Genomic DNA, 54,614 nt, shown 5'->3' with positions numbered 1-54,614 from the left:
TGATCGGCGATCGCTGCGGTTCCGGCCGATTGGACGGTGCCGGCAGCATGATCTCCAGCATGCGTCGCGTCGCGGCGGCGAGGGAATGTGAAGCGTCGTACAATGCACGCACGGCGGGATCGAACGCCGGCAGATCGGCCTTCGCTGCGTCATCGATCGCTGCGAGGAAGCCGGGCGCGTCCCGGGCCAGCCATCCGGCCGACACGACATCGGAGGCATAGCCCGAAAAGGCCTCGACTGTGCCGATGACGCGCTTGCCGAACATCAGCGCCTCGGCGACCTTGGTCTTCATGCCCGACCCGTCGAAGATCGGTGCGACCACGCACTGCGCGCCGAGATACCAGGGGGCGAGATCGTCCACGGCGCCGACGATCCGGATATTGGGAGATGAGCCAAATTCCCGCTGCAGCACTTCCATGCCCTGACCGACGATCATGGTCGGCAGCGGCGACCGGGGCGCCACCGCGCGCGCGAACCACTCGATCCCGCGCCGGTTCGCGTAAAAGGCGCCGCCGACGAACAGCAGATACCGCTCCCGGCATGGCGCAATCGCCGGTCGAGAGGGGAGGGCGTCGTCCAGCGCCATGGGCGACAGATAATCGGCGCCGCGACCGTACAGCCGCCGCAGCGTCTCGCTATCGCGTCTCGACAGGCAGACGATCACGTCGCTGTGGCGCACCGCCTTGCGCTCCGCGGCATAGTTCGCGGCGAGAAGCGCGAGGGAAAGGGCGGTCCGCTTCGCCCGGGCAGCGCCCAGGAAGAAGCGCGCCTCGACATTGTGGAAGAAGGTCACCACCCGGACCTGCGCAAAGGCGCGTTTGATCGGCGCGACCAGATGCCCGAGGCTCGAGCCGTCCACGAACACCTGCCCCGCGGCAACCTCGCCGACGCGGGCGACGACGCGCGCGGTTTCCAGTGGGTCGAGCCCGGGCTGTCCGCGCACCGCGTGGATCAGGCTGGGGTTTGATCGTCTCGCCAGCCGGTGCACCGTCAGGGACTCGTCGAACACGCCCATCAGCGCCCGGGCATTGAGCCGGCACAACAGCTCCCGCCCGCCGGGCGGGGCGTCGGGATCCAGCAGGGTGACCAGGAGGACGCTGGCCGGATCGGGGGCGGGCATTTGCGGGAGGCTGCAACAAACGAGGCCGGGCGACAATCGCCGTTTGCGCCGGGAACGCGGGTAACGGCGCTTAGGTATAACCCCGCCTATCTCCGCATCAGCCGCTCGGTCAGGGTCTCGCTCGCCACGATCGAAAGGGCGAAGCCTTGTTCAAGATCACCATCGACAGGCCGAGACGCCTGATGAGCATCGAGCTTTCCGGCCTGCTGTCGGCCGATGACGTCGGCGACCTGTCGCAACAGCAGCAGGCGATGGTGATGGCGAGAGGCTGGCGGACCGGCAGCTTCCTCCTGCTGGTCGACGCGACCGCCTGCATCATCCAGCCGCAGGACGTCGTGCGGGCGTTCCAGTACATCGTCGACTTTTCGGCGATCAAGGCGGCCCGCATCGCGGTGGTGCGCGGCGATTCGCCCATAGGCACGCAGACCCGGCGGATTCTCCCTTATGACGGCACCCAGATGTTCGGCACCATGGCGGAGGCCGAGGAATGGTTGTTCCAGGATCCGCCATCGACGATCCCGCTGCTGGCCGTCGGGTGACCGGAGCAGGGTATCAGCCCCGCCCGATCACCGTCCGCCGCGCGAGCATCCCCACATCGAATTCGAAGATCAGCTCGATCACCGGCGCGGCGGCGGGGTTCTTCGTAAAGGGCGCGCCGGTGCAGAACAGATTGGGCATGCCGTTGTCGCACCACAGATCGGCGGGCAGGCGCGGCTGGGGACGGCCGTCATATATGACCCGGTCCCTGCCCATGCCGCCACGCAGGGCGGCCACAGTGAAGTCCCGCTTGCCCGCGAGGGTCAGGTCGATGTCGATCTGGAAATGCGCAGGCGATGCCATGGTGCTGGCGCGGTAGGCGCTCATTTCCCCAAGGGTGAGCACGGCGCCGGGCGTTCCGGTCATCGGCTTGATGACGTTCGCATAGAGCCGCACCAAGCGGCCCGTCCGCCCCTCCAGCACCGGGCCCTGCGCGATCGTCTTCGCGGTGAGGAGATAGCGGAAATAGGCGCCGAAATCCTTGCCGGCCCTGGCCGCCTCGGCAGCGAGCCGGACCGGTTCGGCGCCGGTGCAGTTGCGGAAGACCGGGGCGTTGCGGCGTTTCACGAAGACCTGGCCCGACGACCAGGCGGGCACGCCGGCCGATTTCAGCGTTGTGCGGATCAGAATGGCCCCGGGGCGATCCACGACCGAGAGGACCACGCCCGCGCCGAGATCGCCGGCGACGTGCGAGCCGTTCTGCGTGGCGTCGCCCGGCCGTCCGCGGCAAAAGGACAGCGGCTGGCCCGGCAGCATGTTCCAGTTCGCCAGCCCGCCGCCCTGCTCGAGCCCTGAAACGTCGTTCTTCCGGACGGTGAAGACGCCGTTCGCATAGGTGACATTGGTACCGTCGACGCGATTGTAGCGGCTGCCGGTCGGCATGAAGGGGTAGCAATATTGCGCCTGGGCGATCCGGCAATTCTCGAAGATCGTCTCGTCGTTGAAGCCGAGCGCCCCGTAGAAGCCCATTCTGGCGATGTCGCAATTGGAGACATGCAGGCTCTTTCCGCCGATGCCGAGCAAGGCGATCCGGCAGTCTTCGAGGCTGACCTGATCGACGCTCGCGCTTTGCATCCCGATGCCGGCGAGCAGGCGCCCGCCGCGGCGGACGGACCGCTTCACCAGCTTGTCGGGCTCGCTATGCACGCGCTCCACGCAGCGTTCGGCGAGGAACTCCTCGCAGACGCTTTCGGCGAAGCCGGGCGTGTCGCAGTCGCGGAAGGTGACCTTGCGCCCCATCGCCAGAATGTAGTTGCTGTGCGCCGTGCCCGCGTGGCGGCAGGTAAGCCCGAGAAAGCTGTGGTCGATATCCCAGGTGAAGCCGTTGCGATCGAGCTTGTAGACGCGCGATCCGCCCCATTTGTTCTGCGCCGGATAGGAGGCGAAATCCGGCCGGTAATCATGGCTGAGCGGGGCATCGAAGGTCAGCACGCCGGAACGCGGATCGACCGCCCTGATACGGACGAAATCGAAACGGTAGAAATTCGGCGGATAGCCGCCAAACTGGATATCCTCGCCGGCGATCATCACGATCTCGCCGGGGGCGTAGTGGCGCAGGTCCGCCGGGGTTGCCACGACCACCCTTGTGTCGCCCTTCTTCGCCGCGCGGATCATCGGGTTGACGATGTTGCGATAGAGCACCGTGTCGCAGCCGACCGGCCAGGGAAAGCCGGTGGGCGAGGTCTGCAGGAAGGTCGCGCCGTGCGCGTCGAAGACCAGGGTCGAGATGCCCTTGAAGCAGTCCGTGGCGACGGTCTGGTCGAAATGATAGACGCCCGGCGGCACCGTGACATGCACCGCCCGACCCTCCGCCGATTCAGCGCGGGCCCATTTGCCGAACGCATTGAGCGCGGCGGAGGTGGCGGTGGTGCTCGATGCCGGGCCGTTGGCGACCGCGCCGAATTTCAGCAGATCGGTCGGGCGAGCAGGGCTCTGGCGTGCGGGGGTCATGCTTCCCTTTCCGGCGTCGATCCCCCGCGATGGCCGTACGGATCATGGAATGGCTATCGCATGAACGCTCATGCGGCCGGAAGTGGCGGTTTTCGGGCGGTCGGCTGGCGCGTGACGCAGCGCGAGAGCGGATTCAGATTACCTCAAACGCGACATCCACCCTGAACTCTCGCCGCGCATCGGCGAAAACGGCGGAAACTCCCGCGAGGAACGAAACCATGTCGCCCGAGAGGTGCGCAGCGTTTTGGACGATGACCCTGAAGGGCGGCTCCACTTCGTTGATCCCGCCCGACAGGCTGTCATACAGCGCATTCAGATTGTGCCCATGCCAACCCGGCGCATCGAGTTCAGACAGTAACGCGTGGAAGAAATCCTCGGCCGAGTGCCAGGCAGCGCTATCGAGCAGGATTTCCTTCATGGAGCATACACTGCCATTGCATTCGGACGGCCGCAATTGACCGCCCGATAGTCTGGTTGCAACGATGAGAAACAAGCGGGATGTGGAGTTCCGCCGGGAGCCTCAATACCAATTCGGGCGCGACCGTTGAATCGAGGGCGATCGTTGGAAATGTCAGTAGGATCGCTGACATTTTCGCGTTTTGTGCAGTGAGCGGGCTCAACTATTGAATGGGGGGGTGGCTGTTGGAAATGTCAGTAGGGTTGCTGACATTTTCGAAATCTCGCTCGACATGGTATTTATCTATGTTTTTCAATGATATAGGTGAAAATGTCAGGTGGTCGACCATGTCATGAAGGGGGAAATCCGATGAAAAACTGGATCATCGCAATGGCCGCGCTGGCCACCGCTCCGATGGTGCAAGCAGCCGCGGCGCAGGAGGTGCCGGCGGCGATCTTCACCGATCCGGCGCGCGATCCGGCGAACCCTGCGCGGATGGAGGTGCTGCATATCCCGAGCGGTGGCGTGGCGATCAACGGGCTCGCTTATGTCGCGGCGGGGCCAGGGCCGCATCCGGTGGTGCTGCTGTGCCACGGCCTGCCCGGCAACGAGAAGAATCTCGATCTCGCCCAGGCGATGCGGCGCGCCGGCTGGACGGTGATCACCTTCAACTATCGCGGCTCTTGGGGGAGCCCCGGCAGTTATCGCTTCGCCAACGACCTGGCGGATGCCGATGCCGTATTGGCCTGGCTGCGCATACCGGCCAATGCCGCGAGCCTTGGCATCGACCCGAAGCGCATCGCGATGGTCGGGCACAGCCTGGGCGGCTGGGTGACGGCGCTGACCGCAGCGCATGATCCGGCACTGCTCGGCGCCGCGCTGATCTCGCCCGGCAATATCGGCTTCCTCGGCCATATGCCGCGCGACACCGCGGCGGGCTTCTTCACCGCCAACGGCCTGGAGGCGCTGGCCGATACGAGCGGCGCGATCATGGCGGACGAAGCGATCGCCCATGCCGACGCGTTCGATTTCGTGAAGGCCGGACCCCGCCTGATCGGCACCAACCTGTTCGTGCTGACCTCCGACGACGGCCTTGCGCCGGAGGCCGACCGACTGGCCGCCGCGGTGAAGGCGGCTGGGGGCACCAGGCTGACGACCCTGCATGTCGCGACCGACCATAGCTGGTCCGACCGGCGCATCCGGCTGGAGAGCGAGATCATCCGGTGGCTGGCGGGGTTGGGGCAGTGACGTTTGGAAGCCCGGTAAACTATAGTCCAATCATCTGGGCCCGATCGAATCTTGGGGGTGAGAGAATGAACAAGCTGTTCTATTGGTTGACTACGGCACAGGTGCGTTACGCCGCCATGTCTGCGGGAGAGCGATCAGATGCGATGCTCCAGACCGCCATCGATCTCTGCGTAGCGGTTCTGCTGGGTTTCGCCCTGGTGGTTGGGGTAACCCGGGAGCCAGCCGCTTTCCTTTTCTTGATTCCGCTATTCGCCGTGGGACTGTTCTTTCGCGTAAGACAGGCCCGAGAGCGCTGGGGAATTTAGGAGCGCGTCACCCTAGTTCCCGGCGCACTAGGATCAAGCATATGGCGCGTCGATTGCGCGACTTGGTATTTTGGGTCTTGCGGGGCGTTGCATGGACGTTGGTGGTCGCCTTGGCGATCGCTGTGGCGGCGTCAGTGACGTTCATCCCGCTTTCCTATGCGCCGGGCGGAATCCAGACCGATTTCGTGAACGGCCATTGGATCATGGTGGGTGGCGCGTCGCTGTTCGTGGTCGTGATGGTGCGCAGATTGTCCAGGACGGATGGGCTTTCGCTCGTGCCACGGGATGTCGCGAAGGTCGTTTGGTTCACTACAACCGGCATGATGCTGGCGATCTGGCCGCTTGCCTTCATTGCCTGGGCCAATGGCTATGGAGTCCATGAAGTCCGCAGGCACGATATGATCGTGACCGCCCTCGAGGTCACGCATATTCCGCCCGCCGTCACGCCGATTCAGAGCTTAAAGCTGCGTGAATTGAACTCGGGCTGGACGGCGGACCTACGAGTGACCGAGGCGCGGGAGGCGTTTGCGAAGGTGGGGAATTGCGTGCGGATCGATGTGCGCCAAGGCCGTATCGGGCTCGACTGGATCAGCGACGCGCGGCCTATTCCCTGCGACTGCGATGACGGCGCTAAAGGGTAGCTTTGCTGATCCATGGTTCGTGAGGTGGTGCTAATTGTTAAACTGTAACTGTAACTTAAGTAAACTGGCGCCGTATCTCACCGTAATTCTTTAAAATTAAAACGGAACATCGCCCTCATCAAGCGCTTGCAGTATATTATCAAGAGCCTTATCTGCGCCACGAGCCTTGCGGGTCGCAATATTCCGTAGTTTTTGCATCAGTTTCCAGTACGTTGGATAGTCATCCATATTGGTTTTTCGGCTAGAAAGATCGGAATCGTTAAAAGCATCGATACTGTTGCTATTGCTGTCAACGATTGAAATGACCTCAAGGGACTCGCCTTCGTCGTTCTGGCCGAAATCCAATTTAATCTGGTAACCCGGAAGGTTTGTTACAACGGAATTGGACCAGTTGTCCATTGACCACGTGAGGCTATTGCTGATTGTCTTTTCATAAAGCTTCTTAACAAGGGCTTCATATTTTTCTAGCTCGTCCGACATGTTACGAACCTTCTTCGATATGTCTAAGGATGTTGGTCAATATTTCGTAGTTTCTTCGGATGACTGCTTTTATTTTGGATGGGTCGGGAAGAGTTCCCTTGTCTGACAGGGCGGCATCTACCCTATCGCAAAAACTTCCCATTTGCGCTGCCATTTGTCGAAGGGAATTTCTAAGGTTAGTTGGTAGGGTAGATAACCCCACTTCCAATCGGATTATAGCTCTCCGCGCATCCTCATAACTATCGACTGCGTCCTTCCAAGCGCCATTGTTTAGATGGCGCTTGGTCGCATCCAATGCGTAATTTGCTTCAGATATGTCTCTCGACGCATCATGTCGCAAAGATCTGGATTTAAATTCGGCCACGGCGTCTCGCGCGAGATTAGCGGCAGTTCCCGCACGTCTCGCTTGGATGAATGTAAAATACAGACCTATTAGGGTGGCTGCCGTCGAGAGGACGCTGATAACCAAGCTGATTAATGCGACCGCTGGGCCGCTGTTAGAGCTTAGTAGCCATGTCATCGTCCTCGTCCGACGCTCCCCTCACTCCGCCGCCACACCAGCCTGCGAGAACATATCCCCGCCGCCAGTTGCATCCCCGGCATCCTCATTCGCCGCCTTGCCGCCCTTAGCCTTTTGCCGCTTGTCGAAGCCGTCCCAAACCTCGTTCCAGTTCCCGCGCGTCGCGGCCTTGGAATATTCCGTCGCGCGCTGTTCGAAGAAATTGGCGTGCTCCACGCCGTTGAGCAGCGGGGCGAGCCAGGGCAGGGGGTGCTCCTTGATCAGGAACATCGGCTTCAGGCCGAGCTGGCCCAGCCGCCAGTCGGCGATGTAGCGGATATAGCGCTTGATCTCCTCGGCGGTCATGCCGTTGACCGGGCCCATCTCGAAGGCGAGATCGATGAAATTGTCCTCGAGCCCGACGGTGTGGTGGCACATGTCGCGGATGTCGGCCTTGACCGACTTGGTCAGGCAGTCGCGCTCCTTGCAGAAGGCGTGGAACAGCTTGATGATGCCCTCGCAGTGCAGGCTCTCGTCGCGGACGCTCCACGACACGATCTGGCCCATGCCCTTCATCTTGTTGAAGCGCGGGAAGTTCATCAGCATCGCGAAGCTGGCGAAGAGCTGAAGCCCCTCGGTGAAGCCGCCGAACATCGCCAGGGTCTTGGCGATATCCTCGTCGGTGTCGACGCCGAAGCCCTGCAGGTAATCGTGCTTGTCCTTCATCTCGCTATATTCGAGGAAGGCGCCATATTCGCTCTCGGGCATGCCGATGGTGTCGAGCAGATGGCTGTACGCCGCGATGTGCACCGTCTCCATGTTGGAGAAGGCAGCGAGCATCATCTTGATCTCGGTCGGCTTGAAGATGCGGCCATATTTCTCGTGATAGCAATCCTGCACCTCGACATCCGCCTGAGTGAAGAAGCGGAAGATCTGGGTGAGCAGGTTGCGCTCATGGTCGCTGAGCTTCTGCGCCCAGTCGCGGCAATCCTCGCCGAGCGGCACTTCCTCAGGCATCCAGTGGATCTGCTGCTGACGCTTCCAGAAATCGAACGCCCAGGGGTATTCGAACGGCTTGTACTGCTTGCGGGCTTCGAGGAGGGACATGGGCGGATCCTTACAGTTACGCGGTTTTTAGCGGAAGAAATTGAGGTAGAGGAGTCCGGCACCAGCGATGGTGAGGACGATCCCCAGGCGGAAATAATCGGGCGGCGGTTTCACCGTCCTGACGTCGAGCGACCCGTCGGCCAGCCCCGCCTCGTGCGTGCGGGCGCGGCGCTCGCGCAGCTTCGCGCCGAAGACGAGATAATAGACCCCGCAGCCGAGCAGCGCGAGATCGAGCGCGCCCGAGAACCAGTCGCCGGTCGACCAGTGGCTCATGATGCGCCTCCCATTTTGGAGAGGTCCAGGATGAGGAAGAAGGAAAAGAAGGCGATCCAGGCGAGGCCGATGAGCCGAGTAGCGCGTGTCGGCGCTCCGGTAAGACCAGCGTTACCCGTTGTCATTTGAATCCCGAGCAGAATGAAGATCGAGGTGCCCACATGCTCGGTCCAGCCGGGACGTTCGGTTTCCGGTACGAACCAGGTGAGGACCTGCGTACCGACGACGACCGCAAAGAGCAGGCCCAGTGCGTAGTCCAGCGTGCCGATCTTGCCCCGGGTCGGATTCTCTCGGGCAAGCGCGGATTCGATGGAGCGCAACTCTTCGAAATAGCTGTCGTTGCCGCGCGCCAGACGGCGGTGATGGCGGCGTTCCAGCCAATGGCGGTGCAGCGCGCCCAGCGGTTCGGCCAGCTTGCCGATGATCATCATCAGCGCAAAGACGCCGCCGCCGCACGCCACGGCGATGGCAAGGAAGGTCGGCGTGCTCACGATCCCGCCCCCCATGAATCCAGCGCCCAGGCGAAGCGCCCCAGCAGCAGCGCCAGCGCGATCAGCATGGTGCCGGCGATGCGGCGGCCATAAACCGCGCCCTCGCTGCGTGCCGGCCGCGTGAACACGACCAGTCCGCCGATGCCGGCGGCCGCGGCGACCGCGGTCATGATGAGCGGCGCGCGGGTCATCCGCGCTGCCGGTTCGTATAGACCGTCTTCGATCCGCGGTGCGACCCGACGCCGAGGAAGACGATCCCGATGAAATAGCCGAAATCATACCAGCCGCCATTGTTGGGCACGGCATAGACCGCGACGTCGGGCATGAAGAGCGACAGGATCCACGCGACGGGGAAGATGAAGCCGTGCCACAGGCCGAGCAGGAAGCCGGGCGCGGCGGGCTGCACGGAGGACGCGATCTGATGCGCGCAGGCCGACAGGCTCGCGGCGAGCGCCAGCGCAGCGAGGAGGCGTAGATAGGGGATATGGGCGCGGCTCATGCGAAGGTCCGCAGATAGAGCGAATAGGCAAACAGGCCGACGCCGACGACGAACAACACCAGCGCCGCGATCTTCGCCTGTTCGGGCGGAATGCGCTGGCCGAGCGAATCCTTCTTCGCCTCGCGGCTGGAGATCAGCGTCACCAGCACGCCGAGGAACACGCAGAAACAGGCGATCGTCACCAACATGGCTGAGCCTCCCGGAATCGCGCCTTCGGGCTTGCATCGAATCGGCTTCGGGCGCGTTGTGAGCCCGCATCCGTAACGAAGGAGATATGCTCATGGCCGACGCAAGCGCAATCAAGGAACATATGGAAGTCATCGGCGCGGACGGCGTCCATGTCGGCACGGTCGACCATGTCCAGGAAGGCCGCATCAAGCTGACCAAGGCCGACAGCGGCACCGGCAGCCATGAAGGGCACCATCATTTCATCCCGCTCGGCCTGGTGGCCGATGTCGAGGGCGATCAGGTGCGGCTGTCGGCGAACGCCGACGTCGCCGTGACGTTCGAGGAAGAGGCGTAGGGTCATCGCGCCACCTTTCCCTCTCCCAGCGGGAGAGGGAGGGGCCCGCTCAGCGAAGCTGAGTGGGAGGGTGAGGGCGACTGGGTACGCATCGCTTGCGGCTCAATCTCACCCTTCCGCCCCTTCGGGGCTCCCTCCCCCTCCTGCAAGGAGAGGGAGATTTGGGCGATGATGCCGCTTGTATTTGCCAGCACATCGTTGTTCCAGAAGCGCAGGACCGTATAGCCCTCGCCTTCGAGGAAGCGCGTTCGCGCCGCATCATAGGTCGCGGCCTCGCTGTGCTGGCCGCCATCGACTTCGACGATCAGCTTCAGGCCGAAGCTCAGGAAATCAGCGAAATACGGGCCGAGCGGGACCTGATAGCGGAATTTCGCTGTCGGGAAGGCTTCGCGTAACGCGCGGCGCAGGCGTTTTTCGGCCTCCGTCGCGTTCTTGCGTAATTCCCTGGCGCGGTCGACGCTGCCTGAGGGGAGGGTGCGGTAGTTGCGCATCACCCTCACCCTCCCACGCGGCTGCGCCGCGCGGGCCAGCACTGGGTGAACAGCGCCCCGCGCTGTTCAGGCCATGCCGGGGGCATGGCCGACCCAATGCTCCTCTCCCGCTGGGAGAGGGGTTTTAAGTGTGCGTTCCCAATCCCTCTCCCCGCGGGAGAGGGAAGGAGCGCCGAAGGCGCGGGAGGGTGAGGGCGATCTAGACGCAACACCTCACTGACAAGCCAGACACTCGTCATAGTCCTTCGACTCGACCTGGATCTCGCGCAGGTCGATCGTGTTGTCGGCCTCCACGCCCCCGGCGAAGCCCGCGCGCTGGATGCTCTTCGAGCGGAGGTAATAAAGCGACTTGATGCCCAGCTCCCACGCGCGGAAGTGGAGCATCAGCAGGTCCCATTTCTCGACATCGGCCGGGATGAACAGGTTCAGCGAGGCCGACTGGTCGATATAGGGCGTGCGGTCCGCGGCGAGCTCGATCAGCCAGCGCTGGTCGATCTCGAAGCTGGTCTTGTAGCAGTCCTTCTCCTCCTGGGTGAGGAAATCGAGATGCTGCACCGAACCGCCCTGTTCGAGGATCGAGTTCCACACCGCATCCGAGTTCTTCGACTTCTCGATGAGCAGCTTTTCCAGATACGGGTTGCGGATCGACCAGGAGCCCGAGAGCGTCTTGTGAGTATAGACGTTCGCCGGGATCGGCTCGATGCAGGCGCTGGTGCCGCCGCAGATGATGCTGATCGACGCGGTCGGCGCGATCGCCATCTTGCAGCTGAACCGCTCCATCACGCCCATGTCGGCCGCGTCGGGGCAGGGGCCGCGCTCGATCGCGAGCTGCATCGATGCTTCGTCGACCTGGGCCTTGATGTGCTTGAACATCTTCAGGTTCCAGCTCTTGGCCATCGCGCCTTCGAAGGCGAGGCCGCGGGCCTGCAAGAAACTGTGGAAGCCCATCACGCCGAGGCCGACCGAGCGCTCGCGCATCGCCGAATAGGCGGCATGCTCCATGCCCGGCTCGGCGCGGTCGATGAAATCCTGCAGGACATTGTCGAGGAAACGCATCACGTCCTCGATAAAGCCCTTCTCGCCCTTCCACTGATCCCAGGTCTCGAAGTTGAGCGAGGACAGGCAGCAGACCGCGGTGCGATCGTTACCGAGATGGTCCTTGCCGGTCGGGAGCGTGATTTCCGAGCACAGGTTCGAAGTCGAGACCTTGAGGCCGAGATCGCGGTGATGCTTGGGCATCGCCTTGTTCACATGATCCGAGAAGACGATGTAGGGCTCGCCCGTCGAGAGGCGAGTCTCGACCAGCTTCTGGAACAGCGAGCGCGCGTCGACCGTGGCGCGGGCCGAGCCGTCCTTGGGGCTGGTGAGGGTCCATTCCTCGCCGTTGCGGACTGCTTCCATGAAGGCATCGGTGATCAGCACGCCGTGGTGGAGGTTCAGCGCCTTGCGGTTGAAATCGCCCGAGGGTTTGCGGATCTCGAGGAATTCCTCGATCTCGGGATGCGAGATGTCGAGATAGACCGCGGCCGACCCGCGGCGCAGGCTGCCCTGGCTGATCGCCAGGGTAAGCGAATCCATCACACGGACGAACGGGATGATGCCGCTGGTCTTGCCGTTCAGGCCGACCGGCTCGCCGATGCCGCGGACGTTACCCCAATAGGTGCCGATGCCGCCGCCGCGCGAGGCGAGCCAGACATTCTCGTTCCAGGTGTCGACGATGCCGTTCAGGCTGTCGGGCACCGAGTTGAGGAAGCAGGAGATGGGCAGGCCGCGTCCGGTGCCGCCGTTCGAGAGAACGGGCGTCGCCGGCATGAACCACAGGCGCGAGATATAGTCATAGATGCGCTGCGCATGCGCGGCATCGTCGGCATAGGCCGAGGCCACGCGCACGAACAGGTCCTGATAGCGCTCGCCCGGGAGCAGATAGCGGTCGTTCAGCGTGTCCTTGCCGAAATCGGTGAGCAGCGCATCGCGCGAATGATCGACCTCGACCGGATAGAGCTGCTGCTTCACTTCCTTCGAATCGCCGCGGGTCGCCAGCTTGCGCTTCGCCCCCCCATTCTTGCTGGAGGTGTCGACAGGCGCGCTCGTGGCGGCTTCGATCGTGTCGGTGGCCATATTTACGCTTGCCTCCTGGGTATCTCTGAAATCCATCGCTCTGCCCCTGCTTTTTCCATCAAACATACACGACTGGTTTGCCTTGGCATTTGCCGCTGGCGTTCCCGGTCCGTTCGAATCGGGGGCGAACCCCCATGATACCATTTTCGAGGGCGCCCAAGGAGAACGAATTATGCCGTGCCCGCACCACAGGGTGCAGGGTGGAAGCATGCCGCAATATGGGGTCGCGGTTGTCGTTCTACCAGTTCTTGGGTTCGCCCCCGAACTCAACCCCAACAGATTGTGCCCATTCCGGCGGGGACGCAAGACGGTAAATGACAGTTAGGAGACTCGGTTCGTCGCTAATTTGAGTCGGTTCATGGCATCGACGAAACGGTGCAGTGCAGCGACGCGCGGAGTTCTGCGGGGTTCGTGAAAGGCAAGAGAACGAACACTGAACATGACTAAATTTTCACAATGGGCCGGGCGCGGCCATCGGCAACGCGACGATCGCGCGTAGCCCGCTGCCCGGTGCCGCCTCCAGCGCCAGGGTGCCGCCATGGAGTTCCGCCAGCTCGCGCACGATCGACAGGCCGAAACCGTGCCCGTCGCCGCGCTCGTCGAGTCGGCGGCCCGGGCGCAGCGCCTCGGCGCGGTCTTCGGTGGGGATGCCGGGGCCGTCATCCTCGATCGTGATTCGGGCGCGGCCGGTCGCGTCGGGCTCGGCCGTCAGGGCGATTCGGCTGGCCGCCCAGCGCCAGGCATTGTCGAGCAGGTTGCCGAGCAGCTCGTCCAGATCCTGCGGGTCGATCGCCAGGGCCAGGCCGGGCGGCACCGAGCGGGTGAAGGCGATGGCACGGTCGGCATGGATCCGCGCGAGCGCCCCGGCGACGCCGTCGATCGCTGGTTCCAGCGGGGTGCGGCGTCGCGTCCCGCCCGACGCGTCGGCGCGGGCGCGGCCGAGATGGTGGCGGATCGAGCGGTCGATGCGCGCAACCTCCGCCGCCATCGCGCCGTCCGGGTCGCGGCCCTGCTCGTCCAGGCGCAGCGCAAGCGCGGCGAGCGGGGTCTTCAGGCCGTGCGCGAGGTTCGCGACATGGCCGCGGGCATTGGCGAGCGCGGCGGCATTCTCGGCGAGCAGGGCGTTGAGTTCATCGGCGAGCGGCTTGAGTTCGGCAGGCTGGTCGGCGGGGACGGCCTCCGCCTGGCCCGTGCGAACCCGGGCGAGCGATTCCCTCAGGGTGGCAAGCGGGCGCAGGCCGAGGCGAAGCTGGACCAGCGTTGCCGCGCCAAGCGCCAGGCCGAGCAGAGCAAGCGAGCCGAGCAATGGCGTCATGGCGGCACGCAGCGGCCGCTCGACGATCTCGCGCGGCGCGGAGGCGGCGATGCGGACCGGGCCGGCGCTGGTCGGCACGGTGAGGCTGCGGGCATGACGCGCGCCGCCCTTCGCATCGCGCCAGTCGAGCGGCTGCGGTTCGCCTTCCTCGTGCCGACGGTGGCGGTGGCCGCGCAGATCGACGAGCGGGGGCTGCTCGATCTGAGGCAGGTCGGCCGAGGCGAGGGTGCCGGCGGGTGCGTCGATCCGCCAGCCCCAGCCCGAACCGGCCCGGTCGAACGGCGCGGGCGAGACGATGCGCGATCGATCCACCGTGCCGTCCGGGCCGACCGCGGTGGCGAGCAGCGCGACCTGGGCGTCGAGCCGCTGGTCGAGGCCCTGCATGACGAAGCGCTCCAGCACTGCGCCGATCGCCAGCGCGGCGAAGGCGAGCGCGGCGATCGTCGCCAGCGCCGCCAGGGCGGCGAGCCGGCCGAACAGCGAGCGCGGCATCAGCCTCATGGCAACGCCTCGGTCAGGCGATAGCCGCGGCCGCGCACCGTCTCGATCAGGTCGCGGCCGATTTTCCGCCGCAACCGGCCAATGATCACTTCGAGCGAGTTGGAATCGGGATCGGCATCGCTCTCATAAGCGTGTTCGAGCAGGTCGAGCCGGTCGATCACGGCTTCCTTGCGCAGCATCAGCGCGGAGAGCACGCGCCATTCGAGCGCGGTGAGGCGCAGCGGCAGGCGGTCGAGCTCGAACTGGCCGGTCTGCGCATCGAAGCGCAGCGGACCGCAGGCGATCAAGGCGGCGGAATGGCCGGCGGCGCGGCGGATCAGCGCGCGCAGGCGCATGACCAGCTCCTCCACACGGAACGGCTTGGTCAGATAATCGTCGGCGCCGGCGCGGAAGCCCTCGACCTTGTCGGACCAGCCGTCGCGCGCAGTGAGGATCAGCACCGGCAGGCCGCGCCCGGCGGCGCGCCACTCCTGCAGCACCGCAATGCCCGGCTTCACCGGCAGGCCAAGGTCGAGCACGGCGGCGTCATAGAGGCCGGTATCGCCGAGATGCGCGCCGTCCTCGCCATTGCCGGCGATATCGACCGCGAAATTCTCGGCGCGCAATGCCCGGGCAATACCGTCGGCGAGCGCCGAATCGTCCTCGACCAGCAAGATGCGCATCGGGGCTCCTTTCCGTCACCGCGCTAGGCTTGGTCCTTAAACCGAAACTGAACGGGGAGGTTCAGCGGGGCGTGGGCACGCACCGCTATCACGGCTTCAGTCGAAACCCATGGAGTGAAACCGAATGACCGAAGACATCGCCGCAAAACCCGCCCGCAAGCCGTCGCTTCGCACCACGCTTGCCGCCATCGCCCTGCTCGGTGCGGGCGGTGCGGTGGGTGCAACCGCGGCGCGCATGGCGGGCCCCTCGATCGAGGTCGCGCCGATCAACCCTGTCGCGATCGCCTCGCTCAAGGCCGGCGAGGGCCTTGTCACCGTGCGCGGCAAGGTGGGGGAGGTGTACGGATCGAACTTCATCCTGGCGGACGCCAGCGGGCGTACAATGGTGGAGGGCGGGCCGCGATCCGACTCGCTGGTTACGGCCGGAAGCTCGGTGACGGTGCAGGGCTGGAACCGGGGCGGCGTGTTGCGCGCGTCGTTCCTGGTCGGCGCCGACGGCAAGGTGACGGCGCTTGGGCCGATGGGGCATGGGCGTGGTGGTCACGGCGGACGTCATGGTGGGGCGGATGGGCCTGGTCGCGATGGGCCGGATCGTGACGGTCCCGATGGTCCGCCGCCGTCTGCTGCTGCAGCGCCGGCTGTTCCGGCACCGGTCGGCAACAGCGCGGGGTAATCACCAACCTCTCCTCCGTCATGCCGGACTTGTTCCGGCATCCATTCTGCGGCGAGGCGCAGCGCGGTTAGTCGGCCGCGGCGCTCGCGGACGGATGGACCCTGGAACAAGTCCGGGGTGACGGTAGTGGTGGGGGCAGGCCGAAGTTTAAGCCCCCTTGATCGCCTCATAGGCCGCCTGAAGCTGCATCGCGACGCTGGGCCGGCCGGTCGGCGGCGTGCCGAGATGCACGGTGCGCAGCTCGTCCATGAAATCCGCCCACATTGCCGGCCCGCCTTCCTCCAGCAATTGCGCGCGGATCGCCAGGTCGGGCGTGACCGGCAGATGCCGCCGCCCCCAGGCGCCGAGCTGCGCCATCAGCGGCACGAGCTGGATCGCCGGCTCGGTCAGGCTGTAGAAATGCTTCTGCTTGTGGCTGGGGTCGTCCGTGATGGCGAGGAAACCCGCCGCGACCAGCTTCTTCAGACGGTCGGCGAGGATGTTCGAGGCGATGCCTTCTTCCGACGCGCCGAGCAGCTCGCGGAAATGCCGGCGATTGCCGAACATGATGTCGCGGATGACGATCAGGCTCCAGCGATCGCCCAGCGCCTGGATGGTGAGGTTGATCGGACAGCCCGATCGTGGATCTTCGATATGGATCGTCATGACTGGTTGCAATGTAGGAGCAGTTCGCTAAAAGGCAACCAGTTTTGATTCGCAAGCGGTTTGCAAGGAGAGGATGATGACCAGGGTTCGCGTAAACGCGTATTCGATTTCGGTGGACGGGTTCGGCGCAGGTACCGAGCAGAGCCTGGCAAATCCCTTGGGTGTGCGTGGCGAGGAGCTTCATGGATGGGCTTTCGCCACCAGGACCTTTCGCACCATGTTCGGCGAGGAAGGCGGATCGGTCGGTATCGACGAAGGTTTTGCCGCCCGGTCGATGGAGGGCCTGGGCGCCTGGATCATGGGCCGCAACATGTTCGCGCACAGCCGCGGCGACTGGTCCGATGACGGCTGGAAAGGGTGGTGGGGCGACACGCCGCCTTATCATTGCCCGGTGTTCGTCCTCACCCATTATGCCCGCGCGCCGATCGAGATGAACGGCGGCACCGTCTTCCATTTCGTCACTGACGGGGCCGAGGAGGCGTTGCGGCTGGCACGCGAGGCGGCGGGCGACCGTGATATCCGCATCGGCGGCGGCGCCGCGACGATCCGGGAGTATCTGACTCTCGGGGCGATCGACGAAGCGCATCTGGCGATTTCGCCCGTGGTGCTGGGCAAGGGCGAACCGCTGTTCGCCGGGCTCGATCTGCCGGCGCTCGGCTATACCGTGGGCCAGCAGGTCCTGGGCGAGAACGCCACGCATATCGTGCTGACGAAGCAATAAGGAGAGACCGACATGACGCTCACGCTCTACGCCCACCCCTTGTCGTCCTATTGCCACAAGGCGCTGGTCGCCTTGTACGAGAACGACATCCCCTTCGACTACAAGCTGCTCGACGGCAGCGATCCCGTGGCGAGCGAATTCGCTGCCCTATGGCCGATGAAGCGCTTTCCCCTGCTCACGGACGGTGAGAGGATGGTGGCGGAAGCCACCGTGATCATCGAATATCTCGGCCTGCACTATCCCGGCCCGGTCAAGCTGATCCCCGACGATCCCGATGCGGCGATCGAGGTGCGCATGCTGGACCGGTTCTTCGACAATTATGTGATGAACAGCCAAAGCCGGGTCGTGTTCGACTTCATCCGCCCCGAGGGCAACCACGATGCCTATGGCGTTGCCGAGGCGAAGGCGATGCTGGACAACGCCTATGCCTGGCTCGACGGCTGGATGGAAGGCCGCGAATGGGCGGCGGGCGACGCGTTCAGCATGGCCGACTGCGCGGCGGCGCCGGGTCTGCTTTATGCCGACTGGACTCATGCGATCCCGAAAAAATATGCCAATGTCTGGGCGTACCGGACGCGCCTGCTGGCGCGGCCTTCCTACGCCAGGGCGCTGGATGAAGCGCGGCCGTACCGCCATTATTTCCCGCTGGGGGCGCCGACCGACCGGGATTGAGGAGCCACACCCGTCATGCCGGACTTGTTCCGGCATCCATTCTGCGGCCGGACGCAGCGCGCATGATTGGCCGCTACGTTTGCGGAAGGATGGCCCCGGAACAAGTCCGGCGTGACAATTAAGCCGACCGCTTCTGCTGCGGCGTTTGCGCAGACGGGGTCTGCGGATTGAGCCGTTCCATGTTGAAATGCTGGGCGAACTCCAGCCCCGCCTTGCCATCCGCAGCCCAGCGGATCTTGGCCGGGAACATCTGTTCCTCGAGCAGCTCGATCATGATCTCGAGCCCGATCGCTTCCTGGTCGACATCGATCCCGTCGATCATCGCGCCGGTCGAGGACATGTTGCGGATGCGGATCTCGCCCTGGACCTCGCCGGCGGTGATGCGCGCGTTGCGGATCATCGAATGGCGTGGGGCGCGGCTGACGCGGTAGCCCGATGCCGTTGCCATGCCGTCGGCCGCGGCAAGCTGCTTCAGCACTTCGACGGCGCGGGCCGGCTTGCCATAGACATAGCCCTGGATGTGGCTGCAGCCGAGATCGCGGATCAGCTGGATCTCGTCCTGCACCTCGACGCCCTCGGCGGTCGTCTCCATGCCCAGCGTGTCGGCCAGCGTCACGATCGCCTTGATGATCGCGGCGTTGCGGTTGCCCGCGATGGTGGCGCCGCGCACGAAGCTCTGGTCGATCTTGATCTTGTCGAACGGCGCCTTCTTCAGATAGCCGAGCGAGGAATAGCCAGTGCCGAAATCGTCGAGCGCCAGGCGCACGCCGATGCCCTTCAGCATCTTGAACATGTTCTCCGACGAAGCGGTCTCGTCGAGGAACACGCCCTCGGTGATCTCCAACTCGAGCCGCGCCGGCGCGATGCCCGATTTCGCGAGCGCGCTGGTGACGACCGTCGGCAGCGCCGGGTTGGCGAACTGGATCGGCGAGACGTTGACCGCGACGCGGATGTCCTTGGGCCAGGTCGCGGCTTCCATGCAGGCAGTGCGCAGCACCCACTCGCCGATCGACTCGATCAGCCCGCAATCCTCCGCGACCGGCACGAACTCCGCGGGCGAAACGGCGCCGCGGGTCGGGTGGTCCCAGCGGATCAGCGCTTCATAGCCGACGATCCGTTCGGTCTTGGTGCTGACCACCGGCTGATAAGCGACGTAGAACTGATCCTGCGCGAGCGCGTTGCGCAGATCGTCCTCGAGCTGCTTGCGGCTTTGCGCGCCGACCAGCAGCTCCTCGCGGAAGAAGCGGTGGATGCCGCGGCCATCGGCCTTGGCGGCGTAAAGCGCGAGATCGGCGTTGCGGATCAGCGTCTCCGCGTCGCGACCGTCCTCCGGCGCGATCGAGATGCCGATCGAACAGCCGATCGTGACCGAGGAGCCGTCGATGAAATAGGGCTGGGAAAGCGAAGCGATAATGGTGCGCGAAAGCTCGGCCAGCCGCTCGCGATTGGACTCGCTCGGTAGCACGACCTGGAATTCGTCGCCGCCCAGCCGACCGACCAGCCCGGCCTCGCCGACCGCGCGCTGCAGCCGCTGGCCGACCTGCTTGAGCAGGGCATCGCCCGACTGGTGCCCCATCGTGTCGTTGACTGCCTTGAACCGGTCGAGATCGAGCAGCAGCAACGACGTCGAGCGATAGGTGCCGGTTGGCTGGTTGAGCATCTGGTCGAGCGAGAGGCGCATGCGCTGGCGGTTGGCCAGGCCGGTCAGGCCGTCGAACAGCGCGAGGCGGGTGATTTCCGCATCGGCGCGGCGCCGCTCCGTCAGGTCGCTGCCACTGCCGATGAAGCCGTGAAAGCGGCCAAGCTCGTCGACGGTCGGCCGGCCGGAGATCGACCACCAGCGTTCCAGTTTGCCGATGCCGGCGGGGCGGACCGAATAATTGGAGAAGGCAGTGCGCGACGACAGGTGGAAGCCGAGCGTCCGCTCGGTTTCCGGCGAGGCGCTGTCCATCCGGAACAGGGTGGTCAGCATGGCGCCGATCGCGGGCGTTTCCTCGGAATCCAGCTCCTGCGCGACCTTGACTGACAAATAGGTCACCCGGCCATGGCGATCGGTTTGCCAGAACCACCCGGTGGTGTGGCCTTCGAATTCCTGGACGAGCCGCGAGGCCATCTTGCCCTGGGCCTCGGCCGCGCCGCGGTTGCCCGCAGTCGAGCGATCCAGGCGGGCGAGGCGATAGGTCGCGATGGACAGGCAAGCGAGGAAGGCGAAGGCGACGCCGCTCGCCATGCCGAAGCCCGATTGCATCGTGATCGTGGCGACCAACGCCGCCGCGAAGCCGATCGTCGCGGCGCGCACCGGATGCAGGACCACGACGAGGACGACGATCGTTGCGAAGATCGCGACGAAGCTGGCGAGCTGGCTGGTGCCGACGGGGAATTTCGCGCTGATGCCGAGCAGCGAAAAAAGCAGCACGGCGATCGCTGCGCCGATCAGGGTCATCGCGCGGACATGGGCGTGCGGCGAGGACTGGGCGAGCGCCGGAATCTTGAGCAGCGCCAGGGCGAAGACGCCGAGCCCGACGCCGATCGCGCCGCGCAGTTCGATACCGCGCAGCAGGTCGGGGCGGTCGAGCTGGAAGGCGCCGTACCAGAGCATGCCGGGCGCGGCGATGAGCGCCACCACCGCGAACAGCCAGGTGGCGGTGAGCTGATCGACCTGGGCGCGCAACGCGTCCAGATGCGAGTCACATGTCTCCCCGGTTGGAGCAAGATCGTCCCGGAACGCGCCGGCGGCCGAGGACAGGGCGCGAAAGGGGTGAAACGAGGCGATCATCCATTTTGGCTCTACTGGAAGAATCTTGCCAAATTCCTGCATGCAAGCGGGCCCCAGGAAATTTCTCCACCCCTTGGCCCCGCGCGGCGCGGCGCATAAGGCAGCGCGACTCATTTCACCGCACGGAACCGACATGACCACCATCATCCGCGAAGCCGATCTGATCGAGAGCGTGGCCGACGCGCTGCAGTTCATCAGCTATTATCACCCGATGGATTATATCCGCGCTTTGGGCGTTGCGTACGAGGCGGAGCAGAGTCCGGCGGCGAAGGATGCGATCGCCCAGATCCTGACCAACAGCCGCATGTGCGCCGAGGGTCACCGGCCGATCTGCCAGGATACCGGCATCGTCACCATATTCGTGAAATGGGGCCAGGACTGCCGGCTGGAGAGCGACAAGAGCCTGCAGGAAGTGGTCGATGAGGGCGTGCGTCGCGCCTATCTCCACCCGGAGAACAAGCTGCGCGCCTCGATCCTCGCCGATCCGGCCTTCACGCGCCGCAACACGAAGGACAATACGCCCAGCGTGCTGCACGTCGAGATGGTGCCCGGCAGCACGGTTTCGATCGATGTCGCGGCCAAGGGTGGCGGGTCCGAAAACAAGTCCAAATTCAAGATGATGAACCCCAGCGATTCGATCCTCGACTGGGTGCTCGAGATGATTCCCCAGATGGGCGCCGGCTGGTGCCCGCCGGGTATGCTCGGTATCGGCATTGGCGGCACCGCGGAAAAGGCGATGCTGCTCGCCAAGGAAAGCCTGATGGGCTCGATCGACATGGCGCAGCTCAAGCAGCGCGGCCCACGCAACGATATCGAGACCTTGCGCATCCAGATCTTCGACGCCGTCAACGCGCTCGGCATCGGCGCGCAGGGGCTGGGCGGGCTGTCGACGATCCTCGACGTGAAGATCTTCGACTGGCCGACTCATGCCGCCTCCAAGCCGGTGGCGATGATCCCCAATTGCGCCGCGACCCGCCACGCGCATTTCACGCTCGACGGATCGGGCCCGGTCTATCTCGAAGCGCCCAAGCTCGACGAATGGCCCGATGTGAACTGGCAACCCGATCAGGCGGCGATCCGGGTCGATCTCGACTCGCTGACGCCCGAAGTCGTGCAGAGCTGGAAGCATGGCGACCGGCTGCTGCTCAACGGCAAGATGCTCACTGGCCGCGACGCCGCGCACAAGCGGATCAAGGACATGCTCGATGCGGGTGAGCCGCTCCCGGTCGAGTTCAAGGGCCGGGTGATCTATTATGTCGGTCCGGTCGATCCGGTCGGCGAGGAAGTGGTCGGTCCCGCCGGCCCGACCACCGCGACCCGCATGGACAAGTTCACCCGCATGATGCTCGAACAGGGCCTGCTCGCGATGGTCGGCAAGGCCGAGCGCGGTCCGGCGGCGACCGAGGCGATCCGCGACCACAAGAGCGCTTACATGATGGCGGTCGGCGGCGCTGCCTATCTCGTCGCGCGCGCGATCAAGGGATCGAAGGTCGTGGGGTTCGAGGATCTCGGCATGGAGGCGATCTACGAGTTCGAGGTCAGCGATTTCCCGGTGACGGTCGCGGTCGACAGCGAAGGGCAGAATGTCCACCAGTTGGCGCCGCTCGTCTGGCGTGAGAAGATCGCGCGGGAGAAATTGCTGGAAGGCGTCTGACCCATGGCCCGAATCGTCCTTCAGTCTCCGCTCAGCCCGGCCGCGATCGCGACCAAGCTGAAGGAGGTGCTGGGCGATCGGACCGCCAGGCCCGTCAAGGGTGTGACGGGCAACGGCACGGAACAGGATATGACGCTGTTCTATTTCCGGCCGAACATCCAGAACAGCTTCCAGACCAGCCTGACCGCGACGATGGAGCCGGCCGGCGGCGGTACCCGGATTGAGGGCAAGATCGGCACGCCGGCCAGCGCGCGGGTCTTCATGGGCTGCTGGTTCGGGTTCCTGACGGTGTTCCTGGCGCTGGCCGGCGGCGGGACGATCGCATCGGGGGCACCGCTTGGAGCCATCGTGCCGTTCGTGGCGATCCCGCTCGTGATGATGGCGTTCGGGGCGCTGCTGTGGCGGCTTGGCACCTGGACCGCGAAGCAGGACGAGGCGGCGATCCTGGCGTTCCTGGCGACGACGCTAGCGGCGCGACCGCTGTCCGGGGCGTAAGTGACGACCCTATGAGAATCGGGAGCTGACGATGGCGAGCGCGGACCGGAAAGCGGGGAGCACCGGCGCACTGATCGCCACCGTGCTCGGATCGAGCGTCGCGATGATCGACGGGTCGGTGGTCAATGTCGCGCTACCGGCGATGGCGCGGGGCCTCGGCGCCGACAGCAGCGGCGTGCAGTGGATCGTCAACGGCTTCATGCTCCCCTTGTCGGCGCTGGTGCTGATCGGTGGCGCGCTGGCCGACGGGGTAGGGCGCAAGCGCACCTTCCTGTGGGGGCTGTTGGCGTTCGCCGTCACCACGCTCGGCTGCATGGCCGCGCCGACGCTCGGCTGGCTGATCGCCGCGCGGATCGGGCAGGGGATCGGTGCCGCCTTGCTGGTGCCGGCCAGCCTTGCGATCCTCGGCGCCGATTTCGAGGGCGAGGCGCGGGCCAAGGCGATCGGCACCTGGGCGGCGGCAGGTGCGATCGGCGGGGCGATCGGGCCGGTGCTGGGCGGCTGGCTGGTCGATCATGTCGGCTGGCGCTCGATCTTCGCGCTGATCCTGCCGATCGCGGCGGCGGCGTTCGTGATGGGCTGGCGCTACGTCCCGGGCGGGCATGATGAGGATGCGACTCCGCCCGACTGGTACGGCGCCGCACTCGCGACCGTCGGGCTCGGCCTGCTCGTCTGGGGGCTGACCCTGATGACCGCACACGACCGCGGGGCCGGCGCAGCGATGATCGCTGGCGGCACGATCGCGCTGGTCGCTTTCGTGGCGCTCGAGGCGCGGCTCGGTGATCGGGCGATGGTGCCGCTTGCGCTGTTCGGCACGCGAACCTTCACGGGCCTGACCTTGCTCACCTTCCTGCTTTACGCCGCGCTGGCGGGGTCGCTGTTGCTGCTGCCTTATCTGCTGATCGCGCGCGGCTGGAGCGCGGCGGCGGCGGGCACGACGATGCTGCCCCTGTCGCTGATCATGGGGCTCGGCTCACGCAGCGCCGGGGCGCTCGCGGCGAAGATCGGCGCCCGGCCGCTGCTGGCGATCGGGCCGATGGTGACCGGCGCCGGCTTCGCGCTGTTCGCGACCATGCCGGGTGAGGGGATCGATTATGTGCGGCATGTGCTGCCCGGCATGCTGCTGATCGGGATCGGCATGACCATCGCCGTCGCGCCGCTGACCACCACGGTGATGGCGGCGGTCGACCACCGCCACACCGGCGCCGCCTCCGGCGTCAACAACGCGACCGCACGAGTCGGCGGCATGATCGCGGTGGCGCTGATCGGGCTGGTGCTGACGGACGATGGGCGCGGCGTGTCGCTCGGCGCCTTCCACGGCGCGGCGATCGTGGCGGCGGTGATGGCGGTGGGGGCCGGGTTGTGCGGGTGGCTGTTGGTGCGGGTGAAGACGGTGTGATCATTCGTCCTCGATCGGCCGGGTCGTCCAGCTGACATAGAGTGTCGGCACGATCGAGCACAGCAAGAGCAGGTAGAAGGCGAGCATGCCCATCTCGACGATCAGGATCCACCGGTTCCAGCCTTGCAGCAACGCCAGCCCGGCCATTCCGATAAGCCCCAGGACCGCGACGCCGGTCGCGCTGGTCATCGTGGCGAAATAGGCATCGCGGCGCAGCGCACGGTCGCGCTCGTCGACGCCCTGGGTGGTGCCCCATGGCTTGACCGGCCCGAACCAGGTCAGGAACAGTGCGATGCCTTCGCCGATCCACAGCAATGTCGTGCCGAGGAAGATCCGATCGGGCAAGACGATCGTGAGTCCGAACCCGATCGTGGCGAGGACCAGCGCGATCATCGACGGCCAGCGCAGGTGGCGACGGCGCTGCTGGTCCTGCGCCAGCTGGCCGGTCAGCCGCGGGATGCCGGTCAGCTCGGCCAGGTCGTCCATCCGTGCGGCGAAACTCTTTTCGGTACGATACCCCATGCGCGTCACTCCGCGGCGTCGGCACGGCGCAGGGCGACCGCGACCGACTGGAAAGGCTGAAAGGAAAACAGATGCTCGACCGCCACGTCGAAATAGGCGGCGATCTTCATCGCAAGCTCCAGGCTCGGCTTATAGTCGCCGCGCTCCAGATAGCCGATCGTCTGCGGGTTGACGCCGACGGCATCGGCCAGCTCCCGGCGGGAGGTACCGCGCTCAGCCCGAAAGACGGCGATTCTATTATGAATATTCATTGATATGTTGTGTAAACACAACAATCCCTTGTTGCAATGTAAATAGTGCAGGCAGAGGTTCGCCCCTGGTCGGTTCGTCGCAAATGGCGGACGGCACTTCCGTGCGCGTCACCGATCAGTCGTCGATCGTCAGTGCGACCAGCCTCATGCTCGATTCCCGGTGGCCCCTTCGGGGAATATTGGCCATCCTCGCATGACATTTCCCCTTCGCTGTCAGCCGGATAGGCGTGCAGCATTGCATGACGGTCGAATATCGCTGTCCCAATGATGCACATCCGGAATGGATGGGCTTGGGCGTGGCGCGCGGCGGTGATATGCAGCGCGCACCGGGGGAGTAAGAACATTGACCGAGCGGGTCGCGCTGCGCGGATATGACACGACATTGGATCGCGCCGGGCTGTCGCTCGGGGCGGGCGGCCTGATGGGCGGCGTTTTCGCCAGCATCCTGGTCGCGATCGGCGGGCCGCCGTCACCGCTCGGGATCGCCGTCGGTTTCATCGTCGGCATCGTCATTACGGCGATGACGGCGGTGGCAGTCGCCGGGCCCCTGTGGCTCGTCGCGCATGCCGTCAACCGGCGCGGGCCGAGTACTGCCGCGCTGATCGGCGCCATTTCCGGCTTTGCGCTTTTTCTCGGCGGCCAGACCTATGGTTTCGGCCTGTTCGCCATGCCGCCGACCGATTCGCGTACCCTGATGTTCCGCTGGATCAGCGCGATCGCGACCAGCATCATCCTGGCGGGCATGTCGGCCGCGATCGGGCTGGTGATGTGGCGCGTCGCCTATCGGCGGATCTACTGACGATCCCGGGTCAGGCCCCGCCGACCCGGAACGCACAGATCTTGTTGCCGTCCGGATCGCGGAAATAGCCGCCGTAAAAGGCACGGGGACCTTCGTCGCCGCGCAGCCCGGGCGCACCCTCGTCCGAAGCGCCGAGTTCCATCGCCTTGCCGTGGAACGCGTCGACCTTCGCGCGCTCGTCCATCGGGATTGCGATCATCGCGCCGTTGCCCACGCTCGCCTCGCCGCCGTCATAGGGCCGGGTGATCACGATCCCCGGCGCGCCGAACCCCGTGCCGTACAGGGTGAAGCCGCCATGCTCCGGGACCTCGATCAGGCGCTTCGCACCGATCGTGCCGAACAGCGCGTCGTAGAAAGCATGAGCCCTGGGCAGATCATTCGTGCCGATCGTGACGTAACCGATCATATCGCTCTCCTGTCGTTCCTATTGGGTGCAGTCGCCCACGCGCTTGCCCGCCATCGTCATCCGCATCTTGAGCGAGGAGGGCGGGGCCGTACCCGCGCCAGGCAGTTTCATCGTCATGTCGATGACCATGTCCATCGCGGTCGGCTTGATCGTGCCGGTCATCTTGCCAGTGGCCTCCATGCCGCCATTGCTGCAGATCGCCGTGCCCGCGAGCGTGCCGGCGCTGGCCTGGACCCGCTCGAAGCGACACCCGCCCTGATCCTTTTGTACGGCCTTTGCGATATCCTCCTCGGCCTCTTCCTTGCTCATGCAGGCGCGGCGCGTGTCGATCTGCGGCCCCGCTTTCATCCGCTCGCCGATGCCGGGGGCCGGGGCGCCCTGCACGCCGAGCATCTCGACCTTGGTCACATATTCCCACTCGCCGGGCACGCGCGGCACGTTCTTCACCGGCACCGGCGCGATGGGCGTCGTGGCGTTGGCGGTGGTCGTTGTCGTCGCGGTTGAACCGTTCGCGGTCGGCGCAGGCTGGCTGCACGCGGCCAGCGACATCGCCGCGCCGGCGAGCAGGATATGGGCACGCATCGTCTATTCCCCCGTCAGTTCGTTCACATCGTGCAGGTCAGCACGGGCCGATGCGCCGGCCGATCGTATGAGTCTTCGTCGTCATCCGCATCTTGCCCGTCATCACCGACGTGCCGTTGATGTCGAGCGAGGTGGCCGTATAGCTGCCATTTGACGTCACTGTCATGGCGCCGGTGGCGAAGGCGCAGGTCATCACCCCGGTCAGCCGCCCGCCGCTCGCGTTGAAGCTGGTGTAGCGGCATTTGCCCTTGCTCGCTTCCATCACCCCGCGCGGGCCGGCCGCTGCCTGTTGCGGCGTGACGCAGGCGGTGACGACCTGGGCCGGCTGGCTGCGCATGCCGGCGACGACGCCGGGAGGGCCGCCCGGCATCTGCACGTCGAGAATCTTGACGGACGTCTGCCATTTGCCCGGCTGGATCGGCAGGCTGTCCGAGGCGGCCGAGAGGAGCAGAAGGGGTGCCGCGGCAAGGAATTTGTTCATCGCTCATACTCCGATGCGGAAGTGACACGCGACCAATCCCGTTCGTTGCGGGTTGGCGCCTTCCTCCCCATATTCACTGACTATGGCAATCCAGATTCGCACCAGCCTCGAAGAGCCCGAAACGGGCGTCAGCTTCGTTCCGCACCGCCCGGCGCGCCCGCCCAAGGCGGAGGGCGGCAAGAAGTTCAAGCTCGTCTCCGAATATACCCCGTCGGGCGACCAGCCGACCGCGATCGCCGAGCTGGTCGAACAGACCGAGGCGGGCGAGCGCGACCAGGTGCTGCTCGGCGTGACCGGCTCGGGCAAGACCTTCACCATGGCCAAGGTGATCGAGGCCGTGCAGCGCCCGGCTTTGGTGCTGGCCCCGAACAAGATCCTCGCGGCGCAGCTCTATGGCGAGTTCAAGAGCTTCTTCCCCGAGAATGCGGTCGAATATTTCGTCAGCTATTACGATTATTACCAGCCCGAGGCCTATGTGCCCCGGTCGGATACGTACATCGAGAAGGAAAGCTCGGTGAACGAATCGATCGACCGGATGCGGCATTCGGCGACGCGCGCGCTGCTGGAACGCGACGACGTGATCATCGTCGCCTCGGTCTCCTGCCTCTACGGCATCGGCTCGGTCGAGACCTATTCGGCGATGATCTTCGACCTGAAGAAAGGCCAGAGCGTCGACCAGCGCGAGATCGTGCGCAAGCTCGTGTCGCTCCAGTACAAGCGCAACGATGCGGCCTTCCAGCGCGGCAATTTCCGCGTGAAGGGCTCCAACCTGGAGATCTTCCCGTCGCATTATGAGGACACCGCGTGGCGCGTGTCCTTCTTCGGCGACGATATCGAGGAGATCGTCGAATTCGATCCGCTGACCGGCAAGAAGGTCGCGAGCCTCGACTATGTCCGCGTCTATGCCAACAGCCACTACGTCACGCCCGGCCCGACCTTGAAACAGGCGATGGAGGCGATCAAGCACGAGCTCGCCGAGCGGCTCAAGGAACTGGTGCCGGAAGGCAAGTTGCTCGAGGCGCAGCGGCTCGAGCAGCGCACCAATTTCGATCTCGAGATGATCGCGGCGACGGGCAGTTGCGCGGGCATCGAGAATTATTCGCGCTTCCTCACCGGCCGCATGCCCGGCGAGCCGCCGCCCACTTTGTTCGAATATCTGCCCGACAACGCTTTGCTGTTCGTCGACGAAAGTCATGTCACCATCGGCCAGATCAACGGCATGTCGCGCGGCGATCACCGCCGCAAACTCACGCTCGCCGAGTACGGCTTCCGTCTGCCCTCGGCGATCGACAACCGCCCTTTGCGCTTCAACGAATGGGAGGCGATGCGCCCCCAGACCACCTATGTCTCGGCCACGCCCGGCGGGTGGGAGATGGAGCAGACCGGCGGCGTCTTCGCCGAGCAGGTGATCCGCCCGACCGGGCTGATCGACCCGCCGATCGAGATCAAGCCGGTCGAAGAGCAGGTGCAGGACCTGATCGTCGAGGCGAAGAAGACGGCGGAGGCGGGGTATCGCACCCTGGTCACGACGCTCACCAAGCGCATGGCCGAGGATCTGACCGAGTTCATGCACGAGGCGGGCATCAAGGTCCGCTACATGCACTCCGACGTGGAAACCCTGGAGCGCATCGAGCTGATCCGCGACCTGCGGCTCGGCGTGTACGACGTGCTGGTCGGCATCAACCTGCTGCGCGAGGGGCTCGATATCCCCGAATGCGGGCTGGTCGCGATCCTCGATGCGGACAAGGAAGGCTTTCTGCGCTCGGAGACCTCGCTGATCCAGACCATCGGCCGCGCCGCCCGCAACGTCGACGGGCGCGTGATCCTTTATGCCGATCGCATCACGGGCTCGATGGAGCGCGCGATGAACGAGACCGCGCGTCGGCGCGAGAAGCAGCTTGTCTATAACGAGGCGCACGGCATCACCCCGACGACGATCCGCCGCAATATTGGCGACATCATCAAGGACGTGGCGAGCCGCGACCAGGTCACGATCGAGATCGACGAGGACCGCCCGCACATGGTCGGCCACAATCTGCGCGCCTATATCGAGGACCTCGAAAAACAGATGCGCGCGGCGGCGGCGGACCTGGAGTTCGAGACGGCCGGGCGCCTGCGCGACGAGATCCGTTCGCTGGAAGCGGAAGAACTCGGCCTCCCCGCCGACGAACACCGCGCGCCGGTGATGGGCCGCGCCAACGAGGGCAAGCCCGGGACACGCAAGACGCGGTACGGCAAGAGCCAGAAGATGCGTATGGGCGGCGGGCGGCGTTGAGGTTTCGCGCGGACTAGCCGCGGTTCTGAGACGAACTGCCATTCGAGGGAGTCGAGGCGGACGGGCGGGCATGCCTATTTTCGGGCGCCTGCGGTGGATTTATCTGATCCCAAAGCGGACGTTCGACACGCACGTGAGGTTTGACCGATATGTACCCGCTCGCGACATCCACTCCGATCTAGGCCGACCCGATAAGCCGCCGTCTGCTCGTGTTGGCGGTGGGTGGGTGCTGAGCCACTCTGAGCAATGGCGACAGCGGTCTCATGTCGTCAGTATGGATAAATCGACGCGACGAGCCCGCTTCGGTAGCCAGGCCAGCTTCATTCCTGATAGGACTGGCCCGTAGAATCTACGTCCTCATCCGGAGCGTTGATGTCCAGTATTCTTGCTGACCAAGCCCATAGACATCGTATCGGCCTGCTGATGGGGATTGCGGTCGCTTCAGTCATACTTTGGCAGACCATGATCGGCAGTCTTCTACTCTATCCATTCACCATTCTGGCAACCTGGTTTCACGAAATGGGCCATGGTGTCGCCGCCATGCTCACCGGCTCGCAGTTCGAACGCCTTCTGATCTTCCCCGATGGTTCTGGAGTCGCTCAATCGATGCGGCCCGCCGATGCTTCCGGACTGACAAATGCACTGATCGCGGCAAGTGGACCACTAGGACCTGCGATCGCCGGATCACTGCTGATTATCGCCTCGCGGACTGACAAGCTGACGCGCGCGGCGCTGGCGGTAGTGGGTTTGGCGTTGATCATCTCAACGGTCATCTGGGTGAGGACGCTTACCGGCTGGCTGATTCTTCCGGCATTGGGAATCGCGATCCTCGCGCTCGCAACGCGCGGTACGGCCGGTCAGCAGCGCTTCGGTATCCAGTTCCTTGGCGTTCAAGCCTGCATAAGCGTGTGGCAGCAATTCGGATATCTGTTCAGTTCCGGAGGAAGCGTCGGCGGCGAGCTGCATCGATCAGATACAAGCGCCATCGCCGACGCTCTGCTACTTCCCTACTGGTTCTGGGGCGCAGCGATCAGTGCGGCGATCATAGTTTTGTTGTGGTGGAGCTTCGCTGTCGCTTTTCGACGGTGATGCAAAAAGTCCTTGCGGGACATTCGATCGAGCACGCTCAACGGAAGGCGCGCAGTATCGCATGTCAAAAGGCAGCGCATTCCTGTTCCCGAGTCCCCAGACGGTGTTCCGGTGACACGTGCAACAACCCCTTTTCTCGGCCGGGTCACGGAGTTCAATGACGACTAGAATTGAGGGGTTGTTGCACGTGTCATCGGGACTGCATCCGGATTGCTCGCGTGCTCAGCCGTGTTACTAAGAGACGGGGAGCGGGGGAGATAGAAGATGGCGACTTTTGTCCTAGTGCACGGTGCCTGGCACGGCAGCTGGTGTTGGGCGCGGGTAAGGTGCGCGCTCCTCGATCAAGGGCATCGGGTATTTACCCCCACGCTCAGCGGCGTCGCGGAGCAAAGCCACGCGCTGTCGCCCGACATCGATCTCCAGCGGCACGTCGACGATGTCGCCAACCTGATCCGTTGGGAGGAACTCGATTCGGTGATCCTCTGCGGCCACTCTTATGGCGGTTGCGTAATCAGCGGCGTTGCCGAGGTGCTGCCCGATCGGATCGCTGCGCTGATCTATCTGGACGCCTTCCTGCTGGAAGACGGTGAAAGCCTCCATGACCTTCTCCCCGCCGAACACCGGGAAATGCAGCTCAGTCTTGCGAATGAGTTTGGGGAAGGCTGGCGCGTGCCCCCAATTCCGGCCGAAGTGTTCAACGTCAATGCGATGGACCGCGACTGGGTGGACCGGCAATGCACGCCGCAGCCGCTGGCCACCTTTCAGCAACGAATCCAGTTGAAGGGCGGGCCGTCGCAAATTTCGCGGAACCACTTCATCTATGCGTCGGATTGGGAAGGAACGCCGTTCGCCGCCTGTTATGACCGCGCGAAGGCGCGGGGCTGGACGACGAGCGAGATTGCGTGCGGTCACGACGTGATGCTCGACCGCCCCGACGCTCTCACATCAGAGTTGATCCGACTGGCCAGCGCCAACGGCTGATTGAACCTTGAGCGTTTGCTGGCGTCAGAACGGCGGCAAACGCAGTCGCGACCTGTCATCGATTGGCGGGCGGGCTTAGCCTGCCCGCTGGGCGCTAGAAGCAGGTGTCAGATCGATGTGAATGAGCGATCGTAATTGGGGAACGGAAAGTGCGACCCGAAAAACCACATGTGGGCCTGGAAGCTCGGCGAGCCAGTTGGATGAAAGTCCGCTTTCCCGCGAGCAGCGGCGCCAAAGGGGTCGGTCAGCAACCGGCCCAGTTTCAGCCACAACGCAGCGCGTGAATGAATGTCCGATGCTAGGAGGCGCTTTGGCCATCGCGACTGTCGGGTTTTGGGTCTTCCGACACTAGCGGGTAGCTGACCAACCTCCGCTCCCCACGAACAGTCACCCGAAAGCCGGCAGTCGGCAAGCGGACCAGTTCCAGCCGCGGAGTTGCATCTGAACCAACGTCCGGCACCAGGAGGCGGACAAGTCGCGACGAGCGTCCGAATGTGGGCCCGTTCGTATCCACTGGTTGGCCGAACGAATGGCGGCCTCTCGGATTTGTCACCCAAAAGCTGCCCGGCAGAGAACGGCCGAGCCCTCTTCCGGGCCACGCCTGCGCATGTCTATAGCTGACGCCACCCTGTTATCTCACTGTTATTGGCCAGGAACAGGACAGCGCTCGGCCGCCCGACATGGCCTTCCCCAGTGCGCTCTGAATCATATACTATACAATCCGATTGCGCGCCGCGACGACTCATGCATATCTCCGCGCCTGCCGGCGCTTTCGCGTCGTCTGACGCTCCTGGTGGACCTTGGGCGTTCTCATTCGCGCTTGTGAAAGTGACTATGACGACTCCTATCAGCCGCCGCCAAGCTCTCCTGTCCACCGCTGCCGCACTCGCCGTCGCCCCTTGGGCGGCCCGTGCCGAGGCGCAAGCCGCGCTGACCGGCGGCACGGCTGCGGAGCCCCCCAAGCCGGCCGCGGACACTGACTGGATCGGCTATGGGAATGATCTGGCCTCCACCCGCTATGCCGGGCTGGACCAGATCGACGCCTCGAACTTCAACAATCTGGAGGTCGCCTGGCGGTTCAAGACCGACAATTTCGGGGCCCGCAAGGACTCCTATTTCAACGCCACTCCCACCGTGGTGAAGGGCCGTCTTTACGGAACCGTCGGTTCGGAACGCTATCTGGTCTGCATGGATGCCGCCACCGGGCAGATCATCTGGACCTACCGGCACGACGAGAAGGGCCGGCTCGGTGCCCGCGGCGGCTCCGGCTGGGGTGTCGGCTATTGGACCGACGGAACGGTCGAGCGGATCCTTTACGTGACCCGCAGCTATCAGCTGATCTCCATCGACATCGCCACCGGTCTTCCCGATCCTGCATTCGGGACGGGCAACGAGGTGAATCTGCGGCTCGATTGGGATCACGAGGTCGATCCCAAGGCGCCGGTCGTCGGGCTTCACGCCCCGCCGCTCGTGGTGAGGGACACCGTCGTCATCGGGACGGCGTCCTCCTCGACCGGCCCCGGCTATCTGCGCGGCTTCGACGTGCGCACGGGCAAGCGGAAATGGATCTTCCACACCGTGCCGAAAAAGGGCGAGTTCGGCTACGACACCTGGATCAAGCCGGGACAGGCCGAGACGGCGACGAACACCGGCGTGTGGGCGATGATGTCCGCCGATCCCGAGCTCGGCCTTGTCTATGCCGGGGTCGAACTGCCCCAGGCCGACTGGATGGGCATAACCCGTCACGGCGATGCGCTGTTCACTGAAACCCTGGTCGCGCTCGATATCGAGACGGGGGAGCGCCGGTGGCACTTCCAGACCGAACATCACGGGCTGTGGGATCGCGACATCGCGTGCGCGCCGGTGCTGATGGATGTCCGCCAGGGCAGGAAGGTGATCAAGGCGCTCGCGCTGCCAACCAAACAGGCGTTCCTGTTCGTGCTGGACCGCGCGACGGGCAAGCCGGTCTGGCCGATCCGCGAGGAGAAGGTGGCGCCCGGCGACGTGCCCGGCGAATATTATGCGCCGACTCAGCCCGTGCCGTCGCGACCGCCCCCGTTCGATCACCAGGGCGTTACGGTCGACGACGTCATCGACTGGACGCCGGAGCTCAAGGCACGGGCGCTCGAGATCATCGGCCATTACCGGCTTGGCGGGCTCTACAGGCCGCCCACCATCGCAACCCCTGAAGGGCCGTGGGGCACGCTGATGACGCCCGAGAACCAGGGCGGCGCGAACTGGGCCGGTGGCGGCTGCGACCCGGAGACCGGAATCTTCTATCTCTATTCGAAGACAGTGCTGCAGAATTACGCGATCAAACAATTGCCCAACGGGCGCCTTGTCCCTGGCGGCAGTACGTCGCGCGGTACCAACGACAATATGGGCGGAGCCTTTGGCGGATCGGCGAACCCGGGCGGTCGTTCCGGGCTCGGCGGGCCTGTCTTGCCCAACGTGAAGGACGGCCTGAACGACCCGATCACGCCCGACCTGCTCACCATCGGCGGCATGCCGATCCTGAAGCCGCCCTATGGTCGGATCACCGCTCTGGACCTGACGCACGGAACGAAGCTCTGGCAGGTCGCCCACGGCGAAACGCCGGACTTCATCAGGAACAACCCGCTCCTCAAGGGCGTGACCATCCCGCGGACCGGGCAGTCCGGTATCCTCGGCGTGCTCGTGACCAAAACCCTGGTCATCTGCGGCGACAGCGGCCAGTTCACCGACGAGCAGGGACGCAAGGCGGCGCGGTTGCGCGCCTATGACAAGATGACGGGGCGTGAAGTCGGCACGGTCTTCCTCGACCAGGCGCAGACCGGCTCGCCGATGACCTATATGCTCGGCGGCCGTCAGCACATCGTGGTGGCCAGCGGCGGTTTCGAGGGCGGGGAGTTCATCTGCTACCGCCTGCCGGCACCGCGTGCCGCGGGGGCGCCGCCGCGAGTCGAAGCGCCCCGCCCTCCGATCACGGACTGATCGGGGAAGCCCACCGCGTCGTCGATCGATTCAACGATCCGGATCGTCAGATCATGAGAGCGGGCCGGAGTCTGACGAGACTCCGGCCCGCTCTTTCTCATGACGGTCGCGGCAGTCTTGCCTCATCCGTCCCTGCCACTGCGAAATTGCCCCGTTAACAGCGGAATTAACAGCGGAAGCCCGCGCTGTTTCGTGTGCATTTTCCGCTGTTATGCCGGAACAGGGAAAACGCCATTCAATGCATTGAGAGATGTGGAAAATATCTCCAACAAAGTTGGAAATAACAGGGGAAGAAAAATGTTGTGCTGTTTCGCCTCCGTAACCACCCACTCCGGCGGCGATTTGGCGGGAGTCGGGGCAACGGACCGCAAGATCGCGCGTTTGCTGCTACAGGCGGTTTGAAAGCGAGGGGCGACGATCTCTCGCGCCATCGTCGGGAGGACATATGTCGGCGCATTCCCATCTATCGCGGCGATCGACCTGCGGGCTCACACTAGCGCTGTTGCTTGCCACGACGGCGTGCGGCGGTGGAGGAGGCGGCACCGGCGGCGGTTCTCCCACGCCCACGCCCGCTAATAGCCCACCCAGCTTCACCTCGGCGGCGACCTCCAGCGTCGTCGAGAACGCCAGCGACGCCTATCAGGCGGCCGCGACCGATCCGGACGGCAACCCGCTGACCTACAGCATTGCCGGCGGCGCCGACGCGGCGCGCTTCTCGATCACCGCGGCCGGGCTGGTGCGGTTCGTGTCGCCGCCCAATGTCGAGGCGCCGGCCGATGCCGGGCAGGACAATGTCTATGACGTGCAGATCGGCGTCACCGACGGGCAGGCAAGCGCCACGCGCTCGGTCGCGATCACCGTGACCAACAGCAAGGAGGGCATCCAGGTCCGGCGCGTCGGCACCGGGTTCAACCAGCCGCTCTATGTCGCGCCGATCCCGGGCGACACCAAGGTCTTCGTGGTCGAGAAAGGCGGCGCCGTGCTGACGCTCGATCCCGCGACGGGCGCCAAAACACCCTTCATCACGGTCGGCAACATCTCGACTGACAGCGAGCGCGGCCTGCTCGGTGTAGTTGCGGCTCCCGACTATCAGACCTCGGGTTTCATCTATGCCTATGCGACCAATGTGGCGGGCAATATCGAGGTCCGCCGCTATCGCCGTGGCGCCGGCGGCGCGACCGTGCTCGATGCGACGATCCTCACCATCCCGCATCCGACCAACAGCAACCACAATGGCGGCTGGCTCGCCTTCGGGCCGGACGGCTATCTCTGGCTCGCGGTCGGCGACGGCGGCGGGGCGGGCGACGTGCCGAACAATGCCCAGAACACCAATGTCCTGCTCGGCAAGATCCTGCGCATCGCGGTCAATCCGCCCGGTGGCGGTGCGCCCTTCTACACCATCCCCGCCGACAACCCGTTCGCGGGCGGCGCGGGCGGCGCGCCCGAAGTCTATGCGTACGGCCTGCGCAACCCGTTCCGGGCGTCCTTCTGGGGCAACAATCTGCTGATCGGCGATGTCGGGCAGGGCGCCTGGGAGGAAGTCGACCTGCTCCGTCCGCAGGACAAGGGCGGCAATTACGGCTGGCGCTTCCGCGAGGGCGCGCATGCCTTCAACGGCACCGCGCCGGCCGGGCTGATCGAGCCGGTGCTCGAATATGGCCATGGCACCGGGCCGAAACAGGGCAACACCATCACCGGCGGCTATGTCTATCGCGGCCCGGTCGGGTCGCTCACCGGCTCCTACGTCTTTGCCGATTTCATCCGCGGCGGCATCTTCACCGTGCCGGCGAGCACGCTCACTCAGGGCACGACGCTCGGCGCGGCCGGCTTCGAACGCCGCAACGAGGATTTCGCGGCCGATACCGGCACGATCAATCAGCTTGCCTCGTTCGGCGAAGATGCGGCGGGCAACCTCTACCTCGTCGATCTCGACGGCGAGATTTACATGGTCACACCAGCCTGATCCCGGTCAGCGACAAATCCTCCAGCGCGGTGCCGTAATAGCTCGCCACGCGATTGGCATAGGCCTGGTCGAACAGCGGCGGGTTGGCGGCCCAGCTCGGCCCGCCTTCGAGCACCTTGCGATCGATCGTGACGAGATAGATGTCGGCTGCCGGATCATAGGCCAGCAGACTGAAGGGCAGGGGGTAATAAGCCTTGCCCATGCCCAGGAAGCCGCCGATCGTCAGTACGACATAGGCGGTCTGCCCGGTCCGCTTGTTGATCAGATACTCATGGACCGAGCCGACCTTGTCACCCTCGCGGGTCTTCACCCTGATCGTGTCGCTGCGGTTCGAATGCGCGAGCAGCTGAACGGGCTCATCTTTGGACATCGTCATTCCTCCAATCGGTCAATCCTCGAGGATCAAACTCGTCCGCTTCGTTTCCGGGAGCATCAGGAATGCGATCGTCGCACAGAAAAGGATCGCGGTGACGTACCAGTAGAAGGCGGATTCAACATGCGCGTTCTTGAACCACAGCGCGACATATTCCGCCGTGCCCCCGAACGCCGCATTGCCGATGGCATAGGGGAAGGCAACGCCCAGCGCCCGGATATGCGCCGGGAACAGCTCCGCCTTCACCAGCGCGCTGATCGAGGTGTACGCCGACAGCAGCATCAGCGGCCCCAGGATGATCGCGAAAGCGACCAGCGGATCGCGCGCCACCGCCAGCGCGCTGAACACCGGCACGGTGACGAGCATGCCGCCCACCCCGAACAGCAACAGCATCGGCTTGCGCCCGAACCGGTCGGCAAGCATGCCGAACACCGGCTGAGCGAGCATGTAGACGACCAAAGCCGCGGTCATCACCTGGGTCGCAGTCTGGATCTCGAACCCGCTCGTATTGACCAGGAATTTCTGAAGATAGGTGGTGTAGGCGTAGAAGGTGCAGCTCCCGCCCGCGCTGATCACGATGACGAGCAGGAACTCGCGCGGGTGTGCCTTCCACAAGGCGATCAGGCCGGATTTCGGCCTGTCGGCCGACTGGTTCTCGAACGAGGCGGTCTCGGCGAGGCGCCGCCGCAGGATATAGACGCCCAGCGCCAGCACCGCGCCGAAGAAGAAGGCGAGGCGCCAGCCCCATTCCGACATCTCCGCCTTGGTCAGCAGGGTCTGGAGCAACAGCGTGACGGCGAGCGCGGTGAGCTGCCCCCCGATCAGCGTCACATATTGGAAGCTCGACCAGAAGCCGCGCCGCTCGCGCGTCGCCATCTCGGAGAGATAGGTCGCGCTCGCCCCATATTCGCCGCCGACCGACAGGCCCTGGATCATGCGCGCCAGTACCAGGATGACGGGCGCCGCCACCCCGATCGCGGCATAGCCCGGCACCAGCGCGATCATCAGCGAGCCGAGGCACATCAGTCCGACCGACAGCGCCAGCCCCGCCTTGCGGCCATGCGTATCGGCATAGCGCCCCATCCAATAGGCGCCGATCGGACGCATGACGAAGCCGACCGCGAAGATCGCGCTCGTGCCCATCAACTGCGCGGTCGGATCGCCCTTGGGAAAGAAGGTCGCCGCGAAATAGAGCGACAGCGAGGAATAGGCGTACCAGTCATACCATTCGACCAGATTGCCGGCCGATCCGCCGACGATGGATTTCAGTCGCTTGGCATCGATCGCCATGGTCTCGTCTCTCCCCATCCGCGTCGTTGCACGGCCCGGCGGCAACAGAGGCGAATTCGCCAGGCGATGCAAGACGGGCGGTTGAGCCGCAGGACCGCTTCGCGCATAGAGAGGCGAATGCGTCTGCTTGCCCTCCCCCTCTCCCTCATGGCCGCGCTGATCGCCCTGGCAAGCTGCGTCGGGCCGACCCCGCCGCCCCGGCCGGCGCCGAGGCCCGTTCCCACGCCCGTCTACACGCCGCCGCCACCGCCCGCGCCCAGGCCGACCGCGACGCCGGTCGGCAAGGACTGGCGCGACTGGCCGATGACGCCGGGCGACTGGATCTATCGCCAGGACGGCCGCGGCTCGATCGCGCTGTTCGGCGTGCCCGGCGCCGACGCAGTGCTGACGCTCCGCTGTGACCGCGCCGCGAACACCCTCTATCTGTCGCGCCAGGGCATCGCTGCCGGGCCGGTGGCGATGACGGTCCGTACCTCGACCGCGCTGCGCACCCTTTCTGCATCGCCGACCGGGGGCACGCCACCCTATGTCGCGGTCGCGCTTCAGCCGCGCGACGGCTTGCTCGACGCGATCGGCTTCAGCCGCGGACGCTTTGTGCTGGAGCAGGCAGGGTATGCTCCGCTGGTGGTGCCCGCCTGGGCCGAGATCGAGCGCGTGACCGAGGATTGCCGGCGCTGACGGGATAAAGTCCCGGCCTCGCGCGTTTTCGCGCTGAGGAGAATGCCATGATCCGAAAGCTAAAATCGGGCGAATACCGCCTCTATTCGCGCAAGGTCGATCCAGACACGCACAAGCGTCGCAACCTCGGCACCTTCGACACCCGCGCTGCCGCCGAGAAGCACGAGCGCGACGTTCAGTATTTCAAGCGGCACTGAAGCGGGAGGGGCTCTGCGCAGGGCGTTCCCCGGGAAGCGGCGCAGGCGGAAGAGAATCGTCGAAAACGCAGAACATTACAAGACTTGTTTATGTGATTCGGATGATTCAAACAGGGGATGTACTCAGGCCTGGGTACGGCGTTTTAACAATGCGAAAGGAGGTGATCCGATGTCTCATGGTTCAGCAATGGGGTCGGTTCAGTTCGTTCGGGGGACGCACCGCTAGCTTTATCGGGATGACGGCGGGGGGTATTCTCCCCCAGACAACGCTGCCGTCTATCGAAGCTGCGGTTCGCATGGTCTCCCGGGCTGGAACATCCGGCCGCTGACCATGTCAGGAGGTTGCCGGGTCTGCGGACCCGGCAGCCTCTTTTCATATCCGGGCCCGCCAGGGCCTTGCCGCATCGTCAGGCCAGGCGCAGGAAGCGGTCGCGATGACCCTTACCCCTCGCCTGTTCACGCTCACCTGGTTCTCGCGCCTCCGTCGACGGCTCCGTTCCAGCGAGGCGTGGTTCATCGTCCTCGCCATCGTGATCGGCGGAGCGGCCGGTCTGCTGACCGCGGCGCTGGGGGCGATCGCCCGAACCCTGCAGCATCTGCTTTTCGGCCTGCCGGCACTGACCAGCCTGAGCAGTCTTTCGGCGCTGACGCCGCTGCAATTCCTCCTGCTGCCCCTGGGCGGGCTGATGCTCGCCGGCTTCACCTGGATCACGCGTGCCCGGCGGCGAGCGATGGTCGACGCGGTCGAGGCGAACGCCCTGCATGGTGGCCACATGTCGTTATCCGACAGCCTGGTGATTTCGGGCCAGACGGCAATCTCCAACGGCTTCGGCGCGTCGGTTGGGCTCGAGGCGGGCTATGCCCAGCTCGGCGCGGCGGTGGGCTCGGTCGCGGGCGGGGCGTTGCGACTGCGCCGCGCCGATCTGCGCACCCTCGTCGGTGCGGGAGCAGGGGCGGGGATCGCGGCTGCGTTCGGCGCGCCGCTCGCCGGGGCCTTCTACGCCTTCGAGATCGTCATCGGCGCCTATACGCCATCGGCGATCGCGCCCGTCGCGGCGGCAGCGCTGGCCGGGGCGAGCGTGTCGCAGGCGCTCGGCATCGCACCCTATATCGTCTCGGCAACCGCCAATGTCCCAGTGCCGACGGTGGATTATCTGCTTTACGCCTTGCTCGGCGCAATCTGTGCAGCGCTCGGCATCGCGTTGATGCGCGCCGTCGCCGTGGTGGAGGCCGGGATGCGCAAGCTGCTCGTCCCAGGCTATCTGCGCCCCGCGATCGGGGGCGCGTTGTTGATCCCCATCGCGATGGTGTCGCCGCAGGTCCTGTCCTCGGGGCATGGCGCACTTCATCTCGATCTGGCGATCGGCTTTCCGCTGGCCCTGATCGCCATGGTGCTGGTGGCGAAATGCCTCGCGTCGATCGTGTCGCTGGGCTTCGGATTCCGCGGTGGACTGTTCTTCGCCTCGCTGTTCATCGGCACGCTGGTCGGCCATCTGTTTGCCGGCCTGCTGGGGCTGGTCGCCGGACGTCCGCTCCTTACCCAGACTGACGCGGCGATCGTCGGCATGGCCGCGCTGGCGGTCGCCGTGGTCGGCGGGCCGATGACCGTCGCGATGCTCGTGCTGGAGGCGACTCACGATTTCTTCCTGACCGGCGCGGTGGTCGCGGCATCGCTGGTCGCGAGCACGATCGTGCGCGCCCGCTTCGGCTATTCCTTCTCGACCTGGCGACTCCATCTGCGCGGCGAGACGATCAAGAGCGCACGCGATGTGGGCTGGGTGCGCACGCTCACGGCCGGCCGGATGATGCGCCGCGAGACCCAGGCGACACCCGCCGATATCAGCATCGTCGAGTTTCGCCGCCGCTTCCCGCTTGGCTCCGCCAGCCGCGCCGTCCTGATCGAGCCGGACGGGCGTTACGCCGGCATCCTCGTGCCCGCCACCGCCTATGCCGAGGGTGTGGACGAGCAGGCGCCCGCCCGATCGCTCGTGGCTTCGCCCACCGCACCGCTCGCGCCGGAGGCTGATATCGTCGCGATCATGGCGCGCTTCGACGCGGATCAGGTCGATGAACTGGCGGTCGTCGGCCCGGACGGCGTCGTGCTGGGCGTGCTATCGGAGAAATTCGTGCGCCGTCGTTATGCCGAGGAGCTTGAAAAGGGGCAGCGCGACCTGTTCGGGGAATGAACCGCGCGCCACACGATCCCTGCTTGTGACAACGTGCGCTGTGTCGCATGATTTGGGCTCGAACGGGAAAATGGGGGTCGGGTAATGCGTGCTGTTGCCGTGAGTTTGCTGCTGTCGGCCGCGATCGCGGCGCCGGCCTTCGCTCAGACCGCACCCAAGGTGGAGGAGCAGTCGATCGACCAGCTCCAGGCGCTGATGGCGGGCGGCACGACCAGCGAGGCGATCGTCCAGGCCTATCTCGCGCGGATCGCGGCGATGGATCGCAGCGGGCCGACCTTGCGTTCCGTAATCGCCGTCAGTCCCGACGCGATCGCCCAGGCCAGGGCCAGCGACGCTCGGCGCAAGGCGGGCAAGGCGCTGGGGCCGCTCGACGGCGTGCCCGTGCTGATCAAGGACAATATCGAGACGAAGGAGCTGCCGACCACCGCTGGCAGCCTCGCCCTCAAGGACAATCTCACTGGCCGCGACGCGCCGGTTGTCACGGAACTGCGCAAGGCCGGCGCGGTGATCCTCGGCAAGACCAATTTGTCCGAATGGGCGAACATCCGCTCGACCAATTCGATGAGCGGATGGAGCGCGATCGGCGGGCTGGTGCGCAACCCTTACGCGCTCGACCGCTCCTCCTGTGGGTCGTCGAGCGGATCGGGCGCGGCGGTGGCGGCAAGCTTCGCGCCCGTTGCTTTGGGCACCGAGACCGATGGATCGGTGGTCTGCCCGGCCTCGATGAACGGGCTGGTCGGTCTGAAGCCGACGATCGGGCTGGTCAGCCGCACGCATGTCGTACCGATCAGCCATAGTCAGGATACGCCGGGCCCGATGGGCCGCTCGGTCAAGGACGTGGCGATCCTGTTCTCGGCGATGGTCGCGGCCGATCCGGCCGACAAGGCTACGAAGGACGCCGCGAAATACCGGGCGGATTTCACCAAGGGACTGTCCGCCAACGCGCTGAAAGGGCTCCGCATCGCGGTGCTGCGGCCCGACATGCCGGAGGCGATGAAGGCGCCGTATGACGCGGCGCTCGCGGTCCTGAAATCGGCCGGCGCGGTGCTGGTCGATGTCGAGAAGCCCAAGCTCGACGGCATGGGCGACGCCGAGTTCGACGTGCTCAAGGTCGAACTCAAGGCCGATCTCGACGCCTATCTCGCGGCCACGCCCAAGACGGTGACGGCGCGCACGCTCGATCAGGTGATCGCGTTCAACGAGGCCAACAAGGCGGCCGAGATGCCGTTCTTCGGGCAGGAGATCTTCATCGACGCGGCGAAGACGCGCGGGCTGGCCGATGCCGAATATCTAGGCGCGCGCGCAAAGTCGTTGCGGCTCGCAGGCGCGGAGGGCATCGACGCGATGCTCAAAAAGGCGAATGCGACGATCCTGGTAGAGCCGACCTATGGCATTCCATGGCTGAGCGACAGCGTGTCGGGCGACCATTTCACCGGCCCGAGCGCGAGCGAGATGCCGGCGATCGCGGGGTATCCGCATCTGACGGTACCGATGGGGCTGGCCAAGGGATTGCCGATCGGCCTGTCCTTCATCGCCACGGCTTATGGGGATCAGGCGGTGCTGAATGCGGGTTACGCCTATGAGCAGGCGAGCCATGCGCGCGTTGCGCCGAAATACCTCCCGGTGGCGGATGTGGGGCCGGGGCTGGAGGGCGCCTCAAAATAGCGCCCTAAAAAGCCCCTCCCCTTCAGGGGAGGGGTTAGGGTGGGGCAGCTCGCAAATGCAACGCTGGATGGTTAGCCGGAGGCCCCCACCCCCAACCCCTCCCCTGAAGGGGAGGGGCTTAAGAAGAGCGAGCGTCCCACCTCTTCGCAAACCCCGCCTGCCACAACAGCAACAGCGGCACGACGCCAAGCTCCATCGCCAGCCCGAACACATGCCCTTTCGATGGCACCCCCACCGCCACCAGCGACACGACCCGCGCCAGTCCGCCCGCGACTACCAGCGCGCCGAGCAACCGAAACCGCGGCCCCTTCGCCTCGATCCCGGGCACGCAGGTCGCGAACGCCACGCCCACTGCGAAGAAAATCCCCGAAATATAGCGGAAATGGCTGTCGAGATCGGTCGGGATCTCCCGCGCATGGCCCAGAAACCCGGGTCCGAACAATATGCTCTGCCCACCGGTGATAAGCGGTACCAGGCACGCAATCGCCACCACCAGCTGAAGCGCCCGCTTCTCGGCAGCGACGGTCAGCGCCGGTTCTTTTCGAGCAGCTCGGGCCGGATATGGATGGCGGTGAGCGACATGCGCACTTCGATCAGGAAGGCGGCGAGCGCGGCGATCAACAGGATCATCGCGAGGATGAACGACAGGGCGACCACGGTGCCGATATGCAGCCGGGCCAGTTCCGCCACGAACAGGAGGGCGACGACGAGACAGGTCATCACCGCGCTCGACACCGCCATCACCAAAGCTGCGTTGATCACTGACATGCGCTTGTCGAGCAGCCGCAGCTCCCAAACATGCCGGTCATGCTCGGGCCCAGTCGAACGCGGGTGAAGCGCCTCGACCTGGCGCGCGCGATCCACCACCCGCGATAGCCGCCCGGCGAGCACGTTAAGCAAGGCGCCGATGCCCGCGAGCATGAACACCGGCGAAAGCGAGAGCTGGATCGTCTGGGCGATCGTCGTGACGGCTGGCGAATATTCCACAGGCGCGTTGTGGCGGCTTCCCGCGCGAGGGGTCAAGCGCGAACCGGATGGTAACGGATGGCGTCGTAACAACCCGTCCATGACGAAGCCGATGCTGCTCGCCGAATTCACGCGCCTGCCGCCGGCGACGCGCGCGATCGTGCTCGACGGACTGTCCGGTGCGATCGACCTGGTCGCCGAGGCAGCGCCCGAGACGCATCGCTTCCTGCGCTATCAATGGTTCGCCGCGGCGCTTGCGGCTTATGGCGGGTCGGCCCGCACGATCCTGGTCGAGCGCGACGGCGATCCGGTGATCGCGCTGCCGATGATACGCTTCGGCCCCGCGCCCGCGCGGCTGGCAGCGGTGCCCGGCTGCTACTGGCCGTTCCGCAGCTTCCCGGCAAACGCCGATCCGGGTGAGGGCGCGTTCGATGCGCTGCTCGACCGCCTGGGCCAGGAAGTGAATGCGCTCCGGGTCGGGCCGGTCTGCGACGGCGATCCTGCGCTCGAACCTTTGCTCGCGGCGGCACGCACCAAGGGCTGGGCGACGCTCGATCGCTTCGTCGCCGACAGCTACATTCTCGATATGGCGGCGGCCAATGCCGATGGCGGCTGGCCACGCAACTCGACCCTGCGCAAGAACCGCTTCCACGAAAAGCATCTGGGCGATCACGGCGCGCTCGACTGGGAGTTCCTGCAGGGCGCCGAGCTCGCCGCCGGCGGTTTCGACGCGCTTGCCGCGATCGAGGAAAAAAGCTGGATCGCCGCCCGCACCGACGGGCGCGACGCGAAGTTCACCACGACCGGCCACGGCGCCTTCTGGCGCGCTGCGGCGAGCGATCCGGTGCTGGCAAAGATGCTGTGGGCAGCCCTGCTCACCGTCGACGGCGCGCCTGCGGCCTTCTCGTTCGACGTGAATGCGGGGGCGCTGAAATATGCTGTCGCCAATAGCTATGATCCGGCCTTCGCCAAGCATTCGCCGGGGAAACTCCTCTATTACCGCAACCTCGTACGCGCGATGGCGGACGGGATCGACACGGTCGACTGGGGCGCCGGCGACAGCGGGTACAAGCGCGTGATCGGTGCGGCGAAAGGCCCGGCGATCCGCGATTGGCTGCTGGTGCGGCCGGGGCTGCCGGCGCTGTTTGGCCGGGCGCTTCGCGGCATGTGGGAACGCAGCGGGCAGCGCCCGGCAGCGCCCGTGGTTGACGAGGTTTCGTCCGAACCGGTATAAGCCGCACTCCAATCGGAGTGGTTATGTCTGGAATTGTCGCCCGCTGATCGCCTGATCGGGACCTGAGGTCCCGAGCCCAGGCGTCGTGCGCAGCCACCGCGACCTCCTGCGGGAGAGGCCGTCGATCGGCTGTGTGGGCTATCCCTTGGCAGGGACCGACACTTCCCATGAATATCTCGAAATACGAACAGCGCGTGCTCCACGCGCTGGCGCAAGGCGGGCGCATCGTCCACCGGCGCGACGCGGAGACGAGCCGTATCCTCGCGGTCGATTGCTTCACCCGCGACGGCTATGTGCTGGCCGATTGCACCGTGCCGTTGTTCCGCAAGCTCAAGCGGCGGCGGCTGATCGCGAGCCTTGACGGCGGGCCCTATCGGGTCACGCGGCTCGGCCTTGCGGCGGTGCGGGCGCAGCTCGACAATCGTTGAACCCGGGGCCCGGCATGCGTGCCGGGCTCCTAACCTCGCTCGACCCAGGTCGAGATGGCGCGCCCATCATGCGCCGCGCCGATCGTGATGGTTTCGCCTGGCTCCACCGACACCGGCGCATCAAGCGGCGTCATGGTAAGCCCGGAAAAGAAGACTGCGCCAGGCTCTGGCCGCGCTTCGATCATCGTTTCGTCATCGAGCTCGAGCCTGATCCACCGCGCGATGGTGTTGGCCTCGCCTGCGAGGATCGCGCGGCAGGGGAGAATGCGGCGGTCCGAGGGTGGAAAGCGCTCCTGCGCGAAATCGAACCGAAAGAGTTCGACCTCTTCCGAAACCAGGTCCACGCCGGCTGAACCGATCGGCCGCAGGATGCTGGTCGGCACGAAATCCGCCATCGGGCTCAGGTCGAACCCACAGGCCGCGTCGATATGTCCTGCGCGCGGATAGTCCCGCCAGTCCACCAGCGCCGCACACAGGCTCGCCGCCATCGGTACGGCGGGCGCGCCGGGTGCGAGCAGCCGCTGCCGCGCATCGGCGATCGCGCCGAGCGGATCGAAATCGAGCAGCCCGTCGGCAAAGATATCGCAGACCAGCAGGTCGGCCGGCCGATCCAGCTCCTTGCCGATCGTCAGTGCCTGGGAACGTTTGGCGACGACCTGAATCCGGTCGGCATAGCCATTACGCGCGGCGAGGTCGCGCGCCATCCCCGCAGCGACCGGGTTATATTCGCAGGTGACGACCTTTGCCGCGCCCGCCCGCGCCGCCATCAGCGCGAGCATGCCGGCGCCGGTGCCGATCTCGAGCACCGTCATGCCGGGGCGGATCGCCCGCCGCAGCGCTGCGTCCCAGGCGGCATTGCGCCGCGCATCGTTCATCATCGGCACATGATAGCCGGGGATCAGCGACGCCAGCAGCCGCCGGCCGCGCACCAGGGTTGCGGGATCGTCGCGCCCTAACGCCATTGCCTCCCGCGCGAGATCGGCGGCGCGGCGGGGCGCCTTGCGCGCGGCGACCATCTCCGCAAGGCCGATAAGATTGTACGGATAATCGGGTCGCTGCTGGAGCGCCGCGCCGATGGTCGCGATCATCCGCTCGATCTCGTCGCTCACTCGGCTACCCCCGGACGGACGATCCGCCGCGCTTTCCTTAGGTCAGGGCGGGCGCTTGCGGAAGCGAAGCGTGTGACAACGTGAGCCAGAACAATTCTCTTATCTTGCATACAACTAGCACCAAAATGGGGGTGTTGTTAAGGTTTCCGAAGGGGATGTGACGGATAATCCGTGATTGGGAGGGGCGCTGTTTGGTGCGAAGGGCGATGGGCGTCCTTCACGCTGGTAGTGATGCTGGACAACATCGCTCGATAAAGGGTGCCCCTATGCTTGATCATTTCGATGACGGCGAATTGACGACGATCTCCTTCTCCAATTCTCCGCCCCCGCCGCCTGAGCGGCGTCAGAATTTGCGTCATGTGACGGTGCTTCGCGTCGCCAAGCTGCAGACGCCGCGCAGCGAGGAGCTGTGCCTGGTTCGCAATATCTCGGCGGGCGGCCTGATGGCCCATATCTATTCGGAGCTGAACATCGGCGAGCCGGTGAGCGCTGAATTCAAATCCGGCCAGGCGGTTTCCGGCCGGGTGCTGTGGCGCCGCGACGGCCTTGCCGGCATCCAGTTCGACGAGCCGGTCAACGCCGCCAAGGTGCTTGCCGACAGCCACGATTATGCCCCTTCGTCGCAACAGCCGCGCGCGCCGCGCGTCGGCATCGACGTGAAGGCGCGGATCCGCGTCGGCGCCCGCTATCATGCGGTGACGCTCTGCAACATCTCGCAGTCGGGCGGTCGGGTTTCTCCGGGAGAGCCGCTGGAGACCGGGCAAAAACTGATCCTGATGCTCAACGGCCTGCCGCCGATCGCCGGATCGGTCCGCTGGTCCGACGATGAGCATGCCGGGATCGCATTCGACAACCCGATCGCGTTCGAGGCGCTGGCGCGCTGGGTGCCGACGATGCAGGCGCAAGCGCGCAAGCGTCAGCTTGCGTCGAACAACGATACGCCGGACGAACGCCGCGCCTGAAAACCGGAGGCTTGCACCGGCCTCAGCTGAATCCTGGCAACACCCGATAGATCCATCGCGGCTCATAGGTGCCGAACGCGCGCCGCCAACGCCGGGCCAGGGCGTGCCGGCGCCTGAAGCCGGCCGGTGACAAGGAATCGTTCGTGTTGGGTACGCGGCCCACCAGCTTCTCCGTCGCGAGCCCGGCAAAATACTCATTCGCCGGCCGCTCGACAAAACCGCCATCGGCGAGATCGAAGATCTGGAAGTCGGCCCCGTGCGAACCGGCGTCATTGATATAGAAGACTGGCCGACATCCGCGCCGCACGCAGGTCAGCATGATCGCGGGGCGATTATACGCGGATTGGTTGACCGGAGAGCCGTGCAGCAGCGAGCTGTCGAAGACCAGCGCTTCGCCAGCACGCATCGGGACGGCAACGGCCCGCTCCTTCAGCTCTTGCTGGAACCGCCCCTGATAGCCCTTGATGCCCGGGCCGTTGACGTGCCGGACGAGCCGGTGGCTTCCGGGCACCACATGCAGGCACCCATTGCTTTCGTCGACATCCACCAGCGGGCACCAGATGGTGATCGCCAGGCCGTCCGGATCCTCGGTCAGCGTCCAGTCGGAATGGAGGCCCAGCGAGCCGGTACCCGGTTCCTTTATCAGAATTCCGGCCGTCGCGATCTCGAAGCCGTCGAGCAGACGGTCAATGTGCGGGGCAGCGGCATCCCGGGCGACCGAAAAGGTTCTTGCGCGGTAATCGGCGTCGGAATCGAGCGCGGTCGAATGATAGGTCAGGGGCTGGCCGACGATAGTCGAGGGCGGAAACGCCGACGTGCGAAGGGCCGACAACGCCTCGAGCAACGACGCGACTTCCGCCTCATCGAGAAACGGTACGAGAGCCGAACCGGTCCGGATCAGATCGTTCTGGCTCTGGGCGTCCAGCAGAACCGGTGCCGGCATCAATGGATCTCCAGGGCGCGCTGAAAGCAGGCGGCGACCGTTGATAGGCAGGGAGCCGGCTCCCCGCAACGTCCGCGGTTCTTTCCGCTATGGGTGAAACCTAAGGATGCGGCCATCGTTTCACCCCGATGAAATGTCTTCCCGTCTTCACGGTACTCGCCGTCGCGTCGATCTTTGGCGCCTGTTCGCCCGGACCGGGTAATTCGAATGCCGGCGCTCCCGCCGTCAACACGGCGGAAACCGCCATTGTGCCGATCGCCTCCCCGTCGCCGCTCGCGACGGAAAATGTCGCGGGCGAGACTGCTCCGACACCCGCCTCGGCAAGGGTGATCGGGCTTGCCGGCCTCGGCGATCTCCGGATCGGCGAACCGGCGCCGAAAGGCGGGACATGGGGCGAGCGCGGTGCGCAGACGGGGGACGCCTGCCGCACCGTCACCTCGCCCGACTATCCCGGGGCCTATGCCATCGTTGCCGACGGCAAGGTACAGCGCATCACCGTCGGCCAGCGCTCGGACGTCAAGCTCGCGGAAGGGCTGGGGGTCGGTGCGACCGAGAAGGACGTGAAGAAGTGGTTCGCGGGCTTCCGCGAGGAACCGCATAAATATGAGGACGCGCCCGCCAAATATCTCACCGCGCCCAATGCCGCGAACGGCAGCTCGGCCCTGCGCTTCGAGATCGGGCATGATGGCAAGGTCAAGCTCATCCATGTGGGAACGATGCCGGTTCTGGGCTATGTCGAAGGGTGCGCCTGATCGCCTCGCCGCGCTGACGGCTGCTAAACGCGCGTGTAGCGAAAGTACCAGACCTCATGGCCCTGCCGCCGCGCCTTGCGCTCGTAACGGGTTTCGGGCCAGTCGTCGGGCCGCGTCAGGAAATCGCGCGGGTGTTGCGCCTGCCAGACGAAATCGGTCCGCGCGTTCATCACCATCATCGACCAGCGGCAATAGGTCGGGTCGTCAGTGCCCAGCCGGAATTCGGCACCGGGCTTCAACTTGCGCGCGATCAGGTCGAGTGGGCCGTGATTGACCATTCGCCTCTTGGCGTGCCGCGCTTTCCGCCAGGGGTCCGGATGGAGCAGATAGACCCGGTCGAGCGAGGCGTCGGGCAGCCGCTCGATCACATCGAGCGCATCGCCCATATGCAGCCGGACATTCTCCAACTCGCCGTCGCGCACATGGTTGAGCGCGCCGACCACGCCGTTGAGGAAGGGCTCGCACCCGATAAAGCCGGTGTCGGGCCGCATCGCCGCCTGTCCGGCGAGATGCTCGCCCGCACCGAAGCCGATCTCGACCTCGAGAGAACGGTCATCACCGAAGAGTGTCCGCGCATCGATCGTCCCGGTTTCGGGGACGCTGATCTCCGGCAGCAGCTCTTCGACGAGCGCGGCCTGGCCGAGGCGCAGCTTGTGCCCCTGGCGGCGGCCATAGAGGCGGCGGATGGTGGTAGGGTCGTTCATCGCCGGGCGGAATAGCCGCGCGGGCCGCCGGCGCAACCCTCCAAACGAAAAGCGGCGCGGCTCCATCAGGAACCGCGCCGCTTTTGCGTGGCTTGGTGTCGGGCGCCTTAGGCGACCGCTGCCTTCAGCTCATCGACCAGATCGGTCTTTTCCCAGGTGAAGAAGTCGCCGTCGGGCTTGCGGCCGAAATGACCATAAGCAGCCGTCTTCTGGTAGATCGGTGCGTTGAGCTTCAGGTGCTCGCGGATGCCCTTGGGGGTCAGGCGGACCAGCTTCGGCAGCACCTCCTCAAGCTTGGCTTCCGAAACGGTGCCGGTGCCGTGCGTGTCGACATAGACCGACAGCGGTTCGGCGATGCCGATCGCATAGCTCAGCTGGATCGTGCAGCGGCGCGCGAGGCCGGCGGCGACGACGTTCTTCGCGAGGTAGCGCGCGACATAAGCGGCCGAGCGATCGACCTTGGTCGGATCCTTGCCCGAGAACGCGCCGCCGCCATGCGGGGCTGCGCCGCCGTACGTGTCGACGATGATCTTGCGGCCGGTGACGCCCGCGTCGCCGTCAGGGCCGCCGATTTCGAAGCGGCCGGTCGGGTTGACGTAGATCTTGGTCTCTTCGTCGACGAAACCCTCCGGCAGCACTTCCTTGAACACGCCGACAACATAGTCGCGAAGCTCCTTGTAAAGCTCCGGACTGCCTTCGGTGCCGTCGTAGAAATAGCCGGGCGCATGCTGGGTCGAAACGACCAGAGCGGTCGCGCGGACCGGCACTTCGTTGCGATATTCCAGGGTCACCTGGCTCTTCGCGTCCGGCTCGAGGAAGGGCACCACCTTGTTGTGGCGGTCATGCGCCAGCTTCTCGAGGATGCGGTGCGAATAATAGAGCGTGGCGGGCAGCAGGTCGGGGGTCTCGTCGGTCGCATAGCCGAACATGATGCCCTGATCGCCGGCGCCTTCGTCCTTGTTGCCGCTTTCATCGACACCCTGCGCGATGTGCGCGGACTGGGCGTGCAGATGGTTTTCGAACGAGAAATTCTCCCAGTGGAAGCCATCTTGCTCGTACCCGATCCGCTTCACGGTGGCGCGAACCGCTGCCTCGATCTCTTCCTTCGCGCCGGGCGCCCATTCGTGATTCTCGAACACGCCCTTGCAGCGGATCTCGCCGGCCAGCACGACCCGGTTGGTCGTGGTCAGCGTCTCGCACGCGATGCGCGCATAGGGGTCCTTGGACAGGAACAGGTCGACCACCGCGTCGGAAATCTGGTCGGCGACCTTGTCGGGATGGCCTTCGGAAACCGATTCGGAGGTGAAGAGAAACGAAGCGCGCATCAAATCTACCCTTGGCTAGGGCGGCCCCGGGCATCCGGAAACCGCATATAAAGCTTTCCTTATATGTGCGCCCTAGCGAGACGATCGGCGGAAGGCAACGGCCAACAACAGCATCGCCGCTGCGACGAGGCACGCCGCCCAGTTGCCGAGACGAGAGAACAGGGTCGGCGTGGCTGCCTGAGGCATGGGCAGTTCGATCGTGCCGGCCTTGTGGAGCGGGAGGCTGCCGAGCAGCCGGCCGTCGGCGGCGATCACCGCGGAGATGCCGGTGGGAGTCGCCCGAATGATCGGCAACCCTTCCTCGATCGCGCGCAACTGCGCCTGGGCGAGGTGCTGCGGCGGGCCCCAGCCACCGAACCACGAATCGTTGGAGGGGTTGAAGATCACGCCGGGACGGTGCGCTGGGTCGACTATCTGGCCGGAGAAGATGATCTCGTAGCAGATGTTCATGCCGACATTGCCGAAGCCGGGCAGGGCGATGGTGCGCGGTTTCGGGCCGCCGGCGAAATCGAGGTCGCCGGGCACGAGGCGCTGTAGCCCGAAAGCGGTCAGCAACGGCCGGAGCGGCAGATATTCGCCGAACGGCACGAGATGCGCCTTGTCGTACCGCGCGAGGATCGAGCCGGTCGAATCGATCGCGAAGATCGAATTGGTCCCGGCCTTGAGGGTGCCCGCGGCGTCGAATTGCAACGCGTTGCCGCCGCTCAGTACCAGGTCGCGCGGGCCGAGCAGGGCAGCGATGCGGCGGCGGGTGACGCCGGGTAATCCGCGCCAATAATATTCGGCGGGGTACCCGTCCTCGACGAAGAAGCGCAGCGCACCTTCCGGCCAGACGATCAGGCGTGGGTTCTCGCGATGCGGCCCCGCCTCCGCTCCCTCGAACGCGCGGAGGCTGTTCTCGGCATAGTCCGGTGTCGGCCGCTCCTCCTCGCCGAGGTTGGTCTGGACGATGCGGACATAGGGATAGTCTTTGGGTAGCTGCGGCGCCGTCATCTCCAGATGGAGTCCCGACACGGCAAGCAGCGCGAGCAGGGCGAACGTCGCTGCCGGCACGCGCCGGCGCCCTGTAAAGGCGAGGATCAGCGTTCCCGCGACCGCGACCGTCAGGCCGGACAGGGCATAGGTCCCGGTCCATGCCGCGATTCGCGCCACGCCGAGCAGCGGCACCCAGATCGCTGCCAGCGGGTTCCATGGAAAGCCGCTGAGCATGGTCGAGCGCAGCCACTCCGTGACGATCCACGCCGCACCGAAGACGAGGACAAAAGCGATGCCAACCCGCGGCGTCGCGTCACCCGCTGCGCGGGGACTCGCCAGGCGCCAGGCAAGTCCGGCAGCCAGCATCGGATAGAGCGCGAGATACAGCGCCGACAGCAGCACGCCGACATAGCCGAGCCAGTGCGGCATCGCGTCCTGATAGATAAAGGGATGCTGGAGCCAGTTGATGCCGATTGCGAATTGCCCGACCCCGAACAGCCAGCCGCGCAACAGCGCCGGTTTCAACACGGGTGCCTCATGGATCAGCCACAGCCACACGGCAAAGCAGCCAAGCGCGACCGGCCAGAGACCGAGCGGGGCGAATCCGGTGGCGGACAGCGCGCCGAGTATGAGGGAGAGCAGGGCAGGGCGTGCCGTTGCCGCGCGCCGCAATGCCTGAACCTGGTTGTCGAGCAAGATCTTCCCCACTTCCGTCATGCCGGACTTGTTCCGGCATCCACCGGACCGCAAGTGCTTGGGCCGTCCGTATGCGGAACGGTGGACCCCGGAACAAGTCCGGGGTGACGAACGATATGGATTGGCGTTATGGCTCGCCCATGACGCTCCGCCCGTTCCATCTCGCCTTCCCCGTCCACGACATCCCCGCCGCCCGCGCCTTTTACGGCGAGGTGCTGGGCTGCCCCGAAGGCCGCAGCGCCGAATCCTGGGTCGATTTCGACCTGTTCGGCCACCAGATCGTCGCGCATCTCGATCCGGCGGCGAAGCCGGTCGCGGTGGCGAACCCGGTCGACGGCCATGACGTGCCCGTGCCGCATTTCGGCGTGGTGCTGGACATGGCCGATTGGGAAAAGCTGGCCGATCGCGTGAAGGCCGCCGGCATCCGCTTCGGCATCGAGCCGCATGTCCGCTTCAAGGGCCAGGTCGGCGAGCAGGCGACGATGTTCTTCCTCGATCCCAGCGGCAACGCGCTCGAGTTCAAGGCGTTCGCTGATGACGCCATGTTGTTCGCGACGTAAGGATCAGGCGATGAACGATCCGATCACCGTCGATATCCCCCACAAGCTCGGCCTCGCCACGGCGCGCGCCAAGATCGAGAAGGGCATCGGCAAGCTGGCGTCCTTCGTGCCCGGCGGCGTCGTCACCGAGCATCGCTGGGAGGGCGACACATTGATCTTCACTGTCGAGGCGATGGGCCAGCGCGTCGCCAGCCGGCTCGACGTGATGGAGACCAAGGTCCACGCATCGTTCGATCTGCCGCCGATGCTCCGCCTGTTCGCCGGCAAGATCCGCGACAAGCTGACCGAGAGCGGGAAGAAGCTGCTGAAATAGGGCGGGGCCCTGGCCCACCCCTATCGTTCGCCCTGAGCTTGTCGAAGGGCCGCTCTTCTCCCTTGCCGCGCGATGAAGAAAAGAACGGTGCTTCGACAAGCTCAGCACGAACGGAAATGGGTGTTCCGCCCAGGTTTCCTCAATCCTTCTCGATCCGGATCACTCCGATCCGCAGCAATTCCTCGGCACTGCGCGCGTAATTGGTCAGCATGCCCTCCAGGAACGGCTCCAGCCCGCGGTCCTGGATGACGCCGACCGGCAGGGTCACGCCGCCGCGGACATCCTCGATCAGCAATCCGGTCTCGATCATCCGCGCCACATGCCGTCGCACCGTCTCGCGCGGCAGGCCGCTCGCGGTCGCGATGGCGTTGCGCGAGATCGGCACGACCCATTCGCGCGGCAATATCTCGGTCCCCGCCAGGTTCTCCGGGATGCTGCGCTCACGCATCAGCCGCTGGACATTGGCGACCGAGACCGTCGAATAGATCAGCAACTCGGTCGGCCCGACCGGCGTAGCCGCCGCCAGCGTGCGGTGCATCGTCAGGAACAGGTTCATGATCGAGGACACGGCGACGCGCCAATTCTCCCCCATTTTCGCTGGGTTGGTGACGACACGTTCACTCATCGGCATGCCCCTTCCGGTAAAATGGCCGGGACGGCCCTGCTACCCGTAATGGGTAGCACCGTAATTCTCCTAAACTATCGGTCAGCCCGTAGGAAGCTATACCGACGCGGCGAGAAGAG

59 protein-coding genes (2 of these 59 running past the window's edge) are annotated in these 54,614 nt (G+C 65.3%); 28 read left to right on the top strand and 31 right to left on the bottom strand.

What is annotated here, in order from left to right; translation table 11 throughout:
• Positions 1-3, top strand: partial view of a hypothetical protein gene (locus WC729_RS12835; protein WP_372853254.1) — the end only. Its footprint begins 441 nt before the window's first position; only the last 3 of its 444 coding nucleotides appear in the window; the start codon falls outside the window, past its left edge; its stop codon occupies positions 1-3.
• Here the strand turns inward: WC729_RS12835 and WC729_RS12830 are convergent.
• On the bottom strand, positions 1-1,120 hold the 5' portion of the coding sequence (locus tag WC729_RS12830; RefSeq protein WP_372853252.1) for a glycosyltransferase. The gene continues 59 nt to the left of window position 1, outside the view; only the first 1,120 of its 1,179 coding nucleotides appear in the window; its start codon is at positions 1,118-1,120; its stop codon lies beyond the left edge, outside the window. The genes WC729_RS12835 and WC729_RS12830 overlap by 62 nt on opposite strands.
• Before the next feature lie 182 nt (positions 1,121-1,302).
• Here WC729_RS12830 and WC729_RS12825 point away from each other — a divergent pair, with 182 nt between their 5' ends.
• Positions 1,303-1,659 (top strand): hypothetical protein, encoded by a 357-nt coding sequence (locus WC729_RS12825; protein WP_372853250.1) that lies wholly within the window; start codon positions 1,303-1,305, stop codon positions 1,657-1,659.
• Between the two features lie 13 nt (positions 1,660-1,672).
• On the opposite strand, the gene WC729_RS12820 is transcribed toward WC729_RS12825, so the two are convergent.
• Both WC729_RS12820 and WC729_RS12815 read right to left on the bottom strand, forming a co-directional pair.
• Positions 1,673-3,607 (bottom strand): hypothetical protein, encoded by a 1,935-nt coding sequence (locus WC729_RS12820; protein WP_372853248.1) that lies wholly within the window; start codon positions 3,605-3,607, stop codon positions 1,673-1,675.
• Positions 3,608-3,740: 133 nt separating this feature from the next.
• Complete coding sequence (locus WC729_RS12815) at positions 3,741-4,025, bottom strand: barstar family protein (RefSeq protein ID WP_372853246.1); 285 nt, start codon at positions 4,023-4,025, stop codon at positions 3,741-3,743.
• A gap of 348 nt (positions 4,026-4,373) precedes the next feature.
• Here WC729_RS12815 and WC729_RS12810 point away from each other — a divergent pair, with 348 nt between their 5' ends.
• From WC729_RS12810 to WC729_RS12800, 3 genes are all read left to right on the top strand, one after another.
• Positions 4,374-5,252 (top strand): alpha/beta hydrolase family protein, encoded by an 879-nt coding sequence (locus WC729_RS12810; protein ID WP_372853244.1) that lies wholly within the window; start codon positions 4,374-4,376, stop codon positions 5,250-5,252.
• A gap of 65 nt (positions 5,253-5,317) precedes the next feature.
• On the top strand, positions 5,318-5,557 hold the full coding sequence (locus WC729_RS12805) for a hypothetical protein (RefSeq protein WP_372853242.1): 240 nt from the start codon (positions 5,318-5,320) through the stop codon (positions 5,555-5,557).
• A 41-nt stretch (positions 5,558-5,598) separates the two neighbouring features.
• On the top strand, positions 5,599-6,198 hold the full coding sequence (locus WC729_RS12800) for a hypothetical protein (protein ID WP_372853240.1): 600 nt from the start codon (positions 5,599-5,601) through the stop codon (positions 6,196-6,198).
• A 96-nt stretch (positions 6,199-6,294) separates the two neighbouring features.
• Here the strand turns inward: WC729_RS12800 and WC729_RS12795 are convergent, their stop codons facing one another.
• The 7 genes from WC729_RS12795 to WC729_RS12765 all read right to left on the bottom strand — a co-directional run bounded on the left by WC729_RS12795 (position 6,295) and on the right by WC729_RS12765 (position 9,735).
• Positions 6,295-6,678 carry a hypothetical protein gene (locus WC729_RS12795; protein WP_372853238.1) on the bottom strand — a complete coding sequence of 128 codons (384 nt, stop codon included), beginning with the start codon at positions 6,676-6,678 and terminating at the stop codon, positions 6,295-6,297.
• 541 nt (positions 6,679-7,219) lie between these two features.
• Positions 7,220-8,284 (bottom strand): ribonucleotide-diphosphate reductase subunit beta, encoded by a 1,065-nt coding sequence (locus WC729_RS12790; RefSeq protein ID WP_372853236.1) that lies wholly within the window; start codon positions 8,282-8,284, stop codon positions 7,220-7,222.
• 27 nt (positions 8,285-8,311) lie between these two features.
• Positions 8,312-8,557, bottom strand: a complete 246-nt coding sequence (locus WC729_RS12785; RefSeq protein ID WP_372853234.1) for a hypothetical protein — start codon at positions 8,555-8,557, stop codon at positions 8,312-8,314.
• Positions 8,554-9,048: a hypothetical protein gene (locus WC729_RS12780; protein ID WP_372853232.1), complete on the bottom strand. Its 495-nt coding sequence runs from the start codon at positions 9,046-9,048 to the stop codon at positions 8,554-8,556. The genes WC729_RS12785 and WC729_RS12780 overlap by 4 nt, the downstream gene beginning before the upstream one ends.
• Positions 9,045-9,239 carry a hypothetical protein gene (locus WC729_RS12775; protein ID WP_372853230.1) on the bottom strand — a complete coding sequence of 65 codons (195 nt, stop codon included), beginning with the start codon at positions 9,237-9,239 and terminating at the stop codon, positions 9,045-9,047. Before WC729_RS12775 ends, WC729_RS12780 begins: the two co-directional genes overlap by 4 nt.
• Positions 9,236-9,547, bottom strand: coding sequence for a hypothetical protein (locus tag WC729_RS12770; RefSeq protein WP_372853228.1), 312 nt, complete (start codon positions 9,545-9,547; stop codon positions 9,236-9,238). The genes WC729_RS12775 and WC729_RS12770 overlap by 4 nt, the downstream gene beginning before the upstream one ends.
• Positions 9,544-9,735: a hypothetical protein gene (locus WC729_RS12765; protein ID WP_372853226.1), complete on the bottom strand. Its 192-nt coding sequence runs from the start codon at positions 9,733-9,735 to the stop codon at positions 9,544-9,546. The genes WC729_RS12770 and WC729_RS12765 overlap by 4 nt, the downstream gene beginning before the upstream one ends.
• Before the next feature lie 92 nt (positions 9,736-9,827).
• On the opposite strand from WC729_RS12765, the gene WC729_RS12760 reads away from it, so the two are divergent.
• Entirely contained in the window at positions 9,828-10,070 is a 243-nt protein-coding gene (locus WC729_RS12760; protein ID WP_372853225.1) for a DUF2171 domain-containing protein, read from the top strand.
• 2 nt (positions 10,071-10,072) lie between these two features.
• Here the strand turns inward: WC729_RS12760 and WC729_RS12755 are convergent, their stop codons facing one another.
• The 4 genes from WC729_RS12755 to WC729_RS12740 form a co-directional block, all read right to left on the bottom strand.
• Positions 10,073-10,561 carry an endonuclease domain-containing protein gene (locus WC729_RS12755; protein WP_372853223.1) on the bottom strand — a complete coding sequence of 163 codons (489 nt, stop codon included), beginning with the start codon at positions 10,559-10,561 and terminating at the stop codon, positions 10,073-10,075.
• Positions 10,562-10,774: 213 nt separating this feature from the next.
• The gene (locus tag WC729_RS12750) at positions 10,775-12,715 is read right to left on the bottom strand and encodes a ribonucleoside-diphosphate reductase subunit alpha (RefSeq protein ID WP_372853221.1); all 1,941 of its coding nucleotides are present in this window, start codon (positions 12,713-12,715) and stop codon (positions 10,775-10,777) included.
• 415 nt (positions 12,716-13,130) lie between these two features.
• Positions 13,131-14,495, bottom strand: a complete 1,365-nt coding sequence (locus WC729_RS12745; RefSeq protein WP_372853219.1) for a sensor histidine kinase — start codon at positions 14,493-14,495, stop codon at positions 13,131-13,133.
• Complete coding sequence (locus tag WC729_RS12740; RefSeq protein ID WP_372853217.1) at positions 14,492-15,157, bottom strand: response regulator; 666 nt, start codon at positions 15,155-15,157, stop codon at positions 14,492-14,494. The genes WC729_RS12745 and WC729_RS12740 overlap by 4 nt, the downstream gene beginning before the upstream one ends.
• Positions 15,158-15,281: 124 nt before the next feature.
• Here WC729_RS12740 and WC729_RS12735 point away from each other — a divergent pair, with 124 nt between their 5' ends.
• Positions 15,282-15,830 (top strand): hypothetical protein, encoded by a 549-nt coding sequence (locus WC729_RS12735; RefSeq protein WP_372853215.1) that lies wholly within the window; start codon positions 15,282-15,284, stop codon positions 15,828-15,830.
• Positions 15,831-15,977: 147 nt separating this feature from the next.
• On the opposite strand, the gene WC729_RS12730 is transcribed toward WC729_RS12735, so the two are convergent.
• On the bottom strand, positions 15,978-16,475 hold the full coding sequence (locus WC729_RS12730) for a winged helix-turn-helix transcriptional regulator (RefSeq protein ID WP_372853213.1): 498 nt from the start codon (positions 16,473-16,475) through the stop codon (positions 15,978-15,980).
• A gap of 76 nt (positions 16,476-16,551) precedes the next feature.
• Here WC729_RS12730 and WC729_RS12725 point away from each other — a divergent pair, with 76 nt between their 5' ends.
• Both WC729_RS12725 and WC729_RS12720 read left to right on the top strand, forming a co-directional pair.
• Positions 16,552-17,196: a dihydrofolate reductase family protein gene (locus WC729_RS12725; protein WP_372853211.1), complete on the top strand. Its 645-nt coding sequence runs from the start codon at positions 16,552-16,554 to the stop codon at positions 17,194-17,196.
• Positions 17,197-17,208: 12 nt separating this feature from the next.
• The gene (locus WC729_RS12720) at positions 17,209-17,868 is read left to right on the top strand and encodes a glutathione S-transferase family protein (RefSeq protein WP_372853209.1); all 660 of its coding nucleotides are present in this window, start codon (positions 17,209-17,211) and stop codon (positions 17,866-17,868) included.
• Between the two features lie 118 nt (positions 17,869-17,986).
• On the opposite strand, the gene WC729_RS12715 is transcribed toward WC729_RS12720, so the two are convergent.
• Positions 17,987-20,644 (bottom strand): putative bifunctional diguanylate cyclase/phosphodiesterase, encoded by a 2,658-nt coding sequence (locus WC729_RS12715; protein WP_372853207.1) that lies wholly within the window; start codon positions 20,642-20,644, stop codon positions 17,987-17,989.
• Between the two features lie 133 nt (positions 20,645-20,777).
• Here WC729_RS12715 and WC729_RS12710 point away from each other — a divergent pair, with 133 nt between their 5' ends.
• From WC729_RS12710 to WC729_RS12700, 3 genes are read left to right on the top strand one after another with little or no spacing between them, the layout of a single operon-like run.
• On the top strand, positions 20,778-22,298 hold the full coding sequence (locus tag WC729_RS12710) for a fumarate hydratase (RefSeq protein ID WP_372853205.1): 1,521 nt from the start codon (positions 20,778-20,780) through the stop codon (positions 22,296-22,298).
• Positions 22,299-22,301: 3 nt separating this feature from the next.
• Entirely contained in the window at positions 22,302-22,793 is a 492-nt protein-coding gene (locus WC729_RS12705; protein WP_372853203.1) for a hypothetical protein, read from the top strand.
• A gap of 31 nt (positions 22,794-22,824) precedes the next feature.
• Positions 22,825-24,192, top strand: coding sequence for an MFS transporter (locus WC729_RS12700; protein WP_372853201.1), 1,368 nt, complete (start codon positions 22,825-22,827; stop codon positions 24,190-24,192).
• Here the strand turns inward: WC729_RS12700 and WC729_RS12695 are convergent, their stop codons facing one another.
• Complete coding sequence (locus WC729_RS12695; RefSeq protein WP_372853199.1) at positions 24,193-24,714, bottom strand: hypothetical protein; 522 nt, start codon at positions 24,712-24,714, stop codon at positions 24,193-24,195. It abuts the gene before it with no gap.
• Positions 24,715-24,719: 5 nt separating this feature from the next.
• A complete protein-coding gene (locus WC729_RS12690) occupies positions 24,720-24,965 on the bottom strand; it encodes a helix-turn-helix transcriptional regulator (protein WP_372853197.1) in 246 nt (81 codons plus the stop codon).
• Positions 24,966-25,308: 343 nt separating this feature from the next.
• On the opposite strand from WC729_RS12690, the gene WC729_RS12685 reads away from it, so the two are divergent.
• The gene (locus WC729_RS12685) at positions 25,309-25,764 is read left to right on the top strand and encodes a hypothetical protein (RefSeq protein ID WP_372853195.1); all 456 of its coding nucleotides are present in this window, start codon (positions 25,309-25,311) and stop codon (positions 25,762-25,764) included.
• A 10-nt stretch (positions 25,765-25,774) separates the two neighbouring features.
• Here WC729_RS12685 and WC729_RS12680 read toward each other — a convergent pair whose 3' ends face one another.
• The 3 genes from WC729_RS12680 to WC729_RS12670 are packed head-to-tail and all read right to left on the bottom strand — an operon-like array spanning position 25,775 to position 27,233.
• Positions 25,775-26,170, bottom strand: a complete 396-nt coding sequence (locus WC729_RS12680) for a VOC family protein (protein ID WP_372853193.1) — start codon at positions 26,168-26,170, stop codon at positions 25,775-25,777.
• Between the two features lie 18 nt (positions 26,171-26,188).
• The gene (locus WC729_RS12675) at positions 26,189-26,752 is read right to left on the bottom strand and encodes a DUF3617 domain-containing protein (protein ID WP_372853191.1); all 564 of its coding nucleotides are present in this window, start codon (positions 26,750-26,752) and stop codon (positions 26,189-26,191) included.
• A 37-nt stretch (positions 26,753-26,789) separates the two neighbouring features.
• Entirely contained in the window at positions 26,790-27,233 is a 444-nt protein-coding gene (locus WC729_RS12670) for a DUF3617 domain-containing protein (RefSeq protein WP_372853189.1), read from the bottom strand.
• Positions 27,234-27,315: 82 nt separating this feature from the next.
• Here WC729_RS12670 and uvrB point away from each other — a divergent pair, with 82 nt between their 5' ends.
• The 5 genes from uvrB (at position 27,316) to WC729_RS12645 (ending at position 36,514) form a co-directional block, all read left to right on the top strand.
• Complete coding sequence (gene uvrB / locus WC729_RS12665; protein WP_372853187.1) at positions 27,316-29,508, top strand: excinuclease ABC subunit UvrB; 2,193 nt, start codon at positions 27,316-27,318, stop codon at positions 29,506-29,508.
• Positions 29,509-29,880: 372 nt separating this feature from the next.
• Positions 29,881-30,597: a M50 family metallopeptidase gene (locus WC729_RS12660; protein ID WP_372853185.1), complete on the top strand. Its 717-nt coding sequence runs from the start codon at positions 29,881-29,883 to the stop codon at positions 30,595-30,597.
• 264 nt (positions 30,598-30,861) lie between these two features.
• Positions 30,862-31,578 carry an alpha/beta fold hydrolase gene (locus WC729_RS12655; protein ID WP_372853183.1) on the top strand — a complete coding sequence of 239 codons (717 nt, stop codon included), beginning with the start codon at positions 30,862-30,864 and terminating at the stop codon, positions 31,576-31,578.
• Positions 31,579-32,412: 834 nt separating this feature from the next.
• Entirely contained in the window at positions 32,413-34,551 is a 2,139-nt protein-coding gene (locus WC729_RS12650; protein WP_372853181.1) for a PQQ-binding-like beta-propeller repeat protein, read from the top strand.
• 502 nt (positions 34,552-35,053) lie between these two features.
• Complete coding sequence (locus WC729_RS12645; protein ID WP_372853179.1) at positions 35,054-36,514, top strand: PQQ-dependent sugar dehydrogenase; 1,461 nt, start codon at positions 35,054-35,056, stop codon at positions 36,512-36,514.
• Here WC729_RS12645 and WC729_RS12640 read toward each other — a convergent pair.
• Entirely contained in the window at positions 36,501-36,884 is a 384-nt protein-coding gene (locus tag WC729_RS12640) for a PRC-barrel domain-containing protein (RefSeq protein ID WP_372853328.1), read from the bottom strand. The two genes, WC729_RS12645 and WC729_RS12640, sit on opposite strands and share 14 nt — an antisense overlap.
• Before the next feature lie 18 nt (positions 36,885-36,902).
• Entirely contained in the window at positions 36,903-38,177 is a 1,275-nt protein-coding gene (locus tag WC729_RS12635; RefSeq protein WP_372853177.1) for an MFS transporter, read from the bottom strand.
• Positions 38,178-38,294: 117 nt separating this feature from the next.
• Here WC729_RS12635 and WC729_RS12630 point away from each other — a divergent pair, with 117 nt between their 5' ends.
• The 4 genes from WC729_RS12630 to WC729_RS12615 all read left to right on the top strand — a co-directional run bounded on the left by WC729_RS12630 (position 38,295) and on the right by WC729_RS12615 (position 42,903).
• A complete protein-coding gene (locus WC729_RS12630) occupies positions 38,295-38,855 on the top strand; it encodes a hypothetical protein (protein ID WP_372853175.1) in 561 nt (186 codons plus the stop codon).
• 47 nt (positions 38,856-38,902) lie between these two features.
• Positions 38,903-39,052 carry a hypothetical protein gene (locus tag WC729_RS12625; protein WP_372853173.1) on the top strand — a complete coding sequence of 50 codons (150 nt, stop codon included), beginning with the start codon at positions 38,903-38,905 and terminating at the stop codon, positions 39,050-39,052.
• A gap of 434 nt (positions 39,053-39,486) precedes the next feature.
• Positions 39,487-41,238, top strand: a complete 1,752-nt coding sequence (locus WC729_RS12620; RefSeq protein WP_372853171.1) for a chloride channel protein — start codon at positions 39,487-39,489, stop codon at positions 41,236-41,238.
• 84 nt (positions 41,239-41,322) lie between these two features.
• Positions 41,323-42,903, top strand: coding sequence for an amidase (locus WC729_RS12615; protein WP_372853169.1), 1,581 nt, complete (start codon positions 41,323-41,325; stop codon positions 42,901-42,903).
• A 118-nt stretch (positions 42,904-43,021) separates the two neighbouring features.
• Here the strand turns inward: WC729_RS12615 and WC729_RS12610 are convergent, their stop codons facing one another.
• Positions 43,022-43,393, bottom strand: a complete 372-nt coding sequence (locus tag WC729_RS12610; protein WP_372853167.1) for a DUF4345 domain-containing protein — start codon at positions 43,391-43,393, stop codon at positions 43,022-43,024.
• Positions 43,394-43,428: 35 nt separating this feature from the next.
• The gene (locus tag WC729_RS12605; protein WP_372853165.1) at positions 43,429-43,890 is read right to left on the bottom strand and encodes a DUF2721 domain-containing protein; all 462 of its coding nucleotides are present in this window, start codon (positions 43,888-43,890) and stop codon (positions 43,429-43,431) included.
• 79 nt (positions 43,891-43,969) lie between these two features.
• On the opposite strand from WC729_RS12605, the gene WC729_RS12600 reads away from it, so the two are divergent.
• The gene (locus tag WC729_RS12600) at positions 43,970-45,103 is read left to right on the top strand and encodes a GNAT family N-acetyltransferase (RefSeq protein WP_372853163.1); all 1,134 of its coding nucleotides are present in this window, start codon (positions 43,970-43,972) and stop codon (positions 45,101-45,103) included.
• Positions 45,104-45,270: 167 nt separating this feature from the next.
• Positions 45,271-45,531 (top strand): YjhX family toxin, encoded by a 261-nt coding sequence (locus WC729_RS12595; protein ID WP_372853161.1) that lies wholly within the window; start codon positions 45,271-45,273, stop codon positions 45,529-45,531.
• 29 nt (positions 45,532-45,560) lie between these two features.
• Here the strand turns inward: WC729_RS12595 and WC729_RS12590 are convergent, their stop codons facing one another.
• A complete protein-coding gene (locus WC729_RS12590) occupies positions 45,561-46,640 on the bottom strand; it encodes a 50S ribosomal protein L11 methyltransferase (protein ID WP_372853159.1) in 1,080 nt (359 codons plus the stop codon).
• Positions 46,641-46,906: 266 nt separating this feature from the next.
• Here WC729_RS12590 and WC729_RS12585 point away from each other — a divergent pair, with 266 nt between their 5' ends.
• Entirely contained in the window at positions 46,907-47,602 is a 696-nt protein-coding gene (locus tag WC729_RS12585; RefSeq protein WP_372853157.1) for a PilZ domain-containing protein, read from the top strand.
• Between the two features lie 22 nt (positions 47,603-47,624).
• On the opposite strand, the gene WC729_RS12580 is transcribed toward WC729_RS12585, so the two are convergent.
• Positions 47,625-48,545: a phytanoyl-CoA dioxygenase family protein gene (locus WC729_RS12580; RefSeq protein WP_372853155.1), complete on the bottom strand. Its 921-nt coding sequence runs from the start codon at positions 48,543-48,545 to the stop codon at positions 47,625-47,627.
• A 128-nt stretch (positions 48,546-48,673) separates the two neighbouring features.
• Here WC729_RS12580 and WC729_RS12575 point away from each other — a divergent pair, with 128 nt between their 5' ends.
• Positions 48,674-49,297, top strand: coding sequence for a hypothetical protein (locus WC729_RS12575; protein ID WP_372853153.1), 624 nt, complete (start codon positions 48,674-48,676; stop codon positions 49,295-49,297).
• Between the two features lie 23 nt (positions 49,298-49,320).
• On the opposite strand, the gene WC729_RS12570 is transcribed toward WC729_RS12575, so the two are convergent.
• From WC729_RS12570 to lnt, 3 genes are all read right to left on the bottom strand, one after another.
• Complete coding sequence (locus tag WC729_RS12570) at positions 49,321-50,001, bottom strand: tRNA (guanosine(46)-N(7))-methyltransferase TrmB (protein WP_372853151.1); 681 nt, start codon at positions 49,999-50,001, stop codon at positions 49,321-49,323.
• 107 nt (positions 50,002-50,108) lie between these two features.
• Positions 50,109-51,326, bottom strand: a complete 1,218-nt coding sequence (metK, locus tag WC729_RS12565) for a methionine adenosyltransferase (RefSeq protein WP_372853149.1) — start codon at positions 51,324-51,326, stop codon at positions 50,109-50,111.
• Between the two features lie 72 nt (positions 51,327-51,398).
• A complete protein-coding gene (gene lnt, locus WC729_RS12560; RefSeq protein WP_372853147.1) occupies positions 51,399-53,018 on the bottom strand; it encodes an apolipoprotein N-acyltransferase in 1,620 nt (539 codons plus the stop codon).
• 119 nt (positions 53,019-53,137) lie between these two features.
• Here lnt and WC729_RS12555 point away from each other — a divergent pair, with 119 nt between their 5' ends.
• Together WC729_RS12555 and WC729_RS12550 are read left to right on the top strand one after the other, a co-directional pair.
• Complete coding sequence (locus WC729_RS12555) at positions 53,138-53,557, top strand: VOC family protein (RefSeq protein WP_372853326.1); 420 nt, start codon at positions 53,138-53,140, stop codon at positions 53,555-53,557.
• Positions 53,558-53,567: 10 nt separating this feature from the next.
• Complete coding sequence (locus WC729_RS12550; protein ID WP_372853145.1) at positions 53,568-53,870, top strand: polyhydroxyalkanoic acid system family protein; 303 nt, start codon at positions 53,568-53,570, stop codon at positions 53,868-53,870.
• Between the two features lie 139 nt (positions 53,871-54,009).
• Here the strand turns inward: WC729_RS12550 and WC729_RS12545 are convergent, their stop codons facing one another.
• Positions 54,010-54,495: a hypothetical protein gene (locus WC729_RS12545; RefSeq protein ID WP_372853143.1), complete on the bottom strand. Its 486-nt coding sequence runs from the start codon at positions 54,493-54,495 to the stop codon at positions 54,010-54,012.
• Between the last annotated feature and the right edge of the window lie 119 nt (positions 54,496-54,614).

This window comes from Sphingomonas sp. (assembly GCF_041661825.1).
Lineage (GTDB): Bacteria > Pseudomonadota > Alphaproteobacteria > Sphingomonadales > Sphingomonadaceae > Sphingomonas.
The sequence above is the reverse complement of the archived record's forward strand: the minus strand, read 5'-3'. Positions and strand labels throughout refer to the sequence as shown.

Coding starts and splice junctions, on each gene's coding strand:
- WC729_RS12825 (WP_372853250.1), top strand. CDS start 1,303: ATGAGCATCGAGCTTTCCGGCCTGCTGTCGGCCGATGACGTCGGCGAC.
- WC729_RS12820 (WP_372853248.1), bottom strand. CDS start 3,607: ATGACCCCCGCACGCCAGAGCCCTGCTCGCCCGACCGATCTGCTGAAA.
- WC729_RS12815 (WP_372853246.1), bottom strand. CDS start 4,025: ATGAAGGAAATCCTGCTCGATAGCGCTGCCTGGCACTCGGCCGAGGAT.
- WC729_RS12810 (WP_372853244.1), top strand. CDS start 4,374: ATGAAAAACTGGATCATCGCAATGGCCGCGCTGGCCACCGCTCCGATG.
- WC729_RS12805 (WP_372853242.1), top strand. CDS start 5,318: ATGAACAAGCTGTTCTATTGGTTGACTACGGCACAGGTGCGTTACGCC.
- WC729_RS12800 (WP_372853240.1), top strand. CDS start 5,599: ATGGCGCGTCGATTGCGCGACTTGGTATTTTGGGTCTTGCGGGGCGTT.
- WC729_RS12795 (WP_372853238.1), bottom strand. CDS start 6,678: ATGTCGGACGAGCTAGAAAAATATGAAGCCCTTGTTAAGAAGCTTTAT.
- WC729_RS12790 (WP_372853236.1), bottom strand. CDS start 8,284: ATGTCCCTCCTCGAAGCCCGCAAGCAGTACAAGCCGTTCGAATACCCC.
- WC729_RS12785 (WP_372853234.1), bottom strand. CDS start 8,557: ATGAGCCACTGGTCGACCGGCGACTGGTTCTCGGGCGCGCTCGATCTC.
- WC729_RS12775 (WP_372853230.1), bottom strand. CDS start 9,239: ATGACCCGCGCGCCGCTCATCATGACCGCGGTCGCCGCGGCCGCCGGC.
- WC729_RS12770 (WP_372853228.1), bottom strand. CDS start 9,547: ATGAGCCGCGCCCATATCCCCTATCTACGCCTCCTCGCTGCGCTGGCG.
- WC729_RS12765 (WP_372853226.1), bottom strand. CDS start 9,735: ATGTTGGTGACGATCGCCTGTTTCTGCGTGTTCCTCGGCGTGCTGGTG.
- WC729_RS12760 (WP_372853225.1), top strand. CDS start 9,828: ATGGCCGACGCAAGCGCAATCAAGGAACATATGGAAGTCATCGGCGCG.
- WC729_RS12755 (WP_372853223.1), bottom strand. CDS start 10,561: ATGCGCAACTACCGCACCCTCCCCTCAGGCAGCGTCGACCGCGCCAGG.
- WC729_RS12750 (WP_372853221.1), bottom strand. CDS start 12,715: ATGGATTTCAGAGATACCCAGGAGGCAAGCGTAAATATGGCCACCGAC.
- WC729_RS12745 (WP_372853219.1), bottom strand. CDS start 14,495: ATGAGGCTGATGCCGCGCTCGCTGTTCGGCCGGCTCGCCGCCCTGGCG.
- WC729_RS12740 (WP_372853217.1), bottom strand. CDS start 15,157: ATGCGCATCTTGCTGGTCGAGGACGATTCGGCGCTCGCCGACGGTATT.
- WC729_RS12735 (WP_372853215.1), top strand. CDS start 15,282: ATGACCGAAGACATCGCCGCAAAACCCGCCCGCAAGCCGTCGCTTCGC.
- WC729_RS12730 (WP_372853213.1), bottom strand. CDS start 16,475: ATGACGATCCATATCGAAGATCCACGATCGGGCTGTCCGATCAACCTC.
- WC729_RS12725 (WP_372853211.1), top strand. CDS start 16,552: ATGACCAGGGTTCGCGTAAACGCGTATTCGATTTCGGTGGACGGGTTC.
- WC729_RS12720 (WP_372853209.1), top strand. CDS start 17,209: ATGACGCTCACGCTCTACGCCCACCCCTTGTCGTCCTATTGCCACAAG.
- WC729_RS12715 (WP_372853207.1), bottom strand. CDS start 20,644: ATGATCGCCTCGTTTCACCCCTTTCGCGCCCTGTCCTCGGCCGCCGGC.
- WC729_RS12710 (WP_372853205.1), top strand. CDS start 20,778: ATGACCACCATCATCCGCGAAGCCGATCTGATCGAGAGCGTGGCCGAC.
- WC729_RS12705 (WP_372853203.1), top strand. CDS start 22,302: ATGGCCCGAATCGTCCTTCAGTCTCCGCTCAGCCCGGCCGCGATCGCG.
- WC729_RS12700 (WP_372853201.1), top strand. CDS start 22,825: ATGGCGAGCGCGGACCGGAAAGCGGGGAGCACCGGCGCACTGATCGCC.
- WC729_RS12695 (WP_372853199.1), bottom strand. CDS start 24,714: ATGGGGTATCGTACCGAAAAGAGTTTCGCCGCACGGATGGACGACCTG.
- WC729_RS12690 (WP_372853197.1), bottom strand. CDS start 24,965: ATGAATATTCATAATAGAATCGCCGTCTTTCGGGCTGAGCGCGGTACC.
- WC729_RS12680 (WP_372853193.1), bottom strand. CDS start 26,170: ATGATCGGTTACGTCACGATCGGCACGAATGATCTGCCCAGGGCTCAT.
- WC729_RS12675 (WP_372853191.1), bottom strand. CDS start 26,752: ATGCGTGCCCATATCCTGCTCGCCGGCGCGGCGATGTCGCTGGCCGCG.
- WC729_RS12670 (WP_372853189.1), bottom strand. CDS start 27,233: ATGAACAAATTCCTTGCCGCGGCACCCCTTCTGCTCCTCTCGGCCGCC.
- uvrB (WP_372853187.1), top strand. CDS start 27,316: ATGGCAATCCAGATTCGCACCAGCCTCGAAGAGCCCGAAACGGGCGTC.
- WC729_RS12660 (WP_372853185.1), top strand. CDS start 29,881: ATGTCCAGTATTCTTGCTGACCAAGCCCATAGACATCGTATCGGCCTG.
- WC729_RS12655 (WP_372853183.1), top strand. CDS start 30,862: ATGGCGACTTTTGTCCTAGTGCACGGTGCCTGGCACGGCAGCTGGTGT.
- WC729_RS12650 (WP_372853181.1), top strand. CDS start 32,413: ATGACGACTCCTATCAGCCGCCGCCAAGCTCTCCTGTCCACCGCTGCC.
- WC729_RS12640 (WP_372853328.1), bottom strand. CDS start 36,884: ATGTCCAAAGATGAGCCCGTTCAGCTGCTCGCGCATTCGAACCGCAGC.
- WC729_RS12635 (WP_372853177.1), bottom strand. CDS start 38,177: ATGGCGATCGATGCCAAGCGACTGAAATCCATCGTCGGCGGATCGGCC.
- WC729_RS12630 (WP_372853175.1), top strand. CDS start 38,295: ATGCGTCTGCTTGCCCTCCCCCTCTCCCTCATGGCCGCGCTGATCGCC.
- WC729_RS12625 (WP_372853173.1), top strand. CDS start 38,903: ATGATCCGAAAGCTAAAATCGGGCGAATACCGCCTCTATTCGCGCAAG.
- WC729_RS12620 (WP_372853171.1), top strand. CDS start 39,487: ATGACCCTTACCCCTCGCCTGTTCACGCTCACCTGGTTCTCGCGCCTC.
- WC729_RS12615 (WP_372853169.1), top strand. CDS start 41,323: ATGCGTGCTGTTGCCGTGAGTTTGCTGCTGTCGGCCGCGATCGCGGCG.
- WC729_RS12600 (WP_372853163.1), top strand. CDS start 43,970: ATGACGAAGCCGATGCTGCTCGCCGAATTCACGCGCCTGCCGCCGGCG.
- WC729_RS12595 (WP_372853161.1), top strand. CDS start 45,271: ATGAATATCTCGAAATACGAACAGCGCGTGCTCCACGCGCTGGCGCAA.
- WC729_RS12585 (WP_372853157.1), top strand. CDS start 46,907: ATGCTTGATCATTTCGATGACGGCGAATTGACGACGATCTCCTTCTCC.
- WC729_RS12580 (WP_372853155.1), bottom strand. CDS start 48,545: ATGCCGGCACCGGTTCTGCTGGACGCCCAGAGCCAGAACGATCTGATC.
- WC729_RS12575 (WP_372853153.1), top strand. CDS start 48,674: ATGAAATGTCTTCCCGTCTTCACGGTACTCGCCGTCGCGTCGATCTTT.
- WC729_RS12570 (WP_372853151.1), bottom strand. CDS start 50,001: ATGAACGACCCTACCACCATCCGCCGCCTCTATGGCCGCCGCCAGGGG.
- metK (WP_372853149.1), bottom strand. CDS start 51,326: ATGCGCGCTTCGTTTCTCTTCACCTCCGAATCGGTTTCCGAAGGCCAT.
- lnt (WP_372853147.1), bottom strand. CDS start 53,018: ATGACGGAAGTGGGGAAGATCTTGCTCGACAACCAGGTTCAGGCATTG.
- WC729_RS12555 (WP_372853326.1), top strand. CDS start 53,138: ATGACGCTCCGCCCGTTCCATCTCGCCTTCCCCGTCCACGACATCCCC.
- WC729_RS12550 (WP_372853145.1), top strand. CDS start 53,568: ATGAACGATCCGATCACCGTCGATATCCCCCACAAGCTCGGCCTCGCC.
- WC729_RS12545 (WP_372853143.1), bottom strand. CDS start 54,495: ATGAGTGAACGTGTCGTCACCAACCCAGCGAAAATGGGGGAGAATTGG.